The organism is Acinetobacter uliginosus (genome assembly GCF_044130295.1).
Taxonomy (GTDB): Bacteria; Pseudomonadota; Gammaproteobacteria; order Pseudomonadales; family Moraxellaceae; genus Acinetobacter.
The window spans coordinates 1-57,448 of sequence record NZ_JBIQOC010000022.1 but is presented as its reverse complement, the minus strand read 5'-3'; the positions used below and the strand labels follow the sequence as shown (position 1 = coordinate 57,448).

General features: G+C 43.0%; 50 protein-coding genes and 1 pseudogene. 14 read left to right on the top strand and 37 right to left on the bottom strand.

The annotated features are described in order from the left end of the window. Window positions 1-335: 335 nt before the first annotated feature. The 4 genes from tgt to secF all read left to right on the top strand — a co-directional run bounded on the left by tgt (window position 336) and on the right by secF (window position 4,833). Complete coding sequence (gene tgt / locus ACE01T_RS06440; RefSeq protein ID WP_180042750.1) at window positions 336-1,466, top strand: tRNA guanosine(34) transglycosylase Tgt; 1,131 nt, start codon at window positions 336-338, stop codon at window positions 1,464-1,466. Between the two features lie 105 nt (window positions 1,467-1,571). Further along, on the top strand, window positions 1,572-1,901 hold the full coding sequence (yajC, locus tag ACE01T_RS06435; protein WP_086195837.1) for a preprotein translocase subunit YajC: 330 nt from the start codon (window positions 1,572-1,574) through the stop codon (window positions 1,899-1,901). A 51-nt stretch (window positions 1,902-1,952) separates the two neighbouring features. Continuing rightward, window positions 1,953-3,854, top strand: coding sequence for a protein translocase subunit SecD (gene secD, locus ACE01T_RS06430; RefSeq protein WP_200223165.1), 1,902 nt, complete (start codon window positions 1,953-1,955; stop codon window positions 3,852-3,854). Window positions 3,855-3,864: 10 nt separating this feature from the next. After that, window positions 3,865-4,833, top strand: a complete 969-nt coding sequence (gene secF / locus ACE01T_RS06425) for a protein translocase subunit SecF (protein ID WP_086195839.1) — start codon at window positions 3,865-3,867, stop codon at window positions 4,831-4,833. Between the two features lie 119 nt (window positions 4,834-4,952). Here the strand turns inward: secF and ACE01T_RS06420 are convergent, their stop codons facing one another. From ACE01T_RS06420 to cysM, 23 genes are all read right to left on the bottom strand, one after another. Next, window positions 4,953-5,387 carry an excinuclease gene (locus ACE01T_RS06420; RefSeq protein ID WP_180174418.1) on the bottom strand — a complete coding sequence of 145 codons (435 nt, stop codon included), beginning with the start codon at window positions 5,385-5,387 and terminating at the stop codon, window positions 4,953-4,955. Window positions 5,388-5,407: 20 nt separating this feature from the next. Next, complete coding sequence (locus tag ACE01T_RS06415) at window positions 5,408-6,628, bottom strand: beta-ketoacyl-ACP synthase (RefSeq protein WP_180174419.1); 1,221 nt, start codon at window positions 6,626-6,628, stop codon at window positions 5,408-5,410. After that, complete coding sequence (locus ACE01T_RS06410) at window positions 6,628-7,353, bottom strand: 3-ketoacyl-ACP reductase FabG2 (RefSeq protein ID WP_086195841.1); 726 nt, start codon at window positions 7,351-7,353, stop codon at window positions 6,628-6,630. The genes ACE01T_RS06415 and ACE01T_RS06410 overlap by 1 nt, the downstream gene beginning before the upstream one ends. Then, on the bottom strand, window positions 7,350-7,787 hold the full coding sequence (locus ACE01T_RS06405; RefSeq protein ID WP_180174420.1) for a hotdog family protein: 438 nt from the start codon (window positions 7,785-7,787) through the stop codon (window positions 7,350-7,352). The genes ACE01T_RS06410 and ACE01T_RS06405 overlap by 4 nt, the downstream gene beginning before the upstream one ends. Then, window positions 7,784-8,980 carry a beta-ketoacyl-[acyl-carrier-protein] synthase family protein gene (locus tag ACE01T_RS06400; RefSeq protein WP_180174421.1) on the bottom strand — a complete coding sequence of 399 codons (1,197 nt, stop codon included), beginning with the start codon at window positions 8,978-8,980 and terminating at the stop codon, window positions 7,784-7,786. The genes ACE01T_RS06405 and ACE01T_RS06400 overlap by 4 nt, the downstream gene beginning before the upstream one ends. An 11-nt stretch (window positions 8,981-8,991) precedes the next feature. Beyond that, window positions 8,992-9,555 (bottom strand): DUF3261 domain-containing protein, encoded by a 564-nt coding sequence (locus tag ACE01T_RS06395; protein ID WP_180174422.1) that lies wholly within the window; start codon window positions 9,553-9,555, stop codon window positions 8,992-8,994. 1 nt (window position 9,556) lies between these two features. Continuing rightward, on the bottom strand, window positions 9,557-10,855 hold the full coding sequence (locus ACE01T_RS06390) for an NAD(P)/FAD-dependent oxidoreductase (RefSeq protein ID WP_395518967.1): 1,299 nt from the start codon (window positions 10,853-10,855) through the stop codon (window positions 9,557-9,559). Between the two features lie 19 nt (window positions 10,856-10,874). Beyond that, window positions 10,875-13,199, bottom strand: coding sequence for an MMPL family transporter (locus ACE01T_RS06385; protein ID WP_395518966.1), 2,325 nt, complete (start codon window positions 13,197-13,199; stop codon window positions 10,875-10,877). Further along, window positions 13,174-13,821 carry a LolA family protein gene (locus tag ACE01T_RS06380; protein ID WP_395518965.1) on the bottom strand — a complete coding sequence of 216 codons (648 nt, stop codon included), beginning with the start codon at window positions 13,819-13,821 and terminating at the stop codon, window positions 13,174-13,176. The genes ACE01T_RS06385 and ACE01T_RS06380 overlap by 26 nt, the downstream gene beginning before the upstream one ends. Before the next feature lie 6 nt (window positions 13,822-13,827). Beyond that, window positions 13,828-14,247: an acyl-CoA thioesterase gene (locus ACE01T_RS06375; RefSeq protein ID WP_395518964.1), complete on the bottom strand. Its 420-nt coding sequence runs from the start codon at window positions 14,245-14,247 to the stop codon at window positions 13,828-13,830. Window positions 14,248-14,266: 19 nt separating this feature from the next. Next, the gene (locus tag ACE01T_RS06370) at window positions 14,267-15,799 is read right to left on the bottom strand and encodes an HAL/PAL/TAL family ammonia-lyase (protein ID WP_395518963.1); all 1,533 of its coding nucleotides are present in this window, start codon (window positions 15,797-15,799) and stop codon (window positions 14,267-14,269) included. Beyond that, on the bottom strand, window positions 15,799-16,677 hold the full coding sequence (locus ACE01T_RS06365; RefSeq protein WP_395518968.1) for a lysophospholipid acyltransferase family protein: 879 nt from the start codon (window positions 16,675-16,677) through the stop codon (window positions 15,799-15,801). The genes ACE01T_RS06370 and ACE01T_RS06365 overlap by 1 nt, the downstream gene beginning before the upstream one ends. A 55-nt stretch (window positions 16,678-16,732) precedes the next feature. Continuing rightward, complete coding sequence (locus ACE01T_RS06360; protein ID WP_395518962.1) at window positions 16,733-17,467, bottom strand: glycosyltransferase family 2 protein; 735 nt, start codon at window positions 17,465-17,467, stop codon at window positions 16,733-16,735. 13 nt (window positions 17,468-17,480) lie between these two features. After that, on the bottom strand, window positions 17,481-19,151 hold the full coding sequence (locus ACE01T_RS06355; protein ID WP_395518961.1) for an ApeI family dehydratase: 1,671 nt from the start codon (window positions 19,149-19,151) through the stop codon (window positions 17,481-17,483). Window positions 19,152-19,163: 12 nt separating this feature from the next. Next, on the bottom strand, window positions 19,164-19,718 hold the full coding sequence (locus ACE01T_RS06350) for a COG4648 family protein (protein ID WP_180174428.1): 555 nt from the start codon (window positions 19,716-19,718) through the stop codon (window positions 19,164-19,166). Continuing rightward, window positions 19,715-19,963 (bottom strand): acyl carrier protein, encoded by a 249-nt coding sequence (locus ACE01T_RS06345; RefSeq protein ID WP_166171369.1) that lies wholly within the window; start codon window positions 19,961-19,963, stop codon window positions 19,715-19,717. The genes ACE01T_RS06350 and ACE01T_RS06345 overlap by 4 nt, the downstream gene beginning before the upstream one ends. A gap of 9 nt (window positions 19,964-19,972) precedes the next feature. Beyond that, complete coding sequence (locus ACE01T_RS06340) at window positions 19,973-20,233, bottom strand: phosphopantetheine-binding protein (RefSeq protein WP_086195854.1); 261 nt, start codon at window positions 20,231-20,233, stop codon at window positions 19,973-19,975. After that, complete coding sequence (locus ACE01T_RS06335) at window positions 20,230-21,039, bottom strand: lysophospholipid acyltransferase family protein (RefSeq protein ID WP_395518960.1); 810 nt, start codon at window positions 21,037-21,039, stop codon at window positions 20,230-20,232. The genes ACE01T_RS06340 and ACE01T_RS06335 overlap by 4 nt, the downstream gene beginning before the upstream one ends. Beyond that, on the bottom strand, window positions 21,024-21,662 hold the full coding sequence (locus ACE01T_RS06330) for a beta-ketoacyl synthase chain length factor (protein WP_180042771.1): 639 nt from the start codon (window positions 21,660-21,662) through the stop codon (window positions 21,024-21,026). Before ACE01T_RS06330 ends, ACE01T_RS06335 begins: the two co-directional genes overlap by 16 nt. A gap of 233 nt (window positions 21,663-21,895) precedes the next feature. Then, window positions 21,896-24,202, bottom strand: coding sequence for a RelA/SpoT family protein (locus ACE01T_RS06325; RefSeq protein WP_395518959.1), 2,307 nt, complete (start codon window positions 24,200-24,202; stop codon window positions 21,896-21,898). A gap of 29 nt (window positions 24,203-24,231) precedes the next feature. Next, window positions 24,232-25,623, bottom strand: coding sequence for a 23S rRNA (uracil(1939)-C(5))-methyltransferase RlmD (rlmD, locus tag ACE01T_RS06320; RefSeq protein ID WP_395518958.1), 1,392 nt, complete (start codon window positions 25,621-25,623; stop codon window positions 24,232-24,234). 6 nt (window positions 25,624-25,629) lie between these two features. Further along, a complete protein-coding gene (locus ACE01T_RS06315) occupies window positions 25,630-26,451 on the bottom strand; it encodes a 3'-5' exonuclease (protein WP_395518957.1) in 822 nt (273 codons plus the stop codon). A gap of 19 nt (window positions 26,452-26,470) precedes the next feature. Next, window positions 26,471-27,391 (bottom strand): cysteine synthase CysM, encoded by a 921-nt coding sequence (gene cysM, locus ACE01T_RS06310; RefSeq protein ID WP_086195860.1) that lies wholly within the window; start codon window positions 27,389-27,391, stop codon window positions 26,471-26,473. 153 nt (window positions 27,392-27,544) lie between these two features. Between cysM and ACE01T_RS06305 the strand changes: the two genes are divergently transcribed. The 5 genes from ACE01T_RS06305 (at window position 27,545) to rsfS (ending at window position 33,485) form a co-directional block, all read left to right on the top strand. After that, the gene (locus ACE01T_RS06305; protein WP_395518956.1) at window positions 27,545-30,355 is read left to right on the top strand and encodes a GacS-like sensor histidine kinase; all 2,811 of its coding nucleotides are present in this window, start codon (window positions 27,545-27,547) and stop codon (window positions 30,353-30,355) included. Between the two features lie 128 nt (window positions 30,356-30,483). Then, window positions 30,484-31,272, top strand: coding sequence for a crotonase/enoyl-CoA hydratase family protein (locus ACE01T_RS06300; protein WP_395518955.1), 789 nt, complete (start codon window positions 30,484-30,486; stop codon window positions 31,270-31,272). A 36-nt stretch (window positions 31,273-31,308) separates the two neighbouring features. Continuing rightward, window positions 31,309-32,175 carry an NAD(P)-dependent oxidoreductase gene (locus ACE01T_RS06295; protein ID WP_166171385.1) on the top strand — a complete coding sequence of 289 codons (867 nt, stop codon included), beginning with the start codon at window positions 31,309-31,311 and terminating at the stop codon, window positions 32,173-32,175. Between the two features lie 36 nt (window positions 32,176-32,211). Continuing rightward, on the top strand, window positions 32,212-33,006 hold the full coding sequence (locus tag ACE01T_RS06290) for a hydroxypyruvate isomerase family protein (protein ID WP_200223177.1): 795 nt from the start codon (window positions 32,212-32,214) through the stop codon (window positions 33,004-33,006). A 77-nt stretch (window positions 33,007-33,083) separates the two neighbouring features. Further along, entirely contained in the window at window positions 33,084-33,485 is a 402-nt protein-coding gene (gene rsfS, locus ACE01T_RS06285; RefSeq protein WP_166171389.1) for a ribosome silencing factor, read from the top strand. Between the two features lie 106 nt (window positions 33,486-33,591). On the opposite strand, the gene ACE01T_RS06280 is transcribed toward rsfS, so the two are convergent. From ACE01T_RS06280 to ACE01T_RS06260, 5 genes are all read right to left on the bottom strand, one after another. Beyond that, window positions 33,592-34,200 (bottom strand): hypothetical protein, encoded by a 609-nt coding sequence (locus ACE01T_RS06280; RefSeq protein ID WP_166171391.1) that lies wholly within the window; start codon window positions 34,198-34,200, stop codon window positions 33,592-33,594. Window positions 34,201-34,221: 21 nt separating this feature from the next. Next, the gene (locus tag ACE01T_RS06275; protein ID WP_395518954.1) at window positions 34,222-35,556 is read right to left on the bottom strand and encodes an ammonium transporter; all 1,335 of its coding nucleotides are present in this window, start codon (window positions 35,554-35,556) and stop codon (window positions 34,222-34,224) included. A gap of 370 nt (window positions 35,557-35,926) precedes the next feature. Next, window positions 35,927-37,381 carry an NAD(P)(+) transhydrogenase (Re/Si-specific) subunit beta gene (locus ACE01T_RS06270; RefSeq protein WP_086195868.1) on the bottom strand — a complete coding sequence of 485 codons (1,455 nt, stop codon included), beginning with the start codon at window positions 37,379-37,381 and terminating at the stop codon, window positions 35,927-35,929. A 3-nt stretch (window positions 37,382-37,384) separates the two neighbouring features. Beyond that, window positions 37,385-37,705 (bottom strand): proton-translocating transhydrogenase family protein, encoded by a 321-nt coding sequence (locus ACE01T_RS06265; protein WP_086195869.1) that lies wholly within the window; start codon window positions 37,703-37,705, stop codon window positions 37,385-37,387. Between the two features lie 11 nt (window positions 37,706-37,716). Further along, window positions 37,717-38,844, bottom strand: coding sequence for a Re/Si-specific NAD(P)(+) transhydrogenase subunit alpha (locus tag ACE01T_RS06260; RefSeq protein WP_166171395.1), 1,128 nt, complete (start codon window positions 38,842-38,844; stop codon window positions 37,717-37,719). A 973-nt stretch (window positions 38,845-39,817) separates the two neighbouring features. On the opposite strand from ACE01T_RS06260, the gene ACE01T_RS06255 reads away from it, so the two are divergent. Then, window positions 39,818-40,744, top strand: a complete 927-nt coding sequence (locus tag ACE01T_RS06255) for a DMT family transporter (protein WP_166171397.1) — start codon at window positions 39,818-39,820, stop codon at window positions 40,742-40,744. A gap of 189 nt (window positions 40,745-40,933) precedes the next feature. Further along, window positions 40,934-42,130 carry an MFS transporter gene (locus ACE01T_RS06250; RefSeq protein ID WP_166171399.1) on the top strand — a complete coding sequence of 399 codons (1,197 nt, stop codon included), beginning with the start codon at window positions 40,934-40,936 and terminating at the stop codon, window positions 42,128-42,130. Between the two features lie 52 nt (window positions 42,131-42,182). Here ACE01T_RS06250 and ACE01T_RS06245 read toward each other — a convergent pair whose 3' ends face one another. The 9 genes and pseudogenes from ACE01T_RS06245 to ACE01T_RS06205 all read right to left on the bottom strand — a co-directional run bounded on the left by ACE01T_RS06245 (window position 42,183) and on the right by ACE01T_RS06205 (window position 53,807). After that, window positions 42,183-42,605 carry a hypothetical protein gene (locus tag ACE01T_RS06245; protein ID WP_395518953.1) on the bottom strand — a complete coding sequence of 141 codons (423 nt, stop codon included), beginning with the start codon at window positions 42,603-42,605 and terminating at the stop codon, window positions 42,183-42,185. Continuing rightward, window positions 42,606-42,827, bottom strand: a complete 222-nt coding sequence (locus tag ACE01T_RS06240; protein ID WP_395518952.1) for a hypothetical protein — start codon at window positions 42,825-42,827, stop codon at window positions 42,606-42,608. Window positions 42,828-43,201: 374 nt separating this feature from the next. Beyond that, window positions 43,202-43,879, bottom strand: coding sequence for a DUF4145 domain-containing protein (locus ACE01T_RS06235; RefSeq protein ID WP_180186946.1), 678 nt, complete (start codon window positions 43,877-43,879; stop codon window positions 43,202-43,204). A 125-nt stretch (window positions 43,880-44,004) separates the two neighbouring features. Then, entirely contained in the window at window positions 44,005-45,411 is a 1,407-nt protein-coding gene (locus tag ACE01T_RS06230) for an ATP-binding protein (RefSeq protein ID WP_395518951.1), read from the bottom strand. A 169-nt stretch (window positions 45,412-45,580) separates the two neighbouring features. Continuing rightward, on the bottom strand, window positions 45,581-46,981 hold the full coding sequence (radA, locus tag ACE01T_RS06225) for a DNA repair protein RadA (RefSeq protein WP_395518950.1): 1,401 nt from the start codon (window positions 46,979-46,981) through the stop codon (window positions 45,581-45,583). 156 nt (window positions 46,982-47,137) lie between these two features. Then, window positions 47,138-47,335: pseudogene (locus ACE01T_RS06220) on the bottom strand (Fic family protein); the annotation flags it as partial. Window positions 47,336-47,342: 7 nt separating this feature from the next. After that, on the bottom strand, window positions 47,343-48,842 hold the full coding sequence (locus tag ACE01T_RS06215; RefSeq protein WP_395518949.1) for a DUF6035 family protein: 1,500 nt from the start codon (window positions 48,840-48,842) through the stop codon (window positions 47,343-47,345). Window positions 48,843-48,890: 48 nt separating this feature from the next. Beyond that, window positions 48,891-51,878: a type III restriction-modification system endonuclease gene (locus tag ACE01T_RS06210; protein ID WP_395518948.1), complete on the bottom strand. Its 2,988-nt coding sequence runs from the start codon at window positions 51,876-51,878 to the stop codon at window positions 48,891-48,893. A 3-nt stretch (window positions 51,879-51,881) separates the two neighbouring features. Continuing rightward, a complete protein-coding gene (locus ACE01T_RS06205) occupies window positions 51,882-53,807 on the bottom strand; it encodes a site-specific DNA-methyltransferase (RefSeq protein WP_395518947.1) in 1,926 nt (641 codons plus the stop codon). Window positions 53,808-53,966: 159 nt separating this feature from the next. On the opposite strand from ACE01T_RS06205, the gene ACE01T_RS06200 reads away from it, so the two are divergent. The 3 genes from ACE01T_RS06200 to ACE01T_RS06190 are packed head-to-tail and all read left to right on the top strand — an operon-like array spanning window position 53,967 to window position 57,304. Further along, window positions 53,967-55,538: a recombinase family protein gene (locus tag ACE01T_RS06200; protein ID WP_395518946.1), complete on the top strand. Its 1,572-nt coding sequence runs from the start codon at window positions 53,967-53,969 to the stop codon at window positions 55,536-55,538. Beyond that, a complete protein-coding gene (locus ACE01T_RS06195; RefSeq protein ID WP_395518945.1) occupies window positions 55,520-56,416 on the top strand; it encodes a ParB/RepB/Spo0J family partition protein in 897 nt (298 codons plus the stop codon). Before ACE01T_RS06200 ends, ACE01T_RS06195 begins: the two co-directional genes overlap by 19 nt. A 9-nt stretch (window positions 56,417-56,425) precedes the next feature. Beyond that, on the top strand, window positions 56,426-57,304 hold the full coding sequence (locus ACE01T_RS06190) for a plasmid partitioning protein RepB C-terminal domain-containing protein (RefSeq protein ID WP_395518944.1): 879 nt from the start codon (window positions 56,426-56,428) through the stop codon (window positions 57,302-57,304). Window positions 57,305-57,448 lie beyond the last annotated feature (144 nt).

Below are 57,448 nucleotides of genomic sequence, written 5' to 3'. Positions count from 1 at the left end.
GGTAGAGTACAAGTTGCTGTAGAAGCATTTTTAATTCGTCTGATCACAGATGCTTTATAAAGTATTTTAATACTTTTTTGAATCCGTCAATGCGTAAGTCCTATAAATGAAAACATCGGCATGCAGAAAAGCATCATTTCTACATGCCCATCCGCAAGGCAAGCACAGCCTCACTTGTAGCTTATTTTCTTCAGCAAAAAAGAATCGCGTTAAAATTCGACAACACTGGCGTTTATGTGCGTAATCAAGGAAAATAGCGAACTTTTGGCGGCGAACTGTTTTTTCGCTCTTGCACTGCAACCAAAGCAGTGCTTTGCTCTCGTCCAGGATATTTTATGAAGTTTGAAAAATTAGGTCAGTCGGGCCGTGCCCGTCGTGGTCGTTTAACGCTGGAACACGGCGTGGTGGAAACCCCAGTGTTTATGCCTGTCGGTACCTACGGTACAGTCAAAGGCATGCTCCCACGTGATGTAGAAGATATTAAAGCCCAGATTATTTTAGGTAACACCTTCCATCTCTATTTACGTCCCGGCCTGGACGTGATTCGTGAACATGGCGGTTTGCACGAGTTCATGAAATGGAACAAACCGATTTTAACCGATTCAGGCGGCTTCCAGGTGTTCAGCCTGGGTGCGATGCGTAAGATTAAAGAAGAAGGTGTAACCTTCCGTTCACCAATTGATGGTTCAAAAGTCTTTTTATCACCTGAAATTTCAATGGATATTCAACATACCTTGAATTCAGACATCGTGATGATTTTTGACGAATGTACGCCTTACCCGGCTACGCGTGAAGAAGCACAGAAATCTTTGCAGCTTTCACTGCGCTGGGCAAAACGCTGTAAAACCCATCATCATGATGTATTAAAAAATAAAAATGCCCTGTTTGGTATTATTCAGGGCGGTATGTATGAAGACCTGCGTGATGAATCACTGGCAGGCTTAAAAGAAATCGACTTTGATGGCTTTGCCATTGGCGGTCTTTCTGTCGGTGAACCGAAAGAGGAAATGATCAAGATTCTGGATCATCTTCCACCGAAAATGCCGGAAGACAAGCCCCGTTACCTGATGGGTGTCGGCAAGCCTGAAGATATCGTGGAAGGCATCCGCCGTGGTGTGGATATGTTTGACTGTGTCATGCCAACCCGTAATGCACGTAATGGTCATTATTTTGTGACAGACGGTCTGGTGCGGATTCGTAATGCCAAATATCGTCATGACCAAAGTCCACTCGATCCAGACTGCGACTGCTATACCTGCCAAAACTTTACCCGTGCTTATCTGTTCCATCTGGAAAAATGTGGCGAAATGCTGGGTTCCATGCTGGGTACTATTCATAACCTGCGTTATTACCAAAGGTTTACACAAGACATCCGTGATGCGTTAGATAATGGTACTTTTGATGAATATGTACAGGATTTTTATGCGCGTCGTGGTCTAGAAGTCCCCCCTTGTCCTGAAGATTAATCTTTCAGTATTTGCGCTGAAGAAAAAGACAAGGTAAATTGCTGAACAAGTTATCTTATTTATCATCATATTGTTGATATACATTTTTTAGTTTAGGAAATTGAAATGAGCCTTTTTATTTCTACTGCTCACGCAGCAGGTGAAGCTGCACAACAACCAAGTTTGGTAACCAACCTTTTGATGATTGCGGTATTTGTCGCAATTTTCTATTTCCTGATCTGGCGTCCTCAAGCGAAACGCGCGAAAGAACACCGTACCCTGGTTGAAAGCCTGGGTGTAGGTAGCGAAGTAGTTTTTGCAGGTGGCCTGATGGGCAAAATCACTAAAATTGAAGGCGATTTTGCAGTGGTTGAACTCAGCCGTGGCGTAGAAGTAAAAATTCAGCGCGCAAGTGTGATTTCAGTTCTTCCTGAAGGCACATTAAATAATCTCTAATCAAAATTAGTCGTGCCCTAGCACGACTTTTTCATTTTAAGAAGAAAACAGATGCGTTACCCAGCATGGAAATATCTGCTGATCCTTGTGGTTTTGGTGATCAGCACATTATACGCGCTGCCTAGTTTGTACCCCGATGAACCTGCTGTTCAAATTTCCGGTGCCAAAGCCGGCACCCAAATTGACCAGAGCATCGTACAAAAAGCAGAGCAATTATTACAAAGTGAAAAAATTTCAAGCCATGACAACAGCTTTAGCAATAATGCTGCCCTTTTACGTCTCGACTCCTCTGAAGCACAGTTAAAAGCCAAAGAAGTATTGCGTCGCGGATTGGGTGATAATTATGTTGTTGCCTTGAACCTTGCCCCAACCACACCTGAATGGCTGCAAAAAATTGGTGCCAAACCAATGAAACTGGGTCTGGATTTACGTGGTGGTGTGCACTTCCTGCTTGAAGTGGATATGGACAAGGCCATCAGTCAGCGTATGGAAACATCGGCGACTGATCTGCGTCGTCAATTGCGTGACAACAAGCTAAAATTCAACAGCCTGTCATTGAATAACAATACCATTACCGTTCAGTTTGCCAATAACGGTGACCGTGAAGCTGTGATGGATTTCTTGCGTCGTAATGGCAATGAATTCAACCAGCAGGCAATTGCCTCTGAGTCCGGTTCAACTTTACGTCTGAACTATACCGACGTGCGCAAGCAGGAAATTCAGTCTTATGCCGTTAACCAGAACTTAACCACTTTACGTAACCGTATTAACGAGTTAGGTGTAGCGGAAGCATTGGTTCAAACTCAAGGCAGCAACCGTATTGTAGTTGAACTTCCGGGTGTTCAGGACACTGCTGAAGCGAAACGCGTCTTGGGCCGTACAGCCAACCTGGAATTCCGTCTGGTTTCCGATTTGAATGACCAGTACATCGATCCGTATACTGGAAAGTCTACAGCTCAGGCCCTACCTCCGGGTACTGAAGTTTTTGCTTATGAATCATTGGATAGCGGTCGTGAGTTATTGCTCAACCGTAACCGAATTCTGACCGGTGAACGTGTTCAGAATGCCTCTAGCGGCTTTAGCCAGGATACTGGCGGTGCTGAAGTAAATATTACTTTGGACAGCGCTGGCGGTAAGTTAATGGCAGATGCCACCCGTAATGCGGTTGGTAAACGTATGGCGGTATTGTTCATCGAGAACAAGCAAAAGATCAGCTATGTGCCTGATCCTGTGACGGGTGCGCAAACCGAAGTTCGTACTCCTTATGCTGAGTCAGTCATCATTAACGCTGCAACCATTCAGGCGGTATTAGGTTCCCAGTTCCGTATTACCGGTCTGGATTCACCACAGGAAGCGGCTGAACTTGCCTTGATGCTTCGTGCTGGTGCACTGGCTGCGCCGATGTATTTTGTTGAAGAACGTGTGGTTGGTCCGAGCCTGGGTCAGGAAAATATTGACAAAGGTGTGTTATCGACTCAAATCGGCTTCCTTCTGGTGGCGATCTGGATGGTGGTGTTCTTCCGTCTATTCGGTGTAATTGCCAACTTTGCACTGGTATTTAACCTGGCTATGATCCTGACCGTCATGTCATGGATTGGCGCTTCCCTCACCCTTCCAGGTATTGCCGGTATCGTGATTACCATTGGTATGGCGGTCGATGCCAACGTACTGATCTGTGAGCGAATACGGGAAGAAATGAAATGGGGGGCCTCGCCCAAACAGGCGATTGTCGCCGGTTATGATCGGGCCTATAACACCATTTTTGACTCGAACTTAACTACCTTCCTGGTTGCGTTCATTCTGTTTGCCATTGGTACAGGTCCGATTAAGGGCTTCGCGGTGACATTAATGATCGGTATTGTCTGCTCGATGTTTACAGCCATTACGGTAACACGTGCCATCGTACAGCTTATTTATGGCAAAAAACGTAACTTGAAAAAGTTGAGCATTTAGGAGATCGAAGATGACTGATATGACTCAACCGAAAAAGAAATACGGTCGCCCGGATGATGAGCGCATCATTGACTTTATGAAGATTGCCAAACCTGCGGCAATCATCTCTATTCTTTTAACTTTGGCCAGTATTTTCTTTATTGCCACCAAAGGTCTAAACCTCGGTCTGGACTTTACTGGCGGTGTTTCTGCCGAGCTGAACTATAAACAACCGGCCAATCAGGTCGAAGTTATTCAGGCTTTGAACCAGGCAGGCTTTAAGGATGCGGTGGTACAAACTCTCGGCAGTAACAAAGACCTCTTGGTTCGTATGCCTGTTCAGAACATTGAAGTAGAAGATCTGAATAACGCCATCACCAAAGCAGCACAATTACCGAATAACCCTGCTGAGGTCCACAAAGTGGATTCTGTCGGTGGACAGGTCGGTAACGAGCTGTATATTCGTTCGGCAGGTGCTGTAGCCTTGGCATTACTGCTCATGCTGGTTTACGTGACCATTCGTTTTGAATTCAAGCTGGCGGTAGGTGCGGTGCTTTCGTTATTCCATGACATCATTGTCACCATTGGTATTTTTGCCATGATGCAATGGCCGTTTGATTTAACCGTACTGGCAGCTATTCTTGCGCTGTTAGGTTTCTCGTTAAACGATAACATTGTGGTATCCGACCGTATCCGTGAAAATTTCCGCAAGATTCGCGGTGCCTCGCCAGTTGAAATCGTCAATATCGCGTTGACTGAAACCTTACGTCGGACCATCCACACCTCCATGACCTTATTGCTGGTCGTTGTCGCAATGATGTTCCTGGGCGGTGAAGGTCTGCACTGGTTCTCGATTGCAATGTTTATTGGTGTATTTGTCGGTACCTATTCTTCAATTTATATTGGTACTGCATTTGCCTTATGGCGTGGCCTGAACCGTCAGGACTTTATTGTACAGGTGAAACCTGAATTTGATGAGGAACAGGAAATTCCAAAGTAATTTCTGTGCTTTCTTTAAATTCAATAAAAAAGCCCATCATCTGATGGGCTTTTTTATGCAGGTCAAAAATATAAAATGCTGTACGAGATCTGAAATTTTATCAGTGTAAATGCACAAGCTTATAGTTTTGCAAGATCACCTTTTAAGGCTACACCGGCAACCGCAGTTCCTTTGGCACATTGGTAAGTGGTGGTACTGCGGGTTTCGTTTGCTTTATAGTAGCTCACAATATTGGTGACAGCATTGGCACCCTTTGCCTTGGCAGTGTTCTGGAACTGGATTAAAGCGGAACGTAAAACATGATCGCATGAGCTTTCAGCAGACTTGGCAAAACCATTGGTTTTTTTATTGCTCACTAAACCTTTTTGAATGACTTTTCCACCTGCACGTGTACCCGCCAAGTAAAACTTAACCGAACCGTCCAGCGTACCGTCAGCAACGGCACGACTCACCGCTTCCTGAAAGTTGAAGTCATGCATTTGGTCTGCAGCTTGAGCTGAAACCACTCCACCCAAACACAATGCAGCTGTAAGTGTTAATTTCTTCATCAACATGATGTACCCTCTAGTTGTTGTTAGACACGTTTAAAAATCAGGGAGGTATTAATTCCTCCAAAAGCAAAATTGTTACTCATAACTATGTCGGCATGCATATTTCTTGACTGTTTAACAATGTAATCCAGATCGCCACAGGCCGCATCAATTTCATCCAGATTTAATGTCGGTATAAACTGGCTACGCTGCATCATTTCAATACTGAGCCAGGCTTCAATTGCTCCACAAGCTCCCAAAGTATGGCCAAAATAGCTTTTTAAAGAGCTGATCGGTTTTTTACCTAGTACACGTGCTGTAGCCTGAGTTTCCGCAATATCCCCTTGATCGGTGGATGTCCCATGCGCATTCACATAGTCAATCCGGTCTGCTGCAATTTGCGCATCTGACAGAGCCAGCTGGATACAGCGTCCCATCATTTCAGCATCTGGACGAGTGACATGCTGACCATCGGTGTTGCTGCCGTAACCGATGATTTCTGCATAAATTTTGGCACCGCGTGCTTGGGCATGTTGATATTCTTCCAGAATTAAACAGCCTGCGCCTTCACCCACCACCAGGCCATCACGTTTGCTATCGAATGGACGCGGTGTTTTTTCCGGATGTTCATTTTGGCTACTGGTCGCCATCAGCACATCAAACACCGCAGAACCTGCGGCACTGAGTTCCTCGGCACCCCCTGCCAGCATCACAGTCTGCTTGCCATATTTAATGGCTTCATAGGCCTGACCGATCGCCATAGAACCTGAAGTACAGGCACTGGATGTCGGTAAAGTTAAACCTTTCAAGCCAAAATAAACGGTCATGTTGACGGCACTGGTATGCGACATCATGCGGATATACGTGGTCGCATTCAGCTTGTTCATGTTGTTATCAATCAACATGCTGCCAAACTCGCCAATTGCATCGACACTGCCGGCAGATGAACCGAAGGCCACACCAGTTTGACCACTGTTTAAAATCGGGTCATTTAACAGACCGGCATCTTCCAAGGCTTTTTCAGCACAGACCGTTGACATCAGGGCCACCCGACCCATGCCGCGGGTCACTTTACGGTTAAAATGCTTGGGAATGGTATAGGATTCGACCGGACCACCCAGTTTGCTGCGCAAGTCGGTATACACTTCCCAGTCCGGCATGTAACGAATGCCACTTTTGCCCTGTTCAAATTGTGCAAATACCTGATCTGCCGTTTCACCTAAAGAGGTGATTCCGGCCATGCCCGTCACTACCACACGTTTCATCAAATCAAGCCCCCATTGACCGAAATCACCTGTCGGGTGATATAGCTGGCATCATCACTGCATAAAAATTTCACCACTTTGGCGACTTCATCAACCTGCCCCATACGTTGTAAGGGAATCATTTTCAGGGCATGTTCTTTCACTTCTTCAGTGACCATTTCGGTTTCAATCAAGCCCGGTGCTACACAGTTCACGGTAATTTTGCGTTTTGCCAGTTCCAGTGCCAAAGCTTTGGTGGCACCAATCAGTCCCGCTTTTGCTGCACTGTAATTGACCTGTCCCCGATTACCCATCAAACCTGAAACCGAAGATAAAGTCACAATGCGGCCGCCCTGTTTCAGCCGAATCATCGGCATCACCAAAGGTTTAAGTACATTGTAAAAACCGTCCAGTGAGGTCGAAACCACCTCATCCCAGTCGCTATCGGTTAAGGCCGGAAATGCCGCGTCACGGGTTAAGCCTGCGTTCAATACCACACCATAAAATGCGCCATGCTCGGCAACATCCTGTTCCAGCAATTGCAGCACTTTTTCACGTTCATTTACATCAAATAACAGTGCATGGCTGGCTTGACCTAAAGCACGGATTTCTTCAACCACCTGTTCGGCTTCTTGTTGTCTGGAGCGCGCATGGACGGTGACATCAAATCCAGCCTGTGCCAGTTGCAAGGCAATGGCTTTACCAATTCCACGGCTTGAGCCTGTTACTAAAATTCGTCTACTCACACTGTATCCTTAAGTTCTTCTTTCATTTCTGGCGGCTCAAATACACTCAACATGGCACTAAAGCGATGTTCCCGGTATTCAATTTCACATTGAAACTGCCCCAGCCCCTCATGTAAATAACCTTGTTCCGCTTTAATCCTGACGGTTTCACCTAAAGCAAAATAAGGCACAGGCAACTGCATTTTACGCGTACCCAATAAAAAACCAATTTTAGGCTGCAAACCTGACATTTTCCCTTTATGTCCTGCATAAACACTAATGGTCTGTGCCATCAGTTCAATACTGCTCCAGGTCGGCAAGCCTTCCGCTTCACAAAACATCAATTCGGGACGAATCACCAGTTCGGCAATGGCAAAATTGTCACTGGCTTCAATCAGATGATCGACAAACACCATCGGCTGTTCATGCGGGATAAACTGTATTGCATCCATCATTTCAATTTTGTTCCAAAAATTAGGCTGATATTGCTGCCGCCAAAGGCAAAAGAATTACTCATGACATATTCTATCGGTTGTTGCAACTGCGCATTCAGCACATAGTTGGCTTCATCCAGTTCCGGATCAATACTGCCTGAATGATGCAGCGGCAACCAGGACTGATCGGCTAACACCTGCTGGCAAATTACAGCTTCAATAGCTCCAGCGGCTCCCAGACAGTGCCCGGTTTTATGTTTGCTGCTGCTGATCGGTACTTCATATTGCTGGAATACCGTCTGCACGGCTTTGATTTCCATGGCATCATTTTGCGGCGTTGCCGTTCCGTGCATATTTAAATAGCCAATCTCACTGGCGCTAATACCCGCCATATCCAGCGCCTTTTGCATGGCTTCGGCAGCCCCTTTGCCTTCCGGATGCGGTGCAGAAATATGCCAGGCATCCATCGATTCCCCGGCTGACATCAGCATCACAGGGGCGGTTTCTTTGGACAATAAAAACAGTCCCGCCGCTTCGCCAATATTGATACCATCGCGCTGTGCACCACAGGGCTGACACAGACCATTGGACAGGCTTTCCAGACTGTGAAAACCATTCAGAGTCAACCGGCACAAGGTATCAACACCACCGACCAGCACCGCATCTGCCAGACCGGCATTAATCAATCGCTGTCCTGCCGCCATGGCTTTGGCACTGGAAGAACAGGCCGTGGAAATGGTGTATGCCGGACCTTCCCAGCCCAGATACATCTGTAGACCTTTGGCCAGACTACCCATTTCCTGTTTATAGTGATTAATTTCAATTTTTCTGTGATGGTTAAAATACTGTTTCAGCAATATTTCATTGTCAGCAATGCCGGAGGTCGATGTGCCCAGAATAATTGCCAGACGTTTGCGATCAAACTGCGCAGTATAATCTCGGATTTCGCTTTCGATTAAACTTAACGCCGTTAAGGCAAAACGTAGATTACGCGAATCGACATCCTGCAGAAATGCGGGAACAGTTTCGATTAAAGGCTGCTGATAGGCGCCTACCCAGACCTGTTTTTCTGGAATAAATCCTGAACGAAGGCTCAAGGTATTTTGCTGCGTGGTCAGCGCCTGTCTGATCTGTTCAGCGGTATTTCCGAGTGCAGATAGACCGGCACTCAACTGAATGCCGACTGCAGGATATTGTGTGATTTTATCGCCCATGCTCATCCCCCTTATTCAGTGCTTTGCACATCTGAGTTTTCCCCCTCTGTGCTGGTCAGGCCTTCGCTGATAGGACTGATGACCATCTGGTACGGCACCTGCAGATTGTTCAGCTCAATGGCCCCGTCCTGCTGTTGAATATTCAGCACATACTGCTGATTGATCCATACTTTCTGGGTCTGAGCCGAAGTTTCAATACGGACATTCTGCTGCAAGCGGGCAAAATCCGGATAGGTGGCATATAAAATATCGCGCACCACAAACTCAAATGGCAATAGCTTCATTGGTGCAATGCGCTGTTCGACATCAACCTTGCGGCCATCAAAACTGAGCTTGAATAACTGCTGCCCGGTCAGGGTCAAAGCCAGCATTTCCAGCTTTTGACCTTTTTGTTGCTGATACAGTAAAAAGCTGAAACTGTGTTCTTTCCATTGAATTTCTAACTGATCCTGACGCTGGTAGTTTTGTGCAGTCCAGGCAGCAGTTGTCAGACCTGGTGCTTGAGGCAGCATGGACTGGCAGCCACTACATAGCAGGACTGCAGCGAGCAAAATCCCCGTCCATTTCAGTTTCATTCTAGGCACCGTTCATCTCAACGTGTTGTAACTGCGGATCACGGCAATATTCTGCCAGCGTGCTTAAACGCTTTTTGGCATTTTTATAAATTGGATTGCTGCTGTCCCAGGCATAGCCGGCCAGTAAGGAAGAGACCATGCGGCGGATTTTATCATCCTGATTTTTCGAGAACACCACATCCTGAAATTCACCGCTATACCATGATTCCACATAGGCACGGAACACCTGAATGCCTGCACGTAGCGGTTTTTCATATTGCTCCGTCCAGTCGACCGGCTGTCCTTGCAGCTGCTGATCAACCAGTGGAATGGCCAGACTGGCAGATTTCAGGGCAATGGTCACACCAGAAGAAAATACCGGGTCGAGGAATTCACCGGCATTGCCCAATAAAGCATAGTTACGCTGGGCCAGATGTTTGACATCGGCAGAGTAGCCCACCAGGGTACGCACCGGCATATCAAATTTGACATTGCGCAGCACATGCGACAGGCTTTCTTCATCTGCCAGAATCTGCGGCAACAAGGCATTCAGATCATAATCGGCACTGCCATCAAAGCCATAGCGTTCAAAGAAATCCTGCTCAGCCACCACCCCGAAAGAACAACGGCCATCAGCAAATGGAATCAGCCAGTACCAGGCACGTGGATCTTTGGCATGTACCGTAATCAGAATTTTTTCCCGGTCAAATTCCGGGTCATCCAGAATGCCATCTTCAATATGGGTAAACACGGCACGACGTACTGGAAAATCGGACGGGCTTTCCAGATCGAGAAATTTTGGCAGGATGCGGCCAAAACCGCTGGCATCGAGTAAAAATTTGCCCTGAATCTGATAGACCTGCTGCTGTTCGTCTTTGACCGTTAAAATTGGATGTTCTGGAGCCACATCAACATCAATCACTTCATGACCGAAACGGATGTCGGCACCATAGTTTTCTGCCTGCTGTGCCAGCAAATGGTCAAAGTTGGCACGGCGAACCTGCCAGGTGGTGCCGGGACCATCGCTAAATTTCTCGCGGAAATCATAAAAACTGCGCTGCTGACCTTTTAAGAAGGCTGCGCCATTTTTAAACTGGAAAGCAAACTGTTCGACATGCTCACGCACGGTGTCTAGCAAGCCTGCTTCTTCCAAAAACACCATCGATTGCGGCAGTAATGATTCGCCAATGGAAAAGCGTGGAAAATGCTGTTTTTCGATGATCGTGACCTGATAGCCTTTCTGGCGCAGTAATGCTGCTGCCGAACTCCCCGATGGCCCTGCGCCAATAATCAATACATCTGTGTGTTGCATGGTGCTCATTGCACTGTACCTTATTTTTTCAGCTCTTTGGCTGATACTGTTGAAGCACAACATGTTTGGCATCGGATGATGTAAACAATGTTGCGTAGATAAATGAAAAAATAACCCCAAATAAAACCGTCAAACCAAAGCAGTGAATGGCATAAGTCTGGCTAAAGGATAATAACCCAAAACCTAATAAGGTCGACATCATACATAGGAATAAGGCCATGCCGACTACTTGTGGATGATCATGTCCATGGCGGTAAAAAATGGCATAGTCCACCCCAATCCCGATAATCAGGAAAGTACCCATAATGCTGAACAGATTGATTTCCACTCCGAGCCAGGCCTGAATGGCGAAGGTCGTCATTAAAGCCAGACTGACCGGTAACACCAAAGGCAAAACCGACTTCAGCCCATACAGTATCCCCAAACCAATCATCAGGCAGACTAAAGCAGATAACAGCAACCACTGTGCCTGAATACGGTGTTGCTGGAACAGCTCAGACAGCTGATTTACCGGACGCAATAACTGTACCTGTGGAATATTCAGCTGTTGCAGGGTAGCCACATCATGTACATTTTGCAGCAGCACCAGACGCTCGGTTGGGCTCATTTGTAAAAAGGCCAAAGGATGCTGGCTCATTTCAGCTGGACTGAGTAAAGGCTGCCGAGCCAACTGTTTTTGCCAAGCCAGTACCTCTGCCGGATTCAGCTGCAATGCTGCGGCATAGTCCTGTAAGGCGCTGGCTGGAATGGCTTGCAACAATTGAATATTGTGTTGCTGCTGCGCTTTGGAGGGCAGCCATTGACCTAAAGCCTGAACACCCTCCAGCTTGTTTTGCGCCTGTAACACTTGCAGTTTTTGCAGCAATTGCTGTTCATTCTGTTCTAGCTGCTGCAGCGTATCGCCATGCACCACAAAGTATTCACTGCTTTGCTGCTGCATAAAGCGTTCACGCACATACTGGTCTTCCTGTTTCAGCTGTTGATCCATACTTTGCAAGTTACGGATATCATCATTGCTTTGCAGCAACATCAAACTGCTGCCGGTGACGACCGTAATCACAGCGATCAGGCCATAACGCAGCCCCTTTCTGGCCTGAATAAAGGTTCGAGCTTGGCCAATAAAACTTAGGCGGCGAATCGCCGGTTCAGCATTTAATGCCGGCAATCTTGGCAACAATAAAATGCTGGTGATCCATGCCGCAGCCAGCCCCACCATTGAGAAAACAGCAATCTGCCTAAAGCCTGGAAATGGGGTAAAGCTGAGGAAAATATAAGCCACCAATGTCGTCATCAGACCCATAAACAGACTGGGCAACAGCGGTTTCAGTACGGCAAAACCGTTAATATGCCGATGCTGTGATTGCATCGCCATAAAGTAAAAGGAAAAGTCAACACAGACTCCGACCAGACTGGCACCAAACACCAGGGTCATGAGGTGAATTTCCCCAAATACTACATGGGTAATGGCAAAGGCCACCAGACAGCCGGTGCCTACAGCAATCATTTCCGTGAGCATCGGACGAACCGAGCGGAAACCAAACAGCACCAGGAAGAAAATCCCGATGGTCGAACCGACCCCAATGGTGGAAATCTCTTTTTCCGCCGAGGTGGTACCGAACTGGGCAAACAATAAAGTTCCGGTCCAGTGCGGCTCAACCTGCATCTGTTTCAGTTTTAAATTTAACTGCGCAATCCATGCGGCAGTTTTTTCCTGATAATCAATATTGTAAGGGCTATTTTTAAGCTGCAAGACAATAAGACGGGAAATGCCCTGCTCATTGCGAATGGTGGCAAAGCCATCTTCCAGCGCAATATCCGGGTTCGCCTGTAAACCGGATAAACCTACGGCATAACGTGGAAATAATAAGAGCGGATCTTGTTGTAACAGCTCTGCTGTGACCGGCATACCCGGGCTCATGATCTGCAACAGGCCCTGTTCGCTCAGCGCGGCATAATCCTGTTGCTCCAGCAGCTTTTGATCTGTGGATGATAGCAAACCGGCACGATGCTGATACAACACCTGGGCAAACTTGTCACTGTCCAGCTGTGCATGTAAGGGCTGCCATAAATCACTTTGTGCCACCTTTTGTTTAAAAGTCGCTGTGGCTTTGGTCAGGGCGGCATCATCTTTAGCATTCAGCACCACAAAGACTTTGTCATTCAGCTGCTGACTGACATATTGCTGCGCCCGTTCCAATCGCGGGTCATGGTGGGCTTCCGGCAATAAGGCAAAGATATTGGTTTGAATATGAATGTCTTTTTTCAGCCATGCGCTACCAAGCGCAATGGCAATCACGCTAAGTACAAGCAGCCACAGTGCGGTAAATTTATTTTGCCAGTTGGAAAAGTGCATTTTCCTCAGCCGTTAAGGTTTGGGGTTGGGTTGTTTGCTGGCTAAAGCGAATGCTGGTGCTGTTATTGGCTTTCTCGCGAATCACAATACGGTCCACATAACGCTGCCCTTGCGCATCGACCCGGACAAACAGTTTTTTAAATAAACTGCTTTTCGGGGTTAAGGCCACAGTCCACTGTGCCGGACTATAACTGGCCGAAACGATATTGAAGTTTTTGGCCAAAGCCGCTTCATTCCCCGACATCAGCTGCAAGAACATAGTCGCGACCGAACCATAAGGAGATTTGTCAATTTCAATCTGGCTATAGGTCCGCTGGGTTTTTTGCACCAATTTACGTGGGGTCACAATCAGGTCAGCCTTGACCGGATTCTGGATTTTCCAAATTACGCCCTGCGATTTGGAAAATAACACCGTGCCTTTGGATACAAAGGTTTTGTTCATGCTCGCCAGTTTCTTTTGCTGTTCAAAATTGGCCCGTACCGTTGGTGTTTCGGAAAGTTGAGCAAAGATCTGTCTGAGCTGCGGATTTTGCGCATGTACTGCTTGTGACAGCAACGTGATCAGCGACAGCAGTCCAGCCAGGAATAATCCTACTGCTCGTGGTAGATTGAAAGATGTCATCTTGCTTTACTCCGGCTTAAATTCAGACCAGGCATTTAAACGCTGCAATAAAACTTGCGGCGACTGGAAACACATTTCCCGACTGGCAATATGGACCGCCACTTGTGTGGTATAGCCTTTAGTGAGCCTTTTTCCACTTTCGGCATCAAAAATCTGGTATTCAATTTTCAGGCGGTTTTCCCATTCTTTTAAAATGGCGCGCACCCGAATTTTCTGCTCAAACAGGATGCCATGCGCATAACGCACATGACTTTCAATCACCGGCCAGGCATAGCCAGAAGCGCGCATCTGCTTATAGTTATACTGAAACTGGTCCAGCAACTTGCAGCGGGCAATTTCAAAATACTTTAAATAATGCCCATGCCAGACCACGTCCATGGTATCCACATCATGAAAGGGCACTTCAATCATTACATCGGCATGCATCGTCTGTTTCCCATCACGTTTAGCGAACAAGTCCACTGTTCAATAATTGCAGATTTTCCAGTCGGTCGACCAGTTGCTGCAACTCGTACTGCAATGGCCGGTCTTCCACCACATAGTCAAAAGTCTCTAATACCCAGGCCTTAAATGTGGCGAGAACTTCAGACAATTTTCCATCCAGAGTTTTTAAATGAATGGCTTGTACACTGGCACAGCACAGGGCCGCAATGACCTGTTCGGTCAGTACGATCACACGGCTGGCGTCACGTGCCGCAATGGTACCCATACTGACCTTGTCCTGGTTATGACATTCAGTCGAGCGCGAGAAAATCGAAGCAGAAAGGGTCTGTTTCAAGGCTTCTGCCGTCCATGCCGACACGCCAATCTGTACCGCCTTAAAGCCATGATTCAACGGTAGGCGCTCGTCGGTCGCTCCGGTCAGATTACGCGGTAAACCATTATTCATTTTATAGTCCACCAGTTGCGCCAACTGACGATCCATGAGGTCGGCAATATTGGCAATCATGATTTTCAGACTGTCCATGGCCTGGGCAATGTGACCGCCATAGAAATGCCCGCCGTGCAATACGCGTAAATTCACCGGATCAATCAATGGATTGTCATTACTAGAATTTAATTCATTTTCAATAAACTGGCGCAGCCATACTTTAGAATCTTCAAATACGCCAATAATATGCGGGGCGCAGCGTAGCGAATAACGGTCCTGCAAGCGTGAACTCTGATGTTCAGTCTGTACTTCACTGTTCAGCCAGTCACGCAGCTGTGCGGCAATATGTTGCTGACCCGGATGAGGCTTCTGCGCAAACAGTACTTCATCAAAATGGCTCGGATTACCTTCCAGAGCCAAGACATTCAGCGCGGTAATACAGGTGCTGGCTAAACTAATCTGTTCGGCCTTTTTATAGTTTAGGCAGGCAATTGCCGTCATCACGGCAGTGCCATTCATCAGTGCCAAGCCTTCTTTGGGACGCATCACTAAGGGTTGCATGCCTTTTTCTGCATACACAGCACTGACAGGAACAATCTGTCCCTGATCATACACATCGCGTTCACCGACCAAAGCCCCGGCAATATAGGACAATGGCGTTAAATCACCACTGGCCCCCACCGAACCTTCAGAGGGAATCACCGGAATGACATTTTCATTCAGCATCCAGACCAGACGTTCCAGCAGCGCATGCGAAACCCCGGAATAGCCACGTGCCAGCGAACACAAACGCGTCACCACCACTGCACGCGCGCTAATTAAATCCAGATTTTGTCCCAGACCACAGCCATGGAAACGCGATAAATGCAAAGGCAGTTCATTGACCTGATGCGCAGGAATTTCCACCAGGCAGGAATCGCCATAACCGGTGGTCACGCCATAAATCACGCCTTCATCCTGCAACAGTTGATCCAGAAAATCAGCACCGCGCTGAATCAAATTGCGCCATTCATTCGAGTCCGGTAAAGCCACGCGTTTTTCCTGACGTGCGACTGCCACCACATCTTCAATTGAAAGTGGATATTCCCCAATAACTAAAACTTGCATTAATCTTTGTTCCAAAAATTATAAAAATTAAACCATTGATACGGCGCACGAATACAGTGCTGCTCAAGGAGTGATACATATTCACGGATGGTCGTTTGCATGGCTTGCAGACGGTTGTTACGCGGAAAATTCAGTTGTTCAGCAATCGAATGGATATGTACTTCAAAATGAGTACCGACCCGATAACAGAACACGGCCAGCACTGGCACTTTCAGCAAACTGGCCAAAATCCAGGCCCCTTGCGGCCAGTTCGCCTGTTCAGCTAAAAATGAAACGGCTTGAATCCGGTCTGACTGCACCGGTACGCGGTCTGCTGCCACAATCACCCATTCACCCTGATCGAGTTTTTCCTGCAAAATCAGGGCAGTTTCAATACCCAGTTCATCCACCGAGATCAAATTGACATCGGCATGATGATTGAGTTTTTTCAGGAACTGGTTAAATTTGGTGGCATGTTTTTGATAGACCAGCACATTAATTTTTTGTGGATACTCCGACTTGATCGCCCGCAGCAACTCGATATTGCCAAAATGCGACACCACAATGACAGCCCCCTTTTGATAGCGGGCACGAAAATGCTCATGACCATGCAACTGTAATTGCTGCTCGGGAATATTGCCCAGCCAGCCTTCAATTTTATCCAGAATACATTCGCCAAACTGCATAAAATGCTGATAGCTATGGGTCAGACTCGGCGTATGCAGAAATGGAGAGTTTTTACCGGCAAAATGGTGCAATCGGGTCAAATATTGCAGTGAAGCCTGACGTGCTGCGATCGCAAACAGCCAATACCACAAAATAATAAAATACAGCAATATGCGACACAGCCATCGCCCGCCTACGCGATAGAAAGCCAACATCAAAGTCAACGGTAACATACCGCCACGTTCTTTAATGTCATTCCATTGGGTCGGGTTCAGATCAGCCACAGCATCAACCTTGCATTTTTTGTCGCAATAATTGCGGCAAACGCATCAGCATCCCACCCAGCAATTTGGCATGGGTCTGGCTCATTCCCCAGTTGTCACGCCAGGCGTTGAAGTGGGAAATACCATCTTCCGGATAAATGACTTTGGTCGGCACATTGATAAAAAATACATTGGCCCACTTTAAGCGCACCAGAATCTCGCTATCAAAGCCCATACGCGGCTGAAACTTTGCCGAATCCAGCACCTGAATGGTAGGTGCTAAGGGGTAGACCCGGAAACCGCACATGCTGTCCTTGATGTCCAAAGACAGGCTGTTAATCCAGACCCAAATATGCGTGGCATAACGGCCATAAAGGCGTTTTTTCGGCACTGATGCATCAAAAACCGGCTGACCGATAACCATCGCGTCCGGCTGTTGCTGAGAAATTTGCAGGAATTTTGCCACATCCTGCCAGTCATGCTGACCGTCAGCATCAAGCTGCAAGGCATGACTGAAACCCAGCTTGTGGGCATGACGTAAACCGGTCATCACGGCCTGACCTTTGCCCTGATTATGCGTGTGTTCAACCAGATCCACCCGGGGATGTTTCAGCGCAATATCATGTAAAAGCTGGGTACATGCGGCATCACTACCATCATTGACCAGAATGATCGGCATGTGAAACTGGTCCAGATGGGCGACCAAAGCTTCAATATAATGAGGATGGTTATACACCGGAATGACAAAACAATGCTGCATAAATCGTCCTTTTTTAAGCCGGTTCGGTAGGTATATGAAACAGCAATCGACCAGAAGCCAAAGTCTGCTCTGCATGGCAAAGCTCAAAACTGACTTTGTGCAATTTTCTGGTCAATTTCAGTTGCAACACCATATACGGTTGAATCAGGTCCTGAAATTTTAATTGCTCAAAACCGTTACACCATTCCAGCTCTGCCCAGCTCTGACGGGCAAAATGCTGGATGAAACCGATTTGTCCTACTCCCGGGAAAATAGGTTTGCCGGGGAAATGTCCTTTAAAACATTCCAGCTCAGGTGAAAACTCCAGACAATAGCTGACCTGCTCTGACTCATGGTGCTGTTCCAGTACTATAGGCAACAACATCGGCTGAAATAAGGATTTCATGTAGTGTTTATTCAGCTTGGATTGGGCATTTTGCAGTAATTGTGTCAAAAAACGCCACTGTCTGGGAATAGCAATGCCTTCAAGCTTGGATTTTAACTGTGCTTTTAAGGCCGCAATATACTGCGCTTTGCTGCCATTTTGCAGTTGCTGTCTGGCCTGCTCTGACAATACCGCAATACAGGCTAAAATCTGACGATGTTCCCGTTCAAGAATCAGCACATGACACTGTATGATGTCATCCAACTCTATAATTTTCTGCTCTATGGCATCCAGACTTAAACGTTTTTCTTCCAGTTTGACAATCCGGTCCAAGCGACCCAATAAATGAAATGGACTTTTCAAATTGCCCGGCTCAATGACTTCGACCTGATCGCCAGTAAAAATCCAGTCTGCACTAAAGGCATGATTGGTTCTGACCTGAAGTTCCTGCTGTTCGCTGGCCTGAATATCGACATTGGCAAAAGGCATCCACAAGGCATCATCTTGCTGGCGATGGGCAATGCCGCCGGTTTCCGAACTGCCAAACACTTCAGTAATCGGCTGGTTCAGATACGGCCGTACGCCGGATTCCAGTTTCCCGCCGGATGAATAAACGGTCAGGCAATCTTGCAATACAACATCACGGGTCCAGCGCTTTAACAGGGCCGGACTGGAAATCACGTAGTTATCGAGCTTGAAAATACTGAGTTTTTTCTGGATGTCGGCCACATCTTCCGGAAAGGCCAACTGTGCCTGATAAAAACAGCGACCGCTTGCCAGTGGCCAGAGCAACTTAAACAGTAGGCCATAAATATGCTGATGGCTCACTGTAGCAATGGCAATGGCTTGTTCAGGCAACTGAAAACTGGCATCCAGTCCCTGCACTTCATTGAGCAACTGGCGCAAGCTGCGTGGAATTTTCTTCGGCTGTCCAGTTGAACCGGAAGTGCAAAAATAGATTTGTGCATGATTTAAAAAGGCATCATCCAGGTTTAATTCAATATTTGGATTTTGTGGAACTAGGACGGGCTGGCGCTGCAAAAAATAAATGTTCTGTTCAGCCAGTTCTTTTTCTAAGTCACTGACCCGGTGCGGAGGTAGTAATACCTGTTTTTTGGCCAGCAGTGCCGCAAACAGCAGTACTAAAAACTGGTAACTGTCAGGTTCCCAAAGTGCCCAGCTGTCCTGTGCAAGTAACTCAATGGCCTGGCTTTGTTGTATCACATCCTGCCAAAAATCCTGAAAGCGGACTGGGCTTAAATCAGGCTGAATGCACAGTGGTTGTAGTGAATGAAGATGACTTTGAAAATGACACAACATAATATTCTGTTTTTATTCCTGAATTTGATTTAAGCGCTGTTGCCGCTTACGCAAGATAAATTCGCCCAGTAATAGTAGCCCCATCAACACATAGGAAATAAAGCCGTTATACAGCACCCAAGTCTGCATGGAAGCAAACAAGACTGTCGCCAAGGCAATCAAGGCATTCAATACAAAAAAACCGCACCACACCATGGTGACTTTACGGGTCCAGATCACACCCGCTTCGGGTAAATCTGGTTCAGCCAATCGGGCAAAACGCTCAATCATGGACGGTGGACGGATTAAGGTCGAGGCAAAAATCATACATGCCCCGACACTCATCAACACCGGATACAGTTTTAGCCAAGCATGATCTTTTAAAATCAGGCTCAAGCTACCACACAAAATGGCAAAGCCGGTTAAAGGCCACAGCAAGGCATTGCCCTTACTGAACAGGCGCAAGAGTCCCAAAACAATCAGCAGGCTGCTGACCCAGACATATTGTCCATGGGCCAGGCTATAGCCCACTAAAAAGGGATAAAGAAGCAAGCCAATTGCCACTATCCCTTTCAAGAGCCATTTCATGCAGCAGACATGTTCTGAATTACGGTTACCACATCCTGCACCGTACGGACATTTTTAAAATCTTCAGGATTGACCTGCTTGCCGGTCAGTTCCTTGATTTTGACCACCAGATCAATCGCATCAATACTGTCGACATCCAGATCGGTGGCTAAATTTGCATCCAGCTGCACATCTTCAGGGCTAATTTCAAACAGATCTTCCATCCATTCTCTAAGTTTTTCCAGTACTTGTTCCTGAGTTAGCATGACTACCTCTTATACCTGTTGCTGTGCTTCAACCAAAGCAACCAGGCTCTGAATTGATTTAAAATGTTGTTTGGTTTCGGCCGATTCAGCATTCAAATGAATGTTGTAACGCTTTTTCAAAGCTAGGCCAAGTTCCAGGGCATCAATAGAATCCAGACCCAAACCATCGCCAAATAAAGGGGCATCGGTATCAATATCTTCTATGCTGATGTCCTCAAGGGCTAGAACATCAATAATCATTTGCTTTAATTCATCAGCAAGATTGCTCATTTTTTAGATAACTCTTGGTTAAAAAATTGGTGTAATTGATGATTGAGCTGACGCACATTTTTGGGATTTACGCTGGCATCTTCCAAAAGATCATCGACTTGAATGGCATCCAGTACCTTCACCTGAATATGAAAGGGCTGTGAAGGAATGTGATACCACTTTTCATTCTTGGTTAAGGTTGAAGGGGTACAGTTAATCAGCACCGGACGAATCGGCACATTGGCGCGAATGGCAATATTGGCCGCCCCACGCTGAAACTCATTCAGCAATTCCCCTTTGGCGGTCCGTGTTCCTTCCGGAAAAATCAGCAGCGATGCCGCCTGATTCTGCCGGAGCTTTTCCACGCAGTCATGGATAAATTGCTCAGAACCGGCATTTAAAATATAACCGGCACTTTGTACCGGACCTTTGGTAAAGGGATTCGACCACAGTGCTTGCTTGACCACACAGTTGGCCTGTTCCATCAGCCCGATCAGCACCACCACATCCACCAGTGTCGGATGATTGGCAATCACCAGTTCCTGCTGACTGTGCTGTAATTTTTCCAACCCCTCGATGTCATAGGTCATAATTCCCAGCTTGACCATCATTTCGGTAAAGCCCTTGAAACTATGCTTAATCACCTTTTGCGCACGCTGCTGACGCAAGTCCGGATTGCGGGTCGATAAATTGACCAAAGGGGCAACCAGTCCGCCAATGGCCACACCGCCAATACCAAAACTGGCAAAACTAAACCCAGTTGCGCCCACACGCCACAGGTAGTTGGCTTTTTGTTTAAGTTGATCTGGTTTTAACATGTTTGCCACGCCTGAGTATGCAGGGGAACTTGATTTTGTGCAGATTGCTGCCAGAAATCATGAAAATTGAGTGCATCTTTATATTTATGGCAATGATTGCCTAGTGCTTGCATATCCAGTTGCAGGTTGGGTACGTCAAGACCAACAATTGCCGACATGGCAAAAGCTGTAAAAGGCTCAGCTTCCTGATAAAGTGCCGGTAATGCCTCGTCATAATACACCACCAGAACGCGTGGATTGGGTTGCGTTGTGGTTTTTAACCAGGCATAGGCTTCAATCAGCGCTTCACTCCACGAAGCCGCCAGGCTGGTCGACGGGGTCGCATCCTGACACAAAATCGAATATAACCCGGCAATAGCATTATGCACCGACGTGGAAAACTGGGTGGGTGATGGCGTCTGATCTTGCAGCACATCAGCCAGAATGTTTAAAGTTTTATGTTCATCGCCATATTGCGAAGCCCAAACAATATAATCTGCCCGTTCAGCATTCAGCGATTGAATGGCACTGCTTAAAGCGAGTTTGGCAATCCCTGACAAACGTCTGCGCTGCATGGCTGGAATTTGTTCTAAGGCGGCAACGGTTTCATCGGCACGACTTATGCACAGTTGTGACACATTGATTTGAAGCATTGCCCTAATTTTCCATACCCAAAAATATTTTAGCTCGAGGCTATTTTAATTGGCGGGATTATAGCATTTGTAATAAAAATTACACAAAATGTATCTTGTACAATATCAATTATTTAAATTTATATTTTTGATTTCATTGTTTATTTTATTTAAAAACCCTTAAAAAATTGATCAAACATAAAAAAACCAGCAACAGGTGTTGCTGGTTTTTATTGCATCAGTGCAATGTTGAATTAATTGCCTTGCACCAAACGGCGCGCACTGATAATGCCCGGCTGTTGTTCCAAACGCGCCAAAAGACGTGATAACTGGGCCAAACCTTTAACCTCAATCAACAGTTTCATGTTGGCAATACCGTCCGCTTCAGAAATGGTATTTACCTGACGAATATTAATCTGATCCGAGAAAATCACTTGAGTCAGGTCTTTGAGCAGACCGCGACGGTCATAGGCTTCCACCACAATCTGTACACTTTGGCCACGGGTCGGCTGCATTTCCCAATCGGCTTCGACAGCACGTTCAGGTTCCTGAGAAATCATGCGTACATAATCCGGACAGGCCACCTTGTGAATACTGACGCCACGATTCAGGGTAATATAACCGCCAATCGATTCGCCATGCACCGGCTGACAACATTGGGCAATATGCAGTTCCACATTGTCCAAACCATCAATTAAAATGCCGTGTGCCGACAAGGTATGACTGGCACGCGGATTCAAGGTCGGTTTAAGTACCAGTTCAGGCTCGTCCTGACCGATATGCATATGACGGTTAACCTGATTAATCAGGGCATGCAGGCTGATATCGCCATTTACCAGTCCAATCAGAATGTCTTCACCCAACTTGACATTGAAGTGATTGCAATAGTCACTTAAATCAATACTTTTCGGGTGAATCGCCAGACGTGAAAGCTCTTTATTGAGAATTTCACGGCCTACTTCCAGATTTTTACTGCGGTCTTGCTGTCTAAACCAGTGACGTAACTTATCCCGTGCCCGGGCAGTTTTAATGTAGCCCAGTGAATTGACCAACCAGTCCCGGTTCGGCTCGCGATCTTTTTTGGTTAAGATTTCAACCTGCTCACCGGTTTTCAGAGTATAGGTCAGCGGCACATAGCGCTGGTTAACGCGTGCGGCATAACATTTGTTACCCACTTCGGTATGCACGTGATAGGCAAAATCCAAAACAGTCGAACCACGTGGTAACTCTTTAATATCGCCATCACGGCTAAACACATAAATTTTTTCAAAGCCTTCAAAATCTTGAATCTGTTCAAAATTCTCTGGTTCATCTTCTACTTTATGCGCGCTGGCATCATTACGTTCCTGATAATGTTCCAGTACGGCACGTAATGAATGTAAACGATGATTGAAGGAATGGTCGGTATTTTTAGCACCTTCTTTATAGTTGAAGTGCGAACATACCCCAAGCTCGGCTTCTTCATGCATATCCTTGGTTCGGATTTGCACTTCAAGCGACTTATTCTCGGCAATCACCGCAGTATGCAATGAACGGTAGCCATTAGCCTTCGGGTTGGTAATGTAGTCATCAAACTGATGCGGAATATGGCGCCAGATTTGATGCACAATACCCAAGGAATGATAACACTCGGGTACGGTTTTAACCAAAACCCGCACTGCACGAATATCATAGAGCTGGTCAAAGCTTAAGTTCTTGCTTTTCATTTTTCGATAAATCGAATAAATGTGCTTCACCCGTCCGCTAATTTCGGCTTCAATCCCATGGCTGGCCAGTTCAGTTTTCAGCTTATCAATCACAAACTGAATGTACTGCTCACGCTCCAGGCGCTTCTCATTCAGCAATGAGGCAATTTCTTTATAGCGCTCCGGGGCCAGATAACGGAAAGCGAGATCTTCCAGCTCCCATTTAAGCTGGGCAATTCCCAGACGGTGTGCTAAAGGCGAGTAAATGGTCAGAATTTCACGTGCCACCCGCTCCTGACGTTCTCGAGAAGCTTGAGTCAGTTCACGCAAGGCATAGGTACGTTCGGCCAACTTGATCAGCACCACACGAACATCTTCGGTCACGGCAATCAGCATTTTATAAATGCCGCTTAAATGTTCGCGCTGGTTGTTATTAAAATGATCTTCTAGACGCTTGTTCTTTTCAATCAGCTCGGACAGCTTACCCATCGCCAGTGTCCCTTGCACCAGACTATAGACTTGCTCACCAAAATGTTGCTGTACTTCTTCCAGCGTCATCACGCCTTCACGAACGCTACGATACAGCATTGCGGCAGACAAGGTCGCTTCATCAACATGCAGATGCGCCAGAATATCAGCCATTTCAATGCCGGTATAAAAGGTATTGGAACGATGGTTGACCGTACTTTGCAGTTCTTTCTGCAAGGTTAAATGCGCTACATCTTCGAGTTGTTTTAGCGCCGTATCATCTAATATGCCACGAACCCGATTTAACCATTCAGCCAAATCTTGTCGAGCTTGTTCGGCATGTTCTACAGTCGCTTCCTCCGACAACTCATTGAGACGTCCAGGAAGCTGCTCACGTACTGTGACCATACCCTACTCCTACTTTTTTACACTTCATATTATAAATCGTTTATTTCGTTGTATTTTTCGAATAAGGCAATAGATTCAACATGTCCCGTATGGGTAAACATATCCATTACCCCAGCCTTTCTTAATCGATAACCATGTTTCACCAGCACACCCGCGTCTCGCACCAATGTGGCAGGATTACATGATACATAAACGATTCTTTTCGCACCAAATTTGGGCACATAATACATTATTTCCTCCGCCCCTGAGCGTGGAGGATCAATCAATAATGCATCAAATCCCTGATTTGCCCAAGAATGATGCGAAAAATCTTTTGTTAAATCTTGTGAATAAAATTTTACGTGACGCATACCGTTTTTCTCGGCATTTTCTGCACCACGTCGAACCATTTCTTCACTTCCCTCCACAGCAACCACTTTTCCAGTTTCACCGACACAACGAGCTAAGGGTAAGGAAAAGTTTCCTAAACCACAAAACAGGTCGAGTACGCGTTCACCTTGCTGTAATTGAAGCAAATCACATGCCAGCTTCACCATCTGAGGATTAATGGTGGAGTTGACCTGAGTAAAATCAAGCGGATTAAAGCCAAATTTCACCTCAAACTCATCCAACGCATAATGCAAACGCATGTCAGCTGTCGGATCATCGACACGATGCAAACTGTCGCCACCAGCAGGCTGTAAATACAGTTGCCACTGTCTGTTTAACGCAAACTGTTTTAATCGGTTGACATCATCGGATGACAATTTTTCAGTATGGCGAACCAGCAGTGCAATATCCTCATCACCCATGGCCAATTCTACATGACCAATCGCTGCTTTGCCCTTTAGACTTTCGAGTAACTCTCTCAAAACCTGAATAGAACCGAACTCACGATCTAACACTATGCAATGCTCAATCAGCGTCAGTTTATTGCTCTGACGTTCACGAAAACCCACTACCAGCTGATCTTTAGCCGGAATATAACGTACGCCGATACGTGCTTTACGACGGTAGTCTTCACGTTGAGAGCGTAACGGCGTGAGCCATTGCTCGGGTTGGATGCCGGCAAAATGTTCCAGATGCGACTTCAAGACTTCCTGTTTGAGCCGGATCTGCTCATCTTCTTGGATGTGCTGCATATTACAACCACCACAGACACCAAAATGCGGGCATTGCGGCTGAACACGCAAATGCGAAGGCTCACTCAGAACCTCCACACAATCGGCTTCTTCTAAACGTTTCACTACATGGGTGATTTGCGCTCTAACCGTCTCCCCCGGCAAGGCATAGGCAATAAAAACTTTTTTACCGCACTTGTCACTCGGATGATCGGGATGCGATCCATAGTGCGCGATTCCCCGTCCTTCATGTGAAAGAGACTCAACCTGAAACGTGTAAATCGGATGCTGAGCTGGACGTGGCTTGGTTCTATGTTTCATGAATACCTAGGGTGTGGGAGAGATAAAATCTGTGGCGGTAAATTCGGTATGTTGTGAAGTTTCACGCCATACCTGAAGAAAATCTGCATGTTGCGGTTGATGCTGTAAATACTGGATAGTGGTCTGAACCCAATAACGGTGATCGTCACTAAGTAACTGCCCCTTGAGCAATAACCAGCGCAAGTAGATCAGCCAGGTATTCAGCACATCGCCTTCACAGTAGCTGGTCAATTTTAACCACTGCTGTTCACGGACATATTCTGGAACATGGTAAGCACCATCACCGCGCTTGCCCGGGAAACCAAGTAAGTGGGCCACATCATCCAGTTTCTGGAAATGACGGCCATTGAACATCGCCATGACATCCATCAAATCGACATGGCGCTGATGGTAACGGTTCTGGTAATTATTATAGCGCTTTTGCTGGTCAATTTCGCCCTGATCAAACAAACTCGGTGCCGACAGACCGTGATACATGGCACGGAACAGAATCACCGGCAAATCAAATTGTGAACCGTTCCAGCTCACCAAGGTCGGATGGCGCTTGTCAAAAATGGACAGGAATTTTTTTAAAATCTCTGCTTCGCCGTATTGCTCACGGCTAAATGAAAACAGTTTCATCCCCCCATTTTCATCAATCCAGAGACCAGAAATACAGACAATTTCATGTAGTGGCAAACGCTGGAAATCCATACCGGATTCCTGACGGCGCAATTTCATTAACGCCTGCTCAAGATCCGCTTCGGGCAAATCCAGATGATATAAATGCGCACCTGACTTTAAATCAGTCAGCGTTTCGATATCAAAAATCAAGACAGGTAGGCGCATTTCATCTCACAGTTTTTAATTATTCAGGGTCGACTACAGAGAATAACCCTGTAGACAGGTAGCGGTCACCACGATCACAGACAATGCAGACAATTACAGCGCCCGGATTTTCTTCCGCCAGTTTAATGGAAGCCCACACGGCACCGCCTGATGAGGTTCCGGCACTGATGCCTTCTTTACGTGCCAATTGACGCGCGGTTTTTTCCGCTTCAATTTGCGGAATATCTATAATGCGGTCAACACGTTTCGGATCAAAAATGGTAGGCAGATATTCTTGTGGCCAGCGACGGATACCGGCAATATTGGAACCTTCCGAAGGTTGCAAACCGACAATCTGAATATCCGGATTTTGTTCTTTTAAGTATTTGGAAATCCCCATAATCGTACCTGTGGTTCCCATGGAACTGACGAAATGGGTAATTTTACCGCCGGTTTGTTGCCAGATTTCCGGACCAGTCGTCCGGTAATGGGCGTCCACATTGTCCGGGTTGCCAAACTGGTTCAAGACCAGTCCTTTCCCTTCTTTTTGCATTTGCAGCGCCATATCACGCGCCTGTTCCATATTCTCAGACTCGATCAACTCGGCACCATAAGCACGCATGGCATCTTTGCGTTCCTGACTTGAACCTGCAGGCATAATGAGTTTCATTTTATAGCCACGCATGGCAGCCACCATCGCCAAGGCAATTCCCGTATTTCCACTGGTCGCTTCAATCAATGTATCGCCTGGCTTGATTTGACCACGTTTTTCAGCCTGCATAATCATATTATACGCTGGGCGGTCTTTTACCGAACCTGCAGGATTGTTTCCTTCAAGTTTAGCCAATACTGTTGCTTGAGTATGACTTGCCAAACGTTGTAAACGCACCAGAGGAGTTTTTCCTACATAGTGGTCCAGTAAAAATTCGTCAGCTTGGAAATCAGGGGTAGTATTACTCATTATTTGCACCTATATCGAGGTGCGCCTATTGTATGAAAAAATGCTTCCTCCTGCACCCATTTAGCAGGCTTTTTATTGAAAGTGATTAAAGCACAGCCAGTTTTAAATAAAGCGTGCTAATATGCAAAGCATAGGGAATCAACTGCTTTAACCATGTCAAATATCAATAAAAAGTTATTTAAGCGTCTACACTTAAATCATGCTTATGGACAACTCATCGCCATGATTTTTGTCCCCATTATGGTTTTGGCATGTGTGGGGGCATTGCTGGTTTTATCCGAAACATCCAATGCCTCACGTGCGCAGCAACGTCAGATGGCCATTGCGATTGTGACCCGCTATCAGCTTACCGCCGAAGCTGCATTCGATCTGCTCAACCGCTATCCCTGGCAATATGATCAGGCCCGTAATACCCTGCAGGTGATGCTGGATGAAAAACATCTCATTCGTGCCGCAATTATTGATCCCCAAGGCAGAAACCGTTTAAGTATTGGTTTTCAAGACCAGGAAGCCTGGCCCAAGATTGACGCTAAAGCCGATTTTGTTGGTCCTATCCTGCATAATCACAATCATATCTATGCCTTAAAAATTAATGAACATACCGATAACCCGGCCAGACTGGTGATTGAGCTGGATAACCAGCCCCTGGAAATTGCCCATTACCGGGTCATGATTGTACTGATTGCCACCGGCCTGCTGACTTTATTGCTACTGTTACTGTGCCTGAATTTCTATTCACGGCGCTGGATTGCGCCGATGTACGAAATCCGGATGCAGTTACAGCGCCTGAATGCTGACACCCTTGATCAGCACATGGTGATTAACAGTACTGGTGAATTGCGTTTATTGCAGCGTGATATTGCCAACGTGGTGAAACGCCTGCACTTCAGCTTCCTGGAACTCAAAGAACATACCGAACAGACTGAAGATGATTTGCGCCGTACCCTAGACACCCTGGAAGTGCAAAACATTACCTATCGTCAGGCACGCGACCAGGCGATTTCTGCCAACCAGTCCAAGTCGGTGTTTCTGGCCAATATCAGTCATGAACTGCGTACTCCCTTGAACAGTATTGATGGCTTTATTCATTTATTGCTGCGTCAAGGCAACCTGAGCAATGAACAAAACCTGTATTTGCAAACCATTCGTAAATCATCTGCCCATTTGTTGGCGCTGATTAATGATGTGTTGGATTTCTCCAAGATTGATGCCGGCAAACTGGAACTGGAAACAGCCCCCTTTGATCTGGAAGAAGCGATTTTTGACGTGATGGATATGCTCTCGCCATTAGCAGCACAGAAGCATATCGATATGGCCTTTTATTATGCTGATAATGTGCCGACACAAGTGATTGGCGATGCCTTACGCTTCAAGCAGATTCTGACCAACCTGATCTCCAATGCCATCAAGTTCACTCCCGATGGCGAAATTATTGTCCGTGCCCGCATGGAACATGATGATATCGGGCAATGTTTATTACACTTTAGCGTGCAGGACAGCGGCATTGGCCTCAGTGGTACGGACCGGAAAAAACTGTTTGAATCATTCTCGCAAGGTGATGCTTCGGTGACCCGTCAATTTGGCGGCACCGGACTTGGCCTGGCCATTTCCAAACAGCTGGTGCATTTGATGCAGGGGCAAATTGGCTTTGAAGACAACCAGGAACGCGCGCCGACTGAAAAAGGCTCAACCTTCTGGTTTACCGCCATGTTTGTGGTGGATGAAGAGATTGAAATTGTACATCCGCACTTTGAACAAATGCAGGTGGTTTCCTATTTATCCCATCCTGCAACCGCCAACATTTTGCGCCATTATCTGGAAAATTATGGTGTGCATCATGTCGAAACCGGCTCGATTCTGGACCTGTTCAGCCAGCTGAATAAATTCTCGAATAACGATGAAAATACCTGGCTGATTGTCGACCATAGCGGCGATGGCGAAGCCCTGCTGAAAGAAATCCGTCAACGCTACCATGGCAATATTGCCGTGTATGGCTACCAGATGGTGCTCGATCCAAGCATGCTGAATGAATACCGGGCCCGTCCACTGTATCAACCACTCAGCCGTAGTGCCTTGATTCAGCTGCTCAGCAATCAGCCTGTTTTCGAACAGGATGTACATGAAGAATTTAATGGACAGGGTCTGCATATATTGGCAGTGGATGACCATTTACCGAACCTGATTGTTCTGGAAGCACTACTTGCAGAATTAAATGTCACCACCACCAAGGCCTTAAGCGGCCAGGAAGCCATTGAAATTATTCAGCAGCGCATCGAACAGGAATTGCCTGCATTTGATGTGGTGTTTATGGATATTCAAATGCCGGTAATGTCCGGCATTGATACCACCCGTGCCATTCGCTCGCTAGAGTCGACCTTGGAAAATCATAAACGCCTGCCGATTATTGCCCTGACTGCACATGCCCTGGCTGATGAAAAACAAAAACTGTTGCAGGTCGGTATGGACGATTACGTCACCAAACCGATTCAGATGGAACAGATTATTCAGATTCTGACCCACTGGACTTCGGAAAGCTTTAAAAAGGCTAAAAGTATAGAGAAGTCCATTCTGATTGAAGCGCTCGACCCGCATATTCTGGATTGGCAACAAAGCCTGCAACTGGCAGCCAATAAAGAAGATCTGGCCATCGATTTACTAAAAATGCTGATCGACAGTTTCCCGATGGAACTGGATGAAATGCAACAGTTGATTGAAATGGAAGATTTCCCGCAACTGGAACATGTGCTGCACCGTTTATATGGGGCAACCCGTTATGTAGGTGTTCCTCGCCTTCAGGAAGTCACCGGTGGATTCGAACAGTTTGTTTCTGCTTTACGTAAAGAACGCCGCAAGGCGGATGAAGCCTTTATTCAGGAAACCCTGAAACGCTTTGATGAATTACAGTCGGTCATTCAGCAGGTTGAACAGGCCTCCCAGCAAATTTTAAACAAACCAGGGATCTGATCAGGAGTTATCTGAATGTTGAAAGTCACGTCTATCTTTAGATGTGACTCTGCTGTCATGTATCGCGGCATGTATCAGAGAAATACCCATGTTATGCTCAAAACAATAGAAAAATACAGGTCTCTACAATGGCGTTACTTCGCATAGAAAAAAATAATGGCATCGCAACCGTTTCCTTAAACCGTCCAGAAAAGCGTAATGCCATGAGCTTTGCTTTATTACGCGAACTGATCAATGCTGCCAAACAAATTAAAAAAGACCGCTCCATCCGCTGTGTCATTTTAACTGGCGAAGCACATGTCTTTAGTGCCGGCATTGATCTGGCCGATTTAAACGCGCCGAAAAATACCGCTTACGCCGCTTGGGAACTGCTAAAACCGGGACAAAGCCTGTTTCAGAAAGCATTTCTGATCTGGCAGGAACTGCCTGTTCCCGTTATTGCTGCGATTGAAGGCTATTGTCTGGGTGCCGGTATGCAACTGGCTTTGGCTGCGGATATTCGTATTGCCCATCCGGACACCAAAATGTCGATTATGGAAAGTCGCTGGGGATTGGTGCCGGACATGGGACTCACCCGTTCCCTTAAAGGCATTATCGGTCTTGATCTGGCCAAAGAACTGACCTTGACCGGGCGTATTTTTGATGCCAATTATGCCAAACAGATTGGTTTGGTGACACATCTGGATGAATCCCCAATGAGCAAAGCACAAGCGATTGCAGAAGAAATGTTGCAACGCTCTCCAGATGCATTGGCGGCCGCTAAACGGGTTCTTGATGCCATGGAACACGAACCGAAAAAATCATTACGCCTGGAGAAAATCTGGCAACTGAAATTACTGTTGGGTAAAAACAGTAAATTGGCGCGTAAAAAAGACAAAAACCCGGAAGTTCAGTTTTTACCACGGCAATATAAGTAAAATAGCGCAATAACAGGATCGTTTAGAGAAAAACACATGAGTTTTGATCGTAATACAAAAATCGCATTCTTAGGCATGGGGCTGATGGGCAGCCGCATGGCGACCCGGCTGATTCAAGCCGGTTTTGAAGTGGCTGTATGGAACAGAACAGCATCCGCCTGTGACGTGCTGATTGATATGGGTGCTACTGGCCTAGACTTGCAAGAGATTGGGCAATATCCGGTGATTCTGACCTGTCTGGCCGATGATGCTGCCGTACAGGCAGTGTTTGATCAAATCCAGAATCAACTCACTGCTGGTCAAGTGATTGTGGATTTTTCCAGTTTATCTGTGGATAAAACCAAAGCGCTGGCACAGCAGGCACAAACCCGTCAAGTGCAATGGATTGACTCGCCTGTTTCGGGTGGCACGGTAGGTGCCGAACAGGGCACCTTAGTGATTTTCGCCGGTGGCGATATCAACACCATTCAAAATTTATCGCTGATTTATAATGTGCTTTCACAACGCGTGACGCGTATGGGCGAAACAGGTACCGGACAAGCGACCAAAATTTGCAACCAACTTATTGTGGCCGCCAACAGCACCTTGATTGCCGAAGCAGTGGCCTTAGCTGGACAAGCCGGTGTAGATACCACCTTGCTTGCTCCTGCTCTTGCCGGTGGTTTTGCTGACTCGAAACCTTTCCAGATTTTAGCTCCGCGTATGGCAACGCATACTTTTGAGCCGGTGCAATGGAAAGTGCAAACCCTGTCCAAAGACTTAAATAATGCCGTGCAGCTGGCCAAGCAGTTCAATTTAGATATTCCTGTGGCAAAACAGGCGCTTTCGCAATTGAAAACCCATCAAGATAAAGGCTATGCTGAAACAGATCTGGCGACTGTCATTCAACTGGTTGAATCTTGAGCAGACCATTTTCTTTAACGAGCAAGGAGTAAAGGCATGATTAAGCTGGCGGTCAATTTATCCATGATTTTTACTGAAGTGCCTCTGATTGAGCGCTTTGCTCTGGCGCAGGCTCATGGTTTTCAGCATGTAGAAATCCAGTTTCCCTATGAACTCAGCATCGAACAGATTCAGACCCAACTCACTCTGCACGACCTGAGCTTATGCCTGATTAATGTCCCTGCAGGCGACCTGATGCAAGGCGGTAATGGTCTGGCTGGCGTACCGGGTCAAGAAATTGCATTCCATCGTGCCCTGGAAAAGGCAATTCAATACGCCACAGCACTGAATGTATCCAGTGTGAATATTTTGGCCGGTAAGCAACCGCTTGATTCCGATTTGTTGCCTTGCCTCAATACGCTGGCAAAAAATTTAAAACTGGCGTGTTCCATGTTTGCTGTACACAACATTCAGCCGGTGTTTGAAATGATTAATGGCACCGACATGCCCCGCTTTCTGGTACAAAATATTGCCCAAGCCCAAGAAATGCTGGAAGCAGTACGACACCCGGCGCTAAAAATGCAATATGACTGCTATCATATGGCGATGATGGGTGAAGATGTACTACAGGGCTTAAAGGAAAATATTCAGGATATTGGACACATCCAGTTTGCAGACTGTCCGGGACGTCATCAGCCTGATACTGCACAAATTCCCTATGCAGAAATTTTTCAGTGGTTAAACCAAAGTACCTATACAGGTTTCACTGCAGCAGAATACAAGCCACAAGCGCATTCCAGCCATTCTTTTGCCTGGAAAGATAAATATTTTGCAAAACATCCACAAAGTTAAATTATGAACAGATTTGAAATTCAGCCCCAAAACCGCTATATTACACAGTGAGATATTGTCCGGAAATTAAACCTTTTATGAATTTAGAACCATCGCCCAGCGCTTCTAATTCTCTCGAACACGCAATGAATGCTCATGCTAACGATGTACAAGCTTGCTTAAAAGTTGTACATGAAGCCCTATTAGATGTAAAAGCAAAAGATATTCTAGAACTTGATGTCAGCTCAATCAGCAATGTGGCAGATGCCATGGTCATTGCCAGCGGCACATCAACCCGTCATATTAAAGCCCTTGCAGACAATGTTGCTGAAGAAGCACGTAAAGCGGGTTTCCGCCCTCTCGGCGTTGAAGGTGAACGTGATGCCGAATGGATCCTGATCGATCTTGGGTTTGTTGTAGTTCATGTCATGCTTCCAACAGCACGTAAATTTTACGATCTGGAAAGCTTATGGCGCGCAACTCCAGAATCAGTAGCCTAAATAAACTAAAAAAGCGACCTTCAGGTCGCTTTTTTAGTGCTGCTGTTTTTAGGATGCCCAGCCTAAACTTAAGACTGAACATGCATTCAATCAAGATTGCTGCCAACTATAATAAATGATGTAAATCCACGGACGGATATTTGTTCTTGATATCCATTTTCACCCGCGCATAGACCTGATCGGCTTTACTTGGGCCATAAAATTCGCAATAGCATTCATATGATGCAGTAATCACCTGAGCATAACTGGTGAGCGGTAAACATTCTGCAAAAGCAGCGTCATTCAGATTTGCAGATTTCTCAATCGCAATGCCCAAGGCTTGGACATGATTTTTAACTTCCGCATTAAAATCATTCAGATCAGCTCTAGCTACTGTCTGTAGCACGCCATTAATCAAATCAAAAAAAGCATCGGCAAAATCGGCTGAAATCAGCACCTCCATTTGCACTTTCGGCTGGGTATCCAGTAGTACCTGTTTTTCAACCGCCGACATCTCACATAACACCTGTTTCAACATTTCTTTGCGATGAATACGCAATTCATCGGTATTGCAAATGTCATTCATAAAACGATTGAGTACAAATGAAGGTTTGTCGCCATACTCCTGTTCCCAGTAACTCAATACCCGTTCCAGTACAGTTCCTTGCAAATAATGACTTAAACCGCGTTCAATCGCCTGTTTCTTTTGCATCACAGTGAGTAATTCATTTGGCATAGCGAAACTCCCCTTCTTGGTTTAGTGGCGTTTGGTAATATCATCTGTTTCAAAAGTCACATCATGCTGAAATTCAGGATAGGACAGCTCGGCATGTTCGGTATAATCCAAACCGCGTTGTTCATGTTGCGTGCTGACACGCAAGCCACCCAATATTTTCTCCAGCAGCTTAAAAGTAATCAGCGCGATTCCGAATCCCCAAGCAAATGCTGCCAGCACACCTAAAACCTGAATAGACACAATTTGTGAGTTAAACATATCGGCTTCAAAAAACAGGCCTGCAGCCACGGTTCCCCACGCCCCACAAAAACCATGAACAGTAACGGCATCCACCACATCATCCAGTTTTAATTTTTCCATGACGCTTGGCATGACGCTGACAATGAGCCCGGCAATGAGTCCAGTAATCACGGCAAATAAAGGTGACATGGTGGCACAACCCGCCGTAATCCCCACTAAACCGCCCAATGAAGCATTAATTGTGGTCTGCATTAGAATTGCCTTACCACGAATTAAGGCATACAGCATATAAGCCACTGCAGCAGCACAGGCCGCCAGATGGGTATTTAAAGCAATACGACCGATACTGACACTGGCATTCACGGTGGATGCAGCATTAAAACCAAACCATGCCAGCCAGAGAATAAAACCACCCAAAGCCACCAAAGGCAGGTTATGCCCTGCCAGATGGTGAGTTTGTCCATTACGCCCGAAACGTCCCAAGCGCGGACCTAGTACAATAATACCGGCCAATGCCACCCAGCCACCGATTGAATGCACTACAGTTGAACCGGCAAAGTCGATAAAACCCATTGCTTTTAACCAGCCTGAGCCCTCAAAAATACTGCCCCACGCCCAACTGCCAAAGACAGGATAAATAAGGCCACTGACCACAGCCGCCCCTACAATATAAGCAACAAAGTGAATACGCTCTGCCATGGCACCACTGGCAATTGTAGTTGCAGTAGCGGCAAACATCATTTGAAAGAACAACAGATTCCAATGCCAGTCATCCAAGTCATTGGGCGCAAAATGACTGGTGCCCATCCAACCTGAAGCGTTGACCCCAAACATTAAACCAAAACCGACTAACCAGAAGACCAATCCCCCCAGACAAGCATCCATATAATTTTTCATGAGTACATTGACGGTATTTTTACTACGTACAGAACCACTTTCCACCAGTGCAAAACCGGCCTGCATAAAGAATACCAATATACCGCCCATCACCACCCAGACACTGTCGAGCGATAAGCGTATTTCCTGAATATTCGCTGCGTTTGTCGCAGCTTCACTTGCAAATGCAGGTAGTGAACATACACATAACAGCAATGCAAGATACTTTATTATTTTCATGAACAGTCCCCCTAAAACTGAATCACAAAAATGCAAAAGAAATGCCAGATTATCGAAATTTATCTTTTTATTTAAAAAGACAGGCAAATGCCAGTTTTAACACAACTTAATTTCTAAAAATATCCCTCATCGGCAATACCTATTTAGAAATAAACAGTTAATTGCCATTTTATAAAGCATTTTTGCAATATCGCTTGATCAAGCAGCACCAAATAAAACAAGAAACCATAGCCTGATAAAAGTGTGCTCTGCACTATTCTTCAATTTAATTGTTGAAAAGTCATATATTCTAGAATTAAAAAACCACCCGAAGGTGGTTTTAATCTCCCTAAATCCCTCTTTATGAAAGAGGGACTTTTGAAGCGTGGATTTAGTGACCGCCGCCGTTAATGGCTTTAGTCATGTCTTCTACGACTTTCTTGGCATCGCCGAAAATCATCATGGTTTTTTCATTATAGAACAAGTCGTTATCCAGACCCGCATAACCGGTTGCCATAGAACGCTTGATCACCATAATAGTACGTGCTTTATGTGCTTCCAGAATCGGCATGCCGTAAATTGGTGAACTTGGATCATCTTTCGCTGCAGGGTTAACGACGTCGTTTGCACCAATGACTAACACAACATCAGTTGCCGGGAAGTCCGAGTTGATTTCATCCATTTCCAGAATGTCTTCATACGCTACATCAGCTTCCGCAAGCAATACGTTCATGTGACCTGGCATACGACCTGCCACCGGGTGAATCGCAAAACGTACTTTCACGCCTTGTTCTTTCAGGATTTCACACAGTTCTTTCACGGCATTTTGCGCACGGCCTTGAGCCATACCATAACCTGGAACAATCACTACGCTATCTGCATTTGACATCAGGAAGCCTGCGTCATCTGCTGAACCAGAACGGTGGTTACGTTGAACTTGCTCACCTTTATCTGCTGATGCAACTGCTGCACCGCCCATCGCACCACCAAACAAGACATTGATGATTGAACGGTTCATGGCTTTACACATAATGTAAGACAGAATCGCACCTGAAGAACCCACCAGTGAACCCGCAACAATCAACATATTGTTTTCTAAAGTGAAACCAATACCTGCCGCAGCCCAGCCAGAGAATGAGTTCAACAGTGACACCACCACCGGCATATCGCCGCCACCGACCGGTGCAATCCATACCCAGCCAAATGCAAGTGCCAGAGCAGTCATTGCCCAGAAAGCCTGCATGTTACCTGTTGAGAAGAAGATGAAACCACAGCTTAACATCGCCAGGAAAATAATCGCCTGTAGCGGTTTAACCCAGCCACCCGAAATGGTTTTCGCCCATTTTTTCGCAGCCAGTTTACCGTAAGCAAATACTGAAGCGGTAAAGGTAATCGCACCAACGAAACAACCTACAAATAATTCAAAAAGATGAACTTTGCTCATGTGGGCATGTTCAACACCCGCAGCTGTTAACGCCGCTTCATTTTGTGCAAATAGTGCCGTTAACTGGTTGTTATGCAGAATCGCAGCAATAGCAATCAGCACTGCAGCCAAACCGACTAATGAGTGCATCAATGCAACGGTTTCCGGCATTTGCGTCATCGGAACGGTACGTGCACGAGCAATACCTACGATTGCACCTAACACCATTGCGCCGCCAATCATCCAGACCACAGGATGATCAGCAACAAAGAAGGTGGTGATCACGGCAATGGCCATTGCAATCATACCGTAACGGTTACCGGCAATTGCTGTTTTAGGACCAGACAAACCACGTAAAGTTAAGATAAAAAGAACGGCACCCACCAGGTAGAACCAATCCGCATAGTCTCGAATGAATTCCATGTTTTAGCCCTCTTTTTTCTTTTGCTTTGGCTTGAACATTTCAAGCATACGTGCAGTTACGGCGAAGCCACCAAAAATGTTGATACTTGCCAGAAATACTGCGACTGCACCCAAAATACTGACCACGTTGATGCTCTGGAATTGCACATTGGCTTCAACCAAACCCGGAATGCCAACCGTCTGCAACATCGCACCCACCACAATAATCGATGACAAGGCGTTGGTTACCGCCATCAATGGCGTATGTAATGCAGGTGTAACGCCCCAAACCACGTAGTAACCTACGAAAATGGCAAGGACGAAAATTGTAATCGTTTCAACCATGATGACTCTCCTTAACCACGCTTCAGCAGCACTTGACCGCCATGAGTTACTAGCAGGGCTTTTTGAATTTCTTCTTCCGGATTGATGGCAAATTTTTTCTCTGCATCAAAAAGGGTATCGAGGAAATTAAAGACATTACGTGCATACAGTGCTGAGGCTTCGGTCGCAACTGTAGATGGGATATTCGGAATACCCAAAATGGTCACGCCATTATCCGTCACGACATTTTCGCCGCACTTGGAACCTTCCACGTTACCGCCTGATTCAACCGCCATATCCAGAATGATTGAACCCGGTTTCATTTTGGCCACCGTTTCAGCACGAATTAAACGCGGTGCATCACGGCCGGGTAACAGTGCAGTGGTAATCACGATATCGGCATTAGAAACAGCTTTATCGACAATGGCCGCCTGGTCTTTGATATATTGCTCACCTGGCATCCAGCCATAACCATTTTTAGCAGCGTCCGCAGCTTTTTGCTTTTCTTCATCCGACATTGGTACGTCTAGCCATTTACCGCCAAGTGATTCGACCTGATCACGTGCAGTTGGACGTAAATCGGTGGCTTCAACCACAGCACCTAAACGTTTAGCAGTCGCAATGGCTTGCAGACCGGCAACCCCAACCCCCATGATGACCACACGGGCCGGTTTTACCGTACCCGCAGCCGTCATGAGCATTGGGAACATGCGTTGATATTCTGCTGCCGCCAAAAGTACCGATTTATAACCGGCCAAGTTGGCTTGAGAAGACAGCACGTCCATGTTTTGTGCACGGGACAACGTACGTGGTAAAAGTTCCAGTGCAAATGCAGAAACCTGCTTTGCTGCAAACTTATCAAGTTCAGTGTTGCGATACGGGTCAAACATTGCAATCACTGCGGTGTTTGCTGCAAGTTTTTGAATTTCATCACCTTGAGGGGCACGAACTTTCAAAATAATCTGACTGCCGGTATAGGCATCATCGGTAATTTTGGCGCCGACCTGTTCATAGGCACTGTCAATATAAGCAGCTTTTACCCCTGCTCTACGTTCAATGACTACAGTATGACCAGCACTGATCAACTTCTTTACTGTTTCTGGCGTTGCAGCCACACGATTTTCACCGACCACAGTTTCGGTTGGGATTCCAATCTGCATGAGCGTTCCTCAAGCTAATTTTTCTTCAGTAAACATCGCGGTGAGCAATGTTTCCCCCAGGATGCGTTTTTGTTGAATTTTTGGATTCTAATTGAACTTTTTTAAATTACTACCCAATATTTATTTAATAAATACCCATATTTTGAACTGATGATTCATAAAAATAATAGTTTCATATAGGATTCGTCGGTTTTACTTTAATTTTAGCTCGTCTTCATGACTTTAAATGCCAGCCTGAAAAAGCCATGAATCTTTATCTTGACCTTCCCGCTCACCATTTCCAGCCGGCTTGTCCCACAAAATTGATCTTTCTGACATTCTTCCTTTAATCAGAATTTAAATAAATACCCAGAAAGTTGCTTGATTTACTTATCGACTAATTAAATTTAAATAATTTTCTCCCCCTTTATTGGCCAGAATGATATCTTGGATGGACTTGTTCCCTTAAAAAATAAGTGATTGTCTATCTGGTTTTGCCTAAATCAAGTCTGGAGCTGCATATCAGAAAAAATGCTGATTTTGCTTATTTTTATGTTTTTTTGTTATTTAATGCTTATTCACCCTAAGTCTAAGGTAATTCAAAAAATTAATTAAAAAAAATTTTACAGCCATTTCGCTTGATGATGTTTTACGCTAAATTTGTCTCAATTCAACATTTTATGCACAAATTTAGTGCATAAATTTATTTTTGATACTCATCTTCTTGTTTTTATTACTTTTAAAAGAGTAGGCATAGCGATATAACGTTTCTAAACAAACGTGTTTGAATAAAATTTAGACAAAAACAAAACTCACTTTCCAGAGAAGCCAAGCCAGTTGTCATTAACCTCTAAAAAATAACTCTAAGCATCAATCATTCCTAATTGGAATTATAATTCGCATCTTTTTGCATTTAACCTCGGGGCTTAAAAACTTTATAATTCAACTTTGTCTCGATCTTTTTCGGATCAGAAGCCCTAATCAAGCAGGTAAAATGAAACCGACTCTAAGCCAAACACAATTAGGTTCATTATTTGCGATTGGTGCTGCTTTCCTGTTTAGTACCAAAGCCATTTTTATCAAGCAAACCTATGCCTTGTCGCCTTTGGTCGATGGCACGGTACTGATGGCTTTGCGTATGGCCAGTGCCTTACCGTTTTTTTTGCTGCTGTGCTGGTTCAACCGTCATCATAATAAAGAACTGGCAGCGAAAGACTGGGGTTTGTTGATTGTTGCAGGGCTCATGGGTTACTACTTTTCAAGCTGGCTGGATTTTGTTGGTCTGATGTATATCAGTGCCTCACTGGAACGGATTATTTTATTTCTCTATCCCACACTGACGGTTCTGGCTTCCAGTGCCATTTATAAGCAGAAACTTAGCCTGAAAAGCATGCTGGCCATCGCCTTAAGTTACGGCGGTACGGTCATTGTGATGCTACAGGAACAAAGCAACGTTGCACATGAAGGTCATTTCTGGCTTGGGGTCAGTCTGGTCTTTGCCAGTGCAGTATGTTTTGCCGGGTACTTATTGCTTACTCCACGACTGATTCAACGTTTTGGTTCCTGGAATTTTACCGGTTTGGCACTGAGTATTGCCTGTATCGGCACCCTAACCCATTACATGATTGCCATGCCGCAGCCTTTGCATTTATTCACCCAGCTACCTGTCAGTGTAATTGGGTACGGCATTGCCTTAGGCCTGCTGGTCACAGTTTTACCGACGGTACTGATGGCACAGAGTATTGTCCGCTTGGGTGCTGCACAGTCTGCCATGATTGCTTCAATTGGCCCGATTCTGACCATTATCTTGGCCACTATTTTTTTAGGTGAACATCTAAATGCCATTCAATGGCTAGGCTGTATGCTCAATATCATTGGCGTCATGATGATTACTCTTGCTAAAAAGAAATTCTCACATTAGTTTTTGCCTGGTCTGATTCAAGCCTGCCGCAAACTAAAAAAATACGGCTTTTAAAATAGCCACAGAACGCTGAATAGAGATTGCTTTCGCCCTATATTTGTACGTCCAGACTGATAGGGCTTGCTATACTCTGCATGTACATTGCAATACCGGCAAACTTTGCCTACCTGAAACAAAACAAGGATGGTTATGAAAACTTCTCTCGACATCAGCCAGGATAAATCTTTACTCTGGCTCATGGCCATAGCCTGTGGTCTGTGTGCGGGAGCCAACTATTATTGCCAGCCTTTAATCCATTCCATCCAGCAATATTTTCATGTTCCTGAATCACAAGTCGCCTTAACCGTGACGTTTGCCCAGGTATCCTATGCACTGGGTCTATTGTTTATTGTTCCAATGGGTGACATTGTCAATAAAACCAAATTTATTCCTTTACTGATGGTCATGACTGCCATTGGTTTATTTCTATGTGCTTTTGCCATCAACTTACCCATGCTTTGGCTGGGAACCATAATTACAGGGCTATTTTCAGTCGCAGCACAGGTCCTGATTCCCCTAGCCACCATGGCCGTCAAACCTGAAAAAACAGGTGAAGTGGTGGGCTTCCTGATGAGTGGACTTCTGGTCGGACTACTGCTATCCACTAGTCTTGCGGGTTTAATGTCCAACCTGTTCAACTGGAAACTGATCTATATGCTCAGTGCCATATTGATGCTGATGTTAGCCTTTCTCCTCAAAACCAAACTGCCCCACATCAGCATACTAAAAATGAGCTATACGCAAATTTTTAAATCCATGGCGATTTTACTGAAACAGGAACCGCGTTTAGGATTTCGTTCATTGATTGGTGGTTTTGTATTTGCTTCCATGAGTACCCTGTTTTCGACCATTGCCATTTTACTGACCTCATCCCCGTTTCATCTTTCCGATGTATTGGTGGGTGTTGTAACGCTGGCGGGAGTGTTTGGTGCATTGTCTACAACGAAAATTGGCAAAATTGCCGATCAGGGCCATACCCAGTCACTGACCTGGATCGGCCTGTTAACGCTGATTGTGAGCTGGTTTTTTCTTTATTTCGGTGGGCAGTCTTTGCTGAGTTATATGATTGGCTACGGCGTAATCAGTCTGGGGCTCACCATTGTGCACACCAGTAATCAAAATATTATTTTCCGTCTACGTCCAGATGCCAAATCGCGGATTAATTCTATTTATATGACTTCTTACTTTATTGGTGGAGCCTGTGGTTCTGCACTCGGAGTCTATGCATGGCATCATGGCGGCTGGAAGATGACCTGTATTGCAGGAGTGAGTCTGGTACTCTGCGCTGCTTTTTTTGCATTTCTGGATATGCGTTATCACGCTCGCAGCGTGCCTCTTTCAAAATAAAATTGCAAATGAAACAGTTTTTGATCTTGCTGTCTATTTCAAATCATTCACCTCAGGATACTTGCACCACGGGATAAAATGGCTGATTGAACTCTATATTTTCGACATTTTCCAATAAAATTTGGATAAAGCTCGGCACCAATACAGATAAAACACTCCAAGCATTGGCTAATTGTTTCCGGTTAATAGCACTATTGTAGGTCGCTCCGCCTCGACTTAACTGTTGATATAAAGTTGTCAAGCGACTAAACAGGGATACCAACAGGCTGACTGAATCATGGTTTTGCAAGATGTGCTGGAGCTGTTGCTGTTCTGTGGCAAAAGCTGAGCGCCATGTTGCCTCACTGATTTTCTGATTACGCCAGTCCCAAAAACTTTGATAAAGATATGGATTACTCAGGAGTAATCGAATGCTTGAATGCTTTTTTTCCCAGAGGATGTGAAATATTTTTTGATCAACATCTTTATGGCACATCTAGCTGAGGAAATGTCTTAAGGTGTACTGTTCCTGATCGGCAGCTTGCTCCTGTGTATACAATGCATTAAATGCCACCCATACCGTAATAAACTGTAGATCAAGATCATCATGAAGTATCAGGGCTTTTTTAAACCAGCTTAAACTGCGCTGGATACGTAAATTAAAAGGCTTAGAATGTTCATTTTTTTTACTCCTATATATTTCTTCTAGAACCAACATATTATTTTCCCTGTTGTGGTCATATCTCCAACATACTAAAAAGTTAAATTACATACAAATTCTAAGCTGACTGCACAGTTGATTTTAAGACTTTAATAAAGGCAATGATCGCTGCAAGCGACTGTCGATTTTTCATCAAACCCCGTATAATCCGCGCTTCGGTTTTTCATTATTTCAGGTTTATGCCATGACTGCTCTGCAATCTTTACAGCCTCGCATTTCGGTTGCGCCGATGATGGATTGGACACTTAAAACAAATTTATCAAATCAAATCAAAAACTTAATTAAATAATATTTTCAGAATGGCGTAAAAAAGGCGTAATTTTTCTGTTAAAAACATTTACATTCTTTTTAGTCTATACCCTTATAACGTCTCACTCCCCAAACTGATTTTCAACAAGCTTTGGAAAAATATATACATCTTTTAACATATGTTCTACTACATCCATAGCAAGTGAAAGTTGAGCTAGTGTGTGGGGCATAACTTCATGGGCTGCTTTGTTACCCAATGTTCGTACCTTATGCAAAATATTAGCTCCAGATGGTGTGAGAACATTTCTTGAAGCCAAATCATTAATCTTTGTATATAAATCCCCACCAGAAGCACTCTTTTCCTTACATACAGTCTCAACAATAGCCCGTAATCCAATCCCAGCGAGAACAGGAAAATTATTTGTTAGCGCATCGACTGTTTCCTTATAGATACGTCTAAGGTCAGATGGCAGATATATAGCATCATCCCCTAAATCTTTACGTCCCTCTATTCTTGACGGAAAAAGTTTCTCACTCCCCTGCCATTCGTATTCATCCTCATCAATCTGAATATAATCCTCCGAAGTTTCCGAAGTTTCTCGATAGGAGAGTGTCTTACAACCTTTACATCTAATAATTTGATAAGCCTGATACCAACTAAAGTCATATTTAGATTCAGTGCCAGATTGATCTACTGAGACAACAACCTCATGCATTGTACGACCTGAACATTTAACACATGGTATCTGAATTTCATGTCCAACAGATTTATTAAGTTCTTCTGTACTGGTAGAAACCACAAATTTCTCCTAATTAATGTTGTCAAATCATAATCTCTTTGGCTGATTATTAGGATCAAACATGATCGCCAGCTTGTACGGTAGCTTGATCGGTAACATGTACGGTGGATCGATAAACAACCAAATTACTCTATTTCTTTTTTAACCAGCCAATACCCACGTGTTCCACCAACACGCTCAAGCCAACCTGTATCTTTTAAATGATTGAGGTGCTTTTTTACTGCCGAATCATTAATACCCAACTGTACCGCCATATCACGATAAGAAATTTTGGGGTTTTGCTTAATTAATACTAAAATCTTATTTTGTCGGTCAGTCAATATTTCAGTGTTTACTATTGAGCCACCTATTGAGCCACCTAAATCTTCGATTGAGCCACCTGATAACTCATTCTCAGGACGATATAACTTCACATCAAAAAAATCACCAGTTTCCAAAAATTCAGGTGTGGTTAAATTTTCTGCTTCACAGATTTGTTTTATCCGTTGCAGACCGCTACCCCAATGTTCAATATAGCCTAGTTCCCTAAACACACGAGCCAATACCCGATTACGAATTTCTGAACGTCCTTGCAATAAATCTGCTTCGGTTAAACCATTGGGCAACCCACCTGGGGACACGATATTGACCAAATCATCATAAACAGCGACTTTAATATTGCGTCCAAAGTTACTGTAATCTCGATGTACATAGGCATTGATTAAAGCTTCACGAATTGCATTTTCTGGAATTTCCAAATAATCGTAACGCTTTAAGCCACGAATTTCGGCACGCAAAGACAAATGATTTTTAATAAAAATTTCTGTTTGCTCAATTTGAGAAAACAAATCTCCTGTATATTCTTTACGGTCTAAAAACACGCTCATGTTCGTGCCTTTAAATCTGGCACACTGAGTCATAACATGCTCATATTTACCCAATAAAATCAATAAGCCATGACTGGCATAATGCTGCCCTTGTTCCTCTATAACCAACTTTAGGTTCAGCATTTTTTCTAAGGTAAGTGCCTTATCAGCAGCTTTAAAAGCCGTTTCCAATACTGTTAAATCTAGTTTTTCTAAAGGGTATTGATAGTTTGCTAACGAATCAAAACTAATATTGAGCCGTTGCAATTCCAGTTGTTGAATATTTTCAGGTGATGCAACACGGTTACTTGCACCTAAGCGGATATATGTCCCCTGCTCACGCCCCATAGGTTTAAGGTAGTATGGGAATAAACTTCCACGAGCCACTTCCACAACCAGCAACTCTACACCTGCAATATTTTCAATATAGATTTGTGCTGCCAGTTGCGGGCTACACAACTCATAAATCATTGAGGTAATTTTATCTTGCAGGTCAAAGATATCTTCCCGAATTCCAACTAATTGCCGATCATCCGAAACCCCAACAATCAACTTACCGCCACTACTATTTGCAAAGGCGATTAAAGTCTTGGCAATTTGCTGCCCTTTGGGTAACTGCTGTTTAAATTCTAGCGTCTTGCTTTCGCCCTTTTGAATCTCTCGCAGTAGTGGATGTTCAGCATTCATTAGCTATCTTTGGGTTCTCTTCTGTACGCGTTTTCAATACGGCATTACTGGCAATAAATTAAGTAGATACCACAACAAAATTTTACTGTGCCATAATCGCTACTTTACTAGATGAAGCTCATTATTTACAGCAAACGCCGTAAATAATGTCAGGTAAGATCAATTTGGCTTATCCAACTTGCCTGAGTTCTTCATCACTCTGTTCAAAAACAACCTGTAAGACTTCGTATAAATACTCCACAGCAATCACTTTTATAGAATCTATAGGCTGTTTGGGCTGATTCACTTTAGGGATAACTACAGTTTTAAATCCGTTCTTTTGTGCTTCCTTTATACGTTCCTGTGCATTGGGTACAGACCGAATCTCGCCAGACAAACCTACTTCACCAAACACAGCCATATCGTGAGGTAAGGACTGATTTTTCAGGCTCGATACACAAGCCAGTAGCACGGCTAAATCTGACGCTGTTTCTGTAATTTTCAATCCACCCACAATATTGACATAGACATTATGTTCAAGAATATCCACGTTGGCTTGTTCTTTCATAATGGTCAACAGCAAACTAAGGCGATTATACTCCAGTCCTAAAATAAGTTGTCTAGGTGTAGTTTTTGTTTCACTCACTAAAGCCTGTACTTCGACTAAAAATGGTCGCACCCCATTTCGACTGACCATGACAACAGAACCAGCAACTGCCTCACCATAGCGATCCAAAAAAATCGTTGCTGGGTTGATGACTTCCTTTAACCCTTGATCTGTCATGTCAAATACACTTAACTCATTCACCGCACCAAAACGGTTTTTAACCACCCTGAGCATTCGATACTGTAAGTCGCTTTGTCCCTCAAAATGCAAGACACAATCAACCATATGTTCAAGTACTTTTGGCCCTGCCAATTCTTTCTCTTTGGTGACATGCCCAACGATCAGTAAAGATATTCCTGCATGCTTGGCAAATCGGGTTAAAATTGAGGCTGATTCTTTAATTTGTGATGTACTTCCAGAAGCCGCAGGAATAGCCTCCGTATATAAGGTTTGAATGGAATCCAAAATCACCATAGATGTTTTTTGTTCCGTTAATATTTCGCAAATGCGTTCTACTTTCGTTTCTGCCATGACATCCAGTCTGTCAATTGGCAAACCTAATCGTTTAGCCCGCATAGCAACTTGTGACAGTGATTCCTCCCCTGTGATATATAAAACCGATTGATTTTTTGCAATATGGGTTGCTGTTTGTAAAAGTAAAGTTGATTTGCCGATGCCAGGATCACCGCCAATTAATACCACTGATCCAGTGACCAGACCACCACCTAATACACGATCAAATTCTCCTATACCTGTTGAACACCTAAGTTCCTGACTCATTTTCACCATATTTAATTTGGTAATATGATGTTGTTGTCCTGCATAGCCAGAATGACTTAAACCTGCTGTAGCCCGATGTTGAGCCTTTCGTTCAACTGTTGTTTTGCTGAAACTATTGTATTCTCCACATTGAAGACATTCTCCAATCCACGTATCCTCCTCCTTGCCACAACCACGACATACATAAACTGTAATTTTAGCCACTGTAAAAACTCTAGTTTTTAATTACCTAAAGCACCTTATCAAGTCGATTTTTTAATCTCAAGTAAGGCGGTGAAATAAGGGTAAATGGTTGAGAATACATGGAAATGTTCTTTTAAAAATGAATTGAAGGGTAAATGACTACAAAGAGATTCAAAATGCCGAGATTTGTTCTGTACTTAAAGTATTTCCTTCAATCGCAAGAGAACCTTGAATAGTACGGATACGATTGGCTTTTCTGAGTTTTAAGCTGTCCTGAATTTCCTCTAAAACAGTCAAACGCCCTATATTTTCACTGATCTGAGCAATCAGATGAATGATTTTTGAGGTGATGGTATAAGGCGGTTGGTATTTCATAATAGACCTACTTTGATAAATTTATTTTTGAATGAAGTTCACAGCTTTCACCCCAAGCAATTAAGCGTCCTTTAAACTCAGGGACTAAAAATTCAATAAATTGATTTAGATCATGTTTATAAATTTTAAACTCTTCTGGCTGTTGAACATATTTTTTATAACGGTCTTTCCATTTACCCGAACTATCTCTCTCGTTTAATAAATCGGGTTTGCCTGTTACTTTTAAAGTAAGCATCAAATGCTTAATGTAAGCTGGATGATGTTCCATCAAGTTATGAGCTACACTCACCATATCATTAATATTGTTACCTACAACGTAACCAAATTTTGCACTTAAAATTGAGTTGACCACTGTTTTATAGGGGGCATGCAAAATGTATTTGGGTGTACTAATTCCCATTAGCTCCAGCTCATTTCTAATTGAAAACCACTGAAAGTTGAATTGACTATCGGTAAGATAATGAGTTTTTACCCATAGTTCAGTAAACTCAACCAATAATTCAGATTTGGTCTTTGATGGAGCCTTTGTTTCGAGATTAACCTGTTCCAGTGATTCGATATACTTTTGAACTTTTAATTTATCTTTTTGATTCTTACTCTCTTGTAAATAACTATGTTGTAAGCCTAATTTTTGCTTTAACTTTCGATATTCAGCTTCATAATCAAAAAAGTATATCTGCTTTGTAGATTCGTTATGGACTAAATTTTGAAATTCGACGAACTCAGTATTCCACTTATTAATGATTTGATTATTCTTAATTTCAGGCTTTAAATAATGACACTCTAAAGTAAAAGCTTTTGTTTTAATTGATTGAGCGACTGTAGAATCATTCACTACAAATGCATTTGCATTATTATTGTAGTAAATATCTTGCATTGACTGCTTCTTCGCTTTTTCTGTTGGCTCAAAATAATTAAAAATCCATAGTAGGCAAGCATTGTTATCTTGATAGAAAATTTTTCGATCAATAATGACATTCAAAAAAGTTGTAGAAAGTTGTCCTTCAAAAACAACTAATTGCTTTTTATATAATGAAGATACATCTGGTCGACGCCATTGCTTTAGATCAATACTTTTACGAACTTGCTCAATATGAATATCACTAAAAGCCTCATCTGCTTGAAGGCTCTTGTAGATATTCTCTTTTAGCGATTTATGCTGTTGAGTCTCTTTCGCAATTTGATACTTCAAAGCAGTTTTTTCTTGCTCTGATAGCTGTTTAATATACTTTACAGGACACTTGAAGTTTGGGTTATTTTCTAACTCAGGAATATGTTTAAAAAAGAAAGTGGTATTAGAGTTGATCTGCATGTGATCTGTACGTCTTGCGAGAATCACGGGAGTTTGACACCAAGCACAGGTAAAATAAGGATTATCGTTATTCCGTTTGTATTGCTCACTTATTTTGCTACGCCATTGGTTCAGCTCTATTTCAGATTGTTGAAAGAATACATCAACATCAATCCACATATTTTGATCTTTATCAACAATATGAACTAACTTCATGTATTCCCTCAACTTGCTTATCCAGCCAGCATTAATATTGCCTTTAATCTAACCTTTACTAGGCTTTTCACCAATAACATTTTTAATAATTTCAACGACTTTCTCACTTTCAAATTGAGTTTTAAAAACAACCTCTACATCATCTCTCACATTTTTAAATAAAAGCTCAGCATGTTTAATTTTACGCTGTTCTTCTTCAGATAATGTAAAGCTTGCCTTATCCTTTGTCTCAATCAATAAATTCAAAGTTTTCTTTCCACTTTCATACTCAACAATATAGGCAAAGTCTGGAGAATAGGTTCCACCACCTGCTATAGGAATACGAATTGAGTTTTTAGGAATCTTTGTGAATACAGACACTTCAGAAACTTTTTCACAGATATTTTCTTTTTCAAGAGGTGAATCATAAAAGAGTTCATTGAATAAATAATTATCTGCAATATTTAAAGCCTCAGTCATTCGACCTAAATTGGCACTTTCTATCTCAACTAATGGCTCGCCTGTTTCATTGGTGAATACAGTAGGGTGAACCGTATTAGATACATCCGTTAAACCAATCTGATAGCTTTGAAATGACTGTTTAAGTAAATAATCATTAAAGCCACTTCGAATAGAGCGAATTGTACTCTGGCTTAGATATTGATTTATATCCAAATGCTTATCTGTACTTTGCAATAACTCAATAAAAACCTGATGTAGTGTATTACGATTCACTTTTAAAGATATTGCCAACTCATTTAAAAACTCACCGTAAGTCATAGTTTGAATCTGCAAAATATCTTCATGCATTGAATGTTCGACCTGTTGTGAAGCCAAATTATTTTCAATAATTAAGATATGCTTTTTTGTCAAACTTCCTGTCTTTTTAAATCTATCAAGATTTGCCTCAAAGTAACCTTTCAGCAAAGCATAGAATTGCTCTTCTGATTCAATTTTATATTCCAAAATCACTTTACGGTTAAGAGTTTCCCATAACTCTTTAAGCTCAGCATACTTAGCAAGACGCATAGTTGCTTTCTGCTTTGTATCTCCAGCATTACGTACTTTATTTGCTTTTAGACCTTGGGCAAAGACTAATGGAAACTCTTGCTTTAACTTCGCCAAACCGCCTTCTTTAAAGTCATTATTACGCTTAATTGCATCAAGATCATCGAGGTGCTCTAGTAAAGCATCTTCATCATTGAACAGATTTGAATATTTATCCAAAATTTGAGCAATCAGTTCATCTGTTAGTTTAGTTTCATCAAACACAACCAATGATTTACTGTTGATATCCTCAACCAACTCTTTTACAAAATCTTTTTCTGTAAAATCAACATAATAATGCAACTGAAAGTTTTCATTTTTAACACGTTGCATAAACTCATTTACTGGTAAACGTAAGCCACGACCAACTTCTTGCAGCTTACTGGTTTTACCACCACTAGAACGTAGTTTACAAATCTGGAATACATTCGGATTGTCCCAACCTTCACGTAATGTCCATTTAGAAAAAATGAAACGACGAGGGTTGTCTAAACTAAGTAAAGTTTCTTTATCATGCAGAATTTCTTCAATCTCTTTCTCGATTTTGTCATCTTTCTCAGAGTTATCTTGAGAAAAATAACCGCCGTGTGATTGAGAAATAACTTTCAATGTTTTCTCTAAATATTCTCGATATGCTTCGTGCTTTTCAGTTTCTAAAAGTCGAGTGACATGCTGCTTAATTTCAGCTTCAACAAATAAAGCTAATGTGCCTTTTTCTCCTTCTTTACCACGATAACTTTCAATATTATCAATGAAGAAAAGGCTTAACGGTTTAATCCTAGCAGATGGGCGAGTCATTAAATCCTTTTCCATTTCAAAATGATTCGTAATGGCTTTACGAATCATCTTCTCCTGCAAAGTTTCATTGTAGGAATATGGATCAATCACATCATTTTTTTTAAGCTCTAAGCCGTTGGATAACACCACTGTAGTTTTATTTAGGTTATCAATGGTTAAGCTACCAAAATTCTGATCGACTCTACTCAAAGATTCATTTTTAAGTAAATGAACTTTTTCGGTAACCTTTCCCTTTTTAACTTGGAAAATTGCCTCTTCTTTCTTTTTGTTGCTAGTATCAATTTCTACGAGTTTAATTGATGTGTCTTTCGCACCTTCAAATTCTTCAATATAAGCCACCACGCCTTTAACTAAATCCTGGTTAAAAGCATCGACAGCGGTTAATTGATAGATAAGGTTAGAGTAATCTTCATTAAAGGTTGCTCCATAACGAACAATAAACTGCCCACCTAGCTTTTGAATGTTACCCCAAGTCTTTTGTGCGGTTGGAAAGCGATGTGGTTCATCAATGATAACTATTGGAGCTATTGCAGCAATTGCCTCAAGAGGCGTATTAAATTGATCGAATACAGCACGGTCATACTTCTTGCTGAGAGTGTCGGAGTTGATCATCCCTGCATTGATTACAAGTACATGAATAGTCTGATCATCATTTGGTGCTTGTACAAAATCCAGAATACTTTGTGGCATTAAATCTTTCTTAGACTTCTTGCCTGACTGACTTTCGACAATATGACAACGAATAGACTTATTCTGGTAATTGGTTGCGAAATGCTCTTGTGAAGCCTGAGATCTAAGAAAATTAACGGTACCTGCCTTAATCGGAAGTGTAGGTACGACCACAACAAACTTAAAAAGTTTCAGTCGAGCATTTAGCTCAAACATCATTTTGGTATAGGTATAGGTTTTACCTGTACCTGTTTCCATCGAAATATCAAGTACATTACTTTCTGGTTTAGCTGTATGTCCTACAATTTCGTTATGCTTTTGCACCGCCTCGATTGATTTTGCATAGTCTGATAGTGCTAGTTGCTTATTTTTGGGTGCTAAAGGATTACTTACTAAAACCATTCGCTGATTGAACTTGGAAAATGTTACTGTTTCCAACACAGCAAGGATACTATCTACTGCACGTTTTTGATGGGGTAGATTTCCCTCAAAATGGAACTGTTTAGTTTGCTGTGTAGCAAATAACGGGAGTGTAGCGTTCATATATTAATATCTCACCACAACATCAACAGGAATTGACTTCTTATTATTGTAATTTCTCATGGCTTCATCAATTTCACGTTGTGATTTACTATCAAAGTGATGACCGAGGATGACCAATTTAGAAACTTGGAATTCATGTTCATCATCGAGTTTTTGAATCAAGTCTTTTAAAGCATCTGTGTTAAAGCCTTGATTGACCAAATACAAGACATGACCAAAACCATAAGCCAGATAATTACCAAGACTGACAGCATTGAGATTTTCAGATAGTAAAATTTTATCCAGACCTTTCCAAGTGGTCAAAATATCTTGTAATTGTGACTCACTAAAATCATCCGATACTAATTTTTCAGTAAAGTTTAAATCCACTTGAGGTGAATTTGGCGTAGTTAATTCATCAAAATTGAGAGTGAGTTGTTGAATTTTGAATTCGGGCAGAAAATTGTCACAGGTTTTAAAAACTTTAAAACCGCCTTCAAAATTACTTTCAGGATAGTCTTGAACCAACTTTTCTCCAGATTTAATAATACGATCTTTGGTAATTTCAAAAATGGTGCGATAGCCTGCTTTAAACGCTTGCTCTGTGGTCTTAATAGTTTCCGAAATTTGTACGCAAACAAATCTAATACTTTTAGAATTCAGAGCATTTACCTCTAAAACAGCATGTGCTGTACTTCCACTACCAGCAAAAAAATCTAACACATATTCATTGTCATTATGTATAACTTGACTTATGAGAGCTTTAATCAAACTAAGTGGTTTTGAATAACCAAAGATGTTTTGATTAAATAGTTGTTGTATAGTCTTAGTACCTTCCGTATTTAAGCCTACTTTATCCAGCATTAATGAAGAAAATGGATTAACATCACTATTTAACTCACTTTTAAATCTTTTTAACATTGGTCTTTTAGTAGGGTCTTTTGGGAAAAAAACACGCCCATCATCAATAAGCTCCTTCATTGAAGATGGAATATATGACCAAACTCTATTAGGATTATATGGATAAACATTTCCAGTATTTGGATCTGTAAGATTATAAGCTTGATTAGGACGCATAGCAGAAGTCATACCGACTGTTAAATCGCCTAAAACCCAATCACCTCTAGGGTCATTATCAGGATTATTATAATTATTGTAGTTTTTCTTCGATCCTCTAAAACTACTTTGTTCTGATTTACCATAAGCAATCACATATTCATGATCTATGGAAATATTGTTTTCTGCCATTGCTGATGAGGCTCTTCTTTTCCAAATCAAATTACCTAGAAACCTTTGCTCACCGAAAACTTCATCACATAAAATTTTTAACTGTGCTTGTTCGTTATCATCAATTGATATAAAAATTACGCCATCCTCTCTAAGTAACTGTTTTGCAATATAAAGACGTGGGTAAATAAAAGTCAGCCATGCGCTATGGCTATTAGCATTACTTTGTGTGAAATCTAGAACTCGTCGAGCTTCGTCAAAATCAACACCTGCAAGTTCTGCAAATTGCTCAGGTGTAAAATTCCTATCATCCTGATAAACAAACTCATCTGACCCAGTGTTATATGGCGGGTCAATGTAAATCATTTTAACCTTTTCACTATAGGCACCTTTTAGATGCTTCAGTACTTCAAGGTTATCTCCTTGAATCAATAAATTATGACTATTTTTATTTTGTTCTTGTTGATTATGCTCAATATCTTCCGACAGCATAGTTCTGATCGGTTCATTGGCTAAAACACGTGCATAAGACTTGCCTAACCAATTTAGACCATAGCTTTCACGACTAACATCTACCCCATCTGCTTGCAAAATTTCCTGCAATTTTGAAACAAGAAATTTACCCTGTTTATCAAAGCATTGAGGAAAGTTATTTTTTAAAACAGCCAGTTGCTCACTATTCGCTGTGATTTTTTCAGTGGGTGATGTCTGTTCAGTTTTCATAACAAAGTCATATTGCAAATTTAAACTTATTCTAACATTCGAGTCATAGATTGATAACGTAAAGCTTGTTATTTTCCATCACATATTTTTCAAAAACTGTATTCAGCTTTAGCCCATTTAATTTTTATCATTTTTTAAATTTTAACTTAGGTCTATGTTATGGATTCTTTTCACTCCCCCCAACAAAAAACATCTGAATCAGAACAACAAATACTTGCTGCTCAATACGTCCGTATGTCTACCGATCATCAACAGTATTCGACTCTAAATCAATCCGATAAGATTCAGGAATATGCAAACAAGCACAATATCAAAATTATTAAAACGTATGCGGACGACGGCAAAAGTGGATTGAGTTTAAATGGCCGATCTGGACTACAGCAGTTAATCCATGATGTAGAATCGCATCAAACTGAATTTAAAGTCATTTTAGTCTATGACGTAAGCCGTTGGGGACGCTTTCAAGATGCCGATGAAAGTGCCTACTATGAATACATTTGCAAACGTGCAGGTATCAATATCATCTATTGCGCTGAACAATTTGCCAATGATGGAACACCATTCACCACCGTCATGAAAAGCTTTAAAAGAACAATGGCAGGTGAATATAGTCGAGAATTATCCAATAAAGTTTTCATCGGTCAATGCCGTTTAATTGAAATGGGCTTTCGGCAAGGTGGAACAGCTGGTTATGGCCTAAGACGAGCATTGATTGATCAGCAAGGTAACTTCAAAACTTTACTCAAGATGGGTGAGCATAAAAGTTTTCAGATGGATCGTGTGATTCTCGTTGCAGGTCCTGAAGAAGAAATAAAAGTTATTCAACAAATTTATGAATGGTTTATTCAAGACAACTTGTCTGAAACTCAGATTGCCGAAAAATTAAATTTACAGAATATTAAAACCGATTTTAATCGTGCATGGACACGAAACACCGTTCATGAAATTCTTACCAATGAAAAGTACATTGGCAATAATGTCTTTAATAAAAAATCTTTCAAACTTAAAAAAATTCATATATCAAATCCCCAAGAACAATGGATTAGAAAAGATCAGGCATTTGAAGCGATTGTCCCGCTAGACATGTTTTATACAGCTCAAGGGATTATTCGAGAACGATCACGAAAATATAGCGATGATGAATTATTAGATCTATTAAAAATACTTTATCAAAAACATGGTTTTCTTTCTGGTTTAATTATCAATGAATCTGAGAATACGCCTACAACAGGCGTTTACTCCAATCGTTTTGGCAGCTTACTTAGGGCCTATGAACTCATTGGATTCAAACCTGAACGAGACTATCACTATATTGAAATAAATAGATTTTTAAGGAAACTTCATCCTGAAATCACTCAAAGGGTTATGAGTGAAATGTCTAAATTAAATGGTGCTGTCATTCATAGAGACCCTCTTAATGATCTGATTTCTATCAATGAAGAAATCAGTATTTCATTAGTCCTTACACGATCTCATCAATTATCTAGTGGCAATTACCGCTGGAAAGTTCGGTTTGACACAATACTAAACCCAGATATTACAGTTGTAGTCCGTTTAGATTACACAAATACAGCTATAAAAGATTACTACCTTTTACCAAGACTTGATTTCATGTGTCAAAAAATCAGTATTGGCGAGTTCAATCCAGTTGAATTAGAAAGCTTTAGATTTGAGAACTTAAACTATTTATTTGGGATGGCGGAGCGTGTTAAATGGAAACATATAGCGTAGAAACTGACTTGAATGATTCAATTTGTATAATTCCAATTAATCAAATCGAAATTTTAAACCCCAGGGATAGAAATGAAAAAGTCTTCTCTGAGATTGTTGAAAGTATCCGTACCGTAGGTTTAAAAAAACCGATCACGGTCACACAACTTTTTGGTAGCAACCTTCCATATCAACTCATTTGTGGGGAGGGTCGGATTAAAGCATTTAAACAGCTTGGTGAAACAGAAATCCCTGCTCGAATCATTGATGTCAACAAAGAAGAGGCTTTAATAATGAGCCTTGTTGAAAATATTGCTAGACGACAACATCGGGCAATGGAGTTCTTAAATTGTATCGAGCGATTGGCTGATTTAGGTTATGACAAACATGTCATTTCTAAAAAAACAGGATTAGTACCTGAATATATTCAAGACATTCTTACTTTACTAAAAAATGGTGAAGAACGCTTACTGTATGCCGTAGAGCAAAAAAAAATTCCGTTGAGTATTGCACTCACAATTTCTAAAACAGTAGACAACAATTCAGATATGCAGATTGCCTTACAAGATGCTTATGAAAGTGGCGAATTGAAAGGACATCAACTTTTACAAGCAAAAAAAGTAATCGAAAGAAGACAATTAGTCGGTAAAAACTTAAGTCACTCCCAAAACACCAAATCAAATAAAATTTCGGCATATGACATCGTTCAAACCTATCAAAAGGAAGTTGAACGACAACAAAATTTTGTGAAAAAAGCTGAGCATATTCAACAACTATTAGCTTTTATATCAGGTGCTTTGTCTCAACTAAAAAAAGATGAAAATTTTTTTAATTTATTACGGGCAGAATCACTAGATAGCATGCCGCAATATTTAGATGCTCAACTATTAGAAAAATAGGATACAAACATGCAAAGGGTCAATATTGCGTTTCAACTCTCCCCACTATCCCTTAAACCCAGCCAATTACTCTTAAGTAAAACTATGCTTAAAAGTACGGTCTATACAAAAAAATATGGGCAAATCAAAGCTTCGATTAAAGATGTCGGCATTATTGAACCACTTGTCGTAGCCTCAACCAGTAACAAAACGCAATATATTTTATTGGATGGACATATACGTTTTGAAGTTTTAAAAGAGTTAGGGTATACCGAAATCCCCTGTTTGTTATCGTCAGATGATGAAAACTACACCTACAATAAGAAAATCAATCGCCTAGCAACCATTCAAGAACACTTTATGATTCGACGAGCGATAGACCAAGGTATAAATGAAGAACGTCTTGCTTCCGCTCTAAATATTGACATTAAATCTATTCGTTCCAAAGTTAATCTGTTAAAAGATATTTGTCCTGAAGTAGTTGAATTACTTAAAAATCGTGAAATATCCCCGAACATATTTCCTCTTCTTAGAAAAATGAAATCTGTTAGACAAATTGAATGTGCAGAACTAATGCTATCTTTGAATAACTTAACAGTACCGTATGCAAAAGCATTATTAATGACTACAGATGCTAGTATGCTAAACGAGCCACAAAAGCAAATAAAAAAAATTGATAACTCATTAGAGGCAATAAAAAGAATTGAAAATGATCGTGCCAAGTTACATATACAATTTAAAATACTTGAACAAAGTTATGCCCAAGATACTTTAAATTTGGTTTTAGCTACTGGATATTTAAAAAAACTTCTTGGCAATAACAATATTAAAAATTATCTAATAAAAAACCACCCTGAAATACACTCAGAGTTTGAGGCAATAATTAAAGCAACTGCAAATGAGCCCTAATAACTCTCAGCTTATTAAATTTATAGAGTATCATAATAGATAACCTGAGTTCGATATAAAAAAAGAGTAGAAAAAAAGCCCTGTTTTTGTAACATATTGGTTCTCAAGACAAAATGTTATAAAACAAGGCTTCTCAATGGATCA

Coding starts and splice junctions, on each gene's coding strand:
- tgt (WP_180042750.1), top strand. CDS start 336: ATGAAGTTTGAAAAATTAGGTCAGTCGGGCCGTGCCCGTCGTGGTCGT.
- yajC (WP_086195837.1), top strand. CDS start 1,572: ATGAGCCTTTTTATTTCTACTGCTCACGCAGCAGGTGAAGCTGCACAA.
- secD (WP_200223165.1), top strand. CDS start 1,953: ATGCGTTACCCAGCATGGAAATATCTGCTGATCCTTGTGGTTTTGGTG.
- secF (WP_086195839.1), top strand. CDS start 3,865: ATGACTGATATGACTCAACCGAAAAAGAAATACGGTCGCCCGGATGAT.
- ACE01T_RS06420 (WP_180174418.1), bottom strand. CDS start 5,387: ATGTTGATGAAGAAATTAACACTTACAGCTGCATTGTGTTTGGGTGGA.
- ACE01T_RS06415 (WP_180174419.1), bottom strand. CDS start 6,628: ATGAAACGTGTGGTAGTGACGGGCATGGCCGGAATCACCTCTTTAGGT.
- ACE01T_RS06405 (WP_180174420.1), bottom strand. CDS start 7,787: ATGATGGATGCAATACAGTTTATCCCGCATGAACAGCCGATGGTGTTT.
- ACE01T_RS06400 (WP_180174421.1), bottom strand. CDS start 8,980: ATGGGCGATAAAATCACACAATATCCTGCAGTCGGCATTCAGTTGAGT.
- ACE01T_RS06395 (WP_180174422.1), bottom strand. CDS start 9,555: ATGAAACTGAAATGGACGGGGATTTTGCTCGCTGCAGTCCTGCTATGT.
- ACE01T_RS06390 (WP_395518967.1), bottom strand. CDS start 10,855: ATGAGCACCATGCAACACACAGATGTATTGATTATTGGCGCAGGGCCA.
- ACE01T_RS06385 (WP_395518966.1), bottom strand. CDS start 13,199: ATGCACTTTTCCAACTGGCAAAATAAATTTACCGCACTGTGGCTGCTT.
- ACE01T_RS06380 (WP_395518965.1), bottom strand. CDS start 13,821: ATGACATCTTTCAATCTACCACGAGCAGTAGGATTATTCCTGGCTGGA.
- ACE01T_RS06375 (WP_395518964.1), bottom strand. CDS start 14,247: ATGCATGCCGATGTAATGATTGAAGTGCCCTTTCATGATGTGGATACC.
- ACE01T_RS06370 (WP_395518963.1), bottom strand. CDS start 15,799: ATGCAAGTTTTAGTTATTGGGGAATATCCACTTTCAATTGAAGATGTG.
- ACE01T_RS06365 (WP_395518968.1), bottom strand. CDS start 16,677: ATGTTACCGTTGACTTTGATGTTGGCTTTCTATCGCGTAGGCGGGCGA.
- ACE01T_RS06360 (WP_395518962.1), bottom strand. CDS start 17,467: ATGCAGCATTGTTTTGTCATTCCGGTGTATAACCATCCTCATTATATT.
- ACE01T_RS06355 (WP_395518961.1), bottom strand. CDS start 19,151: ATGTTGTGTCATTTTCAAAGTCATCTTCATTCACTACAACCACTGTGC.
- ACE01T_RS06350 (WP_180174428.1), bottom strand. CDS start 19,718: ATGAAATGGCTCTTGAAAGGGATAGTGGCAATTGGCTTGCTTCTTTAT.
- ACE01T_RS06345 (WP_166171369.1), bottom strand. CDS start 19,963: ATGCTAACTCAGGAACAAGTACTGGAAAAACTTAGAGAATGGATGGAA.
- ACE01T_RS06340 (WP_086195854.1), bottom strand. CDS start 20,233: ATGAGCAATCTTGCTGATGAATTAAAGCAAATGATTATTGATGTTCTA.
- ACE01T_RS06330 (WP_180042771.1), bottom strand. CDS start 21,662: ATGCTTCAAATCAATGTGTCACAACTGTGCATAAGTCGTGCCGATGAA.
- ACE01T_RS06325 (WP_395518959.1), bottom strand. CDS start 24,202: ATGGTCACAGTACGTGAGCAGCTTCCTGGACGTCTCAATGAGTTGTCG.
- rlmD (WP_395518958.1), bottom strand. CDS start 25,623: ATGAAACATAGAACCAAGCCACGTCCAGCTCAGCATCCGATTTACACG.
- ACE01T_RS06315 (WP_395518957.1), bottom strand. CDS start 26,451: ATGCGCCTACCTGTCTTGATTTTTGATATCGAAACGCTGACTGATTTA.
- cysM (WP_086195860.1), bottom strand. CDS start 27,391: ATGAGTAATACTACCCCTGATTTCCAAGCTGACGAATTTTTACTGGAC.
- ACE01T_RS06305 (WP_395518956.1), top strand. CDS start 27,545: ATGTCAAATATCAATAAAAAGTTATTTAAGCGTCTACACTTAAATCAT.
- ACE01T_RS06300 (WP_395518955.1), top strand. CDS start 30,484: ATGGCGTTACTTCGCATAGAAAAAAATAATGGCATCGCAACCGTTTCC.
- ACE01T_RS06295 (WP_166171385.1), top strand. CDS start 31,309: ATGAGTTTTGATCGTAATACAAAAATCGCATTCTTAGGCATGGGGCTG.
- ACE01T_RS06290 (WP_200223177.1), top strand. CDS start 32,212: ATGATTAAGCTGGCGGTCAATTTATCCATGATTTTTACTGAAGTGCCT.
- rsfS (WP_166171389.1), top strand. CDS start 33,084: ATGAATTTAGAACCATCGCCCAGCGCTTCTAATTCTCTCGAACACGCA.
- ACE01T_RS06280 (WP_166171391.1), bottom strand. CDS start 34,200: ATGCCAAATGAATTACTCACTGTGATGCAAAAGAAACAGGCGATTGAA.
- ACE01T_RS06275 (WP_395518954.1), bottom strand. CDS start 35,556: ATGAAAATAATAAAGTATCTTGCATTGCTGTTATGTGTATGTTCACTA.
- ACE01T_RS06270 (WP_086195868.1), bottom strand. CDS start 37,381: ATGGAATTCATTCGAGACTATGCGGATTGGTTCTACCTGGTGGGTGCC.
- ACE01T_RS06265 (WP_086195869.1), bottom strand. CDS start 37,705: ATGGTTGAAACGATTACAATTTTCGTCCTTGCCATTTTCGTAGGTTAC.
- ACE01T_RS06260 (WP_166171395.1), bottom strand. CDS start 38,844: ATGCAGATTGGAATCCCAACCGAAACTGTGGTCGGTGAAAATCGTGTG.
- ACE01T_RS06255 (WP_166171397.1), top strand. CDS start 39,818: ATGAAACCGACTCTAAGCCAAACACAATTAGGTTCATTATTTGCGATT.
- ACE01T_RS06250 (WP_166171399.1), top strand. CDS start 40,934: ATGAAAACTTCTCTCGACATCAGCCAGGATAAATCTTTACTCTGGCTC.
- ACE01T_RS06245 (WP_395518953.1), bottom strand. CDS start 42,605: ATGTGCCATAAAGATGTTGATCAAAAAATATTTCACATCCTCTGGGAA.
- ACE01T_RS06240 (WP_395518952.1), bottom strand. CDS start 42,827: ATGTTGGTTCTAGAAGAAATATATAGGAGTAAAAAAAATGAACATTCT.
- ACE01T_RS06230 (WP_395518951.1), bottom strand. CDS start 45,411: ATGAATGCTGAACATCCACTACTGCGAGAGATTCAAAAGGGCGAAAGC.
- ACE01T_RS06215 (WP_395518949.1), bottom strand. CDS start 48,842: ATGAAGTTAGTTCATATTGTTGATAAAGATCAAAATATGTGGATTGAT.
- ACE01T_RS06210 (WP_395518948.1), bottom strand. CDS start 51,878: ATGAACGCTACACTCCCGTTATTTGCTACACAGCAAACTAAACAGTTC.
- ACE01T_RS06205 (WP_395518947.1), bottom strand. CDS start 53,807: ATGAAAACTGAACAGACATCACCCACTGAAAAAATCACAGCGAATAGT.
- ACE01T_RS06200 (WP_395518946.1), top strand. CDS start 53,967: ATGGATTCTTTTCACTCCCCCCAACAAAAAACATCTGAATCAGAACAA.
- ACE01T_RS06195 (WP_395518945.1), top strand. CDS start 55,520: ATGGAAACATATAGCGTAGAAACTGACTTGAATGATTCAATTTGTATA.
- ACE01T_RS06190 (WP_395518944.1), top strand. CDS start 56,426: ATGCAAAGGGTCAATATTGCGTTTCAACTCTCCCCACTATCCCTTAAA.